Origin of the sequence: Microcystis aeruginosa FD4 (assembly GCF_009792235.1) — a bacterium.
Classification (GTDB): domain Bacteria; phylum Cyanobacteriota; class Cyanobacteriia; order Cyanobacteriales; family Microcystaceae; genus Microcystis; species Microcystis viridis.
The window spans coordinates 3,220,866-3,278,536 of the sequence record NZ_CP046973.1; the positions used below are offsets into that span (position 1 = coordinate 3,220,866).

Consider the following 57,671-nt stretch of genomic DNA (forward strand, 5'->3'; position numbering starts at 1 on the left):
GAAATCTTGGAATGGACGGCTAATATGACCTTTGAAGATTTTAGCTCAAATCGAGTGACTCTTAAAGCAGTTCTTTATAATTTAGGAATTATTGGTGAGGCATCTAGAAATATTCCTAGTGAGATACAATTGCGTTATTCTCAAATTCCTTGGCGTTTAATGGGAGATATGCGAAATGTCATTTTTCATGAATATTTTCGGGTAGAATTGGCAATTGCTTGGCGGACGATTGAAAATAATCTAACTCCATTGTTTTCACAATTACAGGAAATTTTAGAAAATGAAGCCGAAAATCTATAAAAATCCCCCCTAACTTATTCAATTAAGGGGGAATGAGTTATATAAAAAGGCAATTTAACCGAGGTTAGTGGGTTCTTTTTCGATGGAATGAGTGCGTTTTACTTTCCGTTTTATGGTTGCACCTGCACCAAGTATTCCCAGGGAAAGGAGACTTAGGGTTGAGGTGGGTTCGGGGACAACACACAGTTCTGCTTCCCATGTTGCTTGAAACACACCCGTATTTAAGTCATAACTTGCTACAGGAAAAAAACGACCAACTTGGGAGTTGAGTAGCGGTGTTGATAATCCACTATAAATAGTATTTATTTTGAGAGGCAAAATATTACCATTACTTGTTTCCATAATTGCTGAACCTTCTTCAATAACTTGATTACCAAAAGGTGTCCACTTAACCTGATAATCGACAACCCGACTGATATCTAAGGGACCATTATATGTTCCTGTAAAGTTAGCAGAATATTGCAAAAGTTGATTATTTATATTAGAAACTTGTCCAGTTACACTGATTGTACTATTTGGAATGGAAGTCCAATTAAAAGTACGTTCCAAACTGTAGTTTCCTCCACTTAAATCAAATAGATTTTGTCCATTATCAGGTGAACAATTACTTGTACGTGCCGAACTCCAGCAAACAACTGTGACTACAGAACTGCCAAATGCTAGTGGAGTAAAAGTTGAAGGAATCTGAGTAAAAGTTGCAGTTAGATTTCCGCCAGGACCATCGGTATTAATTTCACCTGATGCAGTAGCATTGATTGATGACCCATTAACTGTTCCTGTATATGTACCATTTAATGCCAATTGCAAGGCTTCTGCCTGACCTGCATTCAATCCTATTAAGCTAGTAGCTATTATCAATCCAAAAATACTGTTATCAAAAATATTTTTGCTGATTTTAACTTTTTGTAAATTCTGAATATTCGTAAACATAATAGTTAGCCTCTGAATTTGATATCTTTTTCCTTCGGAAATTGTATGCTCGCAAAAATTAACTTTCAAGGCTTTTAAAGTCATATAAAGTTATATAAAGCAGTATTAAGAAAAATAACTTAAATCTAAAAATAATATTAAATTGACCGTACACCTTATAATGTCATATAATGTCAGGTAAAAGCTTATTAATCTTGATTCTGTGTTTAAAAATGAACAATTTTGATATTCACTCTTTAATTACAACTGTTGATAATCTCATCTTTTCCTATACAGGAGAGAATTTAGATGATGTTCAGTCTGAAATCTTAGAAGGGGTGATTAATCACCAAAAATACACAGAAATCGCTAAAAGTCATCATCGTTCCGAGAAATATGTCAAGGATGTAGCCGGTAAGCTATGGAAAACCTTATCGGAAATTTTAGGAGAAGAAGTTAATAAAGCTAATCTCAAGTCTAGTCTGCGAAGGTATTATTATAATGTCTCTCATAACTTTAATGTAATAAATCCCGTACAAATTAATAAAGGTCATATCTGTAATCAACTACCAGAAAATCAATTACAAAAATCTGATATTAATGAAGAATATAAACTCGAAATCGCCACAGAATTGATAAAAGAAGGCTTAACCGTGGAACAAATTGCTAGAGTATTAAAACTTCCCTTAGAATTAGTTAAAGAGCAACTCGAAAAACCTAAGCAATCTAATTAAGGTTGGTAGATGTGGCACTGGCAGAGCATTTCTAAGTTCAATAATAATTTCTATTATAATAAACTTCATCATGAGAGCCAATATCAAGGTTACAATTTTCAGGAAATAACCATGAAACGAGATGAGGTACTAAACAATTCTCGCAAAACACCGAGAACAATTAGAAAAACTAGGGGTAAAATCTCTGTCTCTGCTTAGGTAGTCAATTTTGCCAATACCAGTCCACTTGTTTTTCTAAAGATTCTTTTTTCAACATTCTAATAGTTTTTTTAAGCTAAGTAGGGAGGCACAATTATTGGTAGGATGGGTTAGCGCACTTCGTAACCCATGCGGGGGTTGGGTTTCATACTTCAACCCAACCTACGTTCATCTTATATTTAATTCCACCCACCTACTTATGATCTATCTAGAAATGTCATTCCTTTAGCTGCCCCCCACTCCCCAACACCCAACCCCCAACACCCAAACCCTCACGGATTAATGAAAAAGCCTAGCTCAATCTGGAAATTTTGATTATGATCATTAGTAATTAACTTGTATTGTGATATAGATTCAAAGGAGAGACACGGTGTCCACAGAAGTCATCGAAAAGCGTTCCACAGCGACAATCCGTAAACCAGCACCGCGTTATCGCGTTTTACTCCACAATGACGACTTTAACTCGATGGAGTATGTGGTTCAGAGTTTAATGCAAACGATTCGCCGGTATGACGCAACCCCAAGCAGTCGATATCATGATGGAAGCGCACACTAATGGTACGGCCTTGGTGATTACCTGCATCCAAGAACACGCGGAATTTTACTGTGAAACCTTGAAAAATAAAGGTTTAACCAGCAGCATCGAACCCGATGAATAAAAGATTGCGGGTAATTGCCACTTACCCAGTCCCCCTGCGACTGGGAATTTTTATTTTGCTCCTACTTTTTCTCTGGTTGCCGATCGCACTTCCCCTCTATCACTTTTTTGCCACTAATGCTAATCTGGTCTCAATTTTGACCCTTTCTGTCCTCTATCTGGAATTTTTGGGATTATCCCATTGGTGGGGACGGATAATTTATGGCGATGAGGGATTAGCCGATTATGGGTTGATTTGGCGAAGAAAAACGCCGATCGAGTTAATTAACGGCTTGGCGATCGGTTTATTTTTCACTTTCTCGCTTTTTCTGTCCCAAGCGTTCCTAGGTTGGTTAAATTTCTTACCCGCAAATCCCCAGATCAGCAAAATCATCCTGGAGGGGTTTTTAGTTGCTTTAGCGGTGGGTTTTGCCGAAGAATTGCTATTTCGGGGCTGGTTACTGGGAGAATTAGAAAAGGATTATCGTCCCGCTATCGCTCTAGTGATTAGTGCCTTAATTTTCGCGCTTGCTCACTTTATTAAACCTTTAGCCGAAATTATCCGCACTTTTCCCCAATTTCCTGCCTTAGTCTTGCTAGGATTAATTCTCGGTTGGGCAAAACGCGCCTGTGGTGGTAATTTGGGTAAAAGTATCGGTCTGCACGCGGGTTTAATCTGGGCATACTATATATTAAATGTGGGTCAGTTAATTAAATACACGGGTACTGTTCCCGATTGGTTAACTGGAATCGATAAAAATCCTTTAGCGGGAGTGATGGGTTTACTTTTCCTGACAATTCTCGCTCTCTGGATCAGAAAAAAAGCAGTTTTGAGTGAACGATAAGCGATTAAATCAATTACTATAAAGGGGAAATTGCCCATGAGACTTATAGCCGATGAATCGATTATTATCTTTTCTAGAATATCGCCCGCGTTTGCGTAATATCCTATCTTTTTGTTTCTCTCTTATCGTCATGCTGTTGATCGGTGTAGGCAAAGTCACAGCACAAGATTCAAATAATTCTACTCTCGATTTAGTTGCTAATCTCTGGATGTTAATAGCTGGCTCCTTAGTATTCTTTATGAATGCGGGTTTTGCTATGCTGGAAACGGGTTTTTGTCGTACTAATAACGCCACTAATGTCTTAGCTAAAACCTAATTGTCTTCTGTGTTTCTGCCTTAGCTTATTGGACGGTTGGTTTCGGTTTAATGTTTGGCAATACATCTGAACTGGGAAATAGTTTCTCTGGTGGTACAGGATTTTTATTGGAAATTTTAACCCCCAATAATCAATACAGTCAATTCCAAGAACTGTGGCCAGGTCGTTCAATTGCCACTTTATTTTTCTTTCAATTAACTTTTGCGGGAACTGCGGCGACCATTGTATCGGGAGCAGTGGCAGAAAGGGTTAAATTTTGGGCATTTTTGCTATTTAGTTTCTTTTTAGTCGCTTTCTCTTATTCTATTACAGGACATTGGATTTGGTCATCACAAGGATGGTTATATAACTTATTTAAGTTTCGAGATTTTGCTGGTTCAACGGTGGTGCATTCGGTGGGAGGAATGGCCGGATTAGTGGGTGCTTGGTTACTAAAACCGAGGGATGGACGCTTTGGTTATAATCGCAAAACCGATAGTTATGAAGAAAAAGAAAGAGGAAATTTTGCTCCCCATCAGTTAGGGTTTGCAACTCTTGGTTGCTTAATTCTTTGGTTAGGATGGTTTGGTTTTAATGGTGGTTCGGCGGTAAATTTGAATGATGTCCCCATGGCAATTACCACCACGATGATTGCCGCTGCCACGGGAGTAGTTTTGGCATTAATTTTTAATCCTTTAATCGGTCGCAAAGCTAGTTTATCCACAATTATTAATGGCATTTTAGGGGCATTAGTGGGGATTACGGCATCCTCAGGTTATGTTAATATCAAATCAGCTATTATCATTGGTGGCATTAGTGGCATTATTGTCTTATTAGGAGAAGAATTTTTAATTAAAACTAAAGTGATTGATGATCCAGTGGGAGCAATTCCAGTACATCTTTTTTGTGGTTTTTGGGGAACAATGGCGGTGGGTTTCTTTAGTACCAAAGATGCGGGAGAATTCGCCAATGGATTAACACAGGATAATTGGCTATCTCAAGTTTTTTTTCAATTTTGTGGATGGATTATAGTTATGGCATTTACCTTTATTTTTAGTTTAATTCTCTGGCTAATGATTGGCAATCTCCTCTATTATATGCAAGTAATTGTTTTACGTCAAAAGAATCCACAGGTTAATTCCTCTCCTGTTATCAGGAGTCAATCCTTCAATTTTCCTGACCTATTCTCCCTATTTTGGTCACGGGGAAGGGAAGGAATCCGGGTATCATTATCCGATGAATTAAAAGGTGGTGATGGGGTATTTAGTGATTGAAAAATTAATGTTTATTCAATAAGTTTGTAGCACTTTGGATTATCTTGCAAAGCTTTATTGATATCCGATTTCCAAGCTTTGTCGTTATGCCAACGTTTTGCCCAAAATTGAGCGTCTTTAAAGTTGCTAGACGTTGTGGGGATTTTGCACAAAATTTCAAAAGCATCTTCTCTACCCGGTACATTAGCCACAAAATTATTGGTACCCAGTCCTATTGCTTGCTGAATTAACCTTAATTCATCTAATTGAGTCGCACACTTGTCAGGAAACTGATCACCTTGTTTCTTTTTCAATTCTTGCAGTTGTTGAATATTCTTTTCTAAGGGAATATTAAAATCTCGTTTAGTACAAATTTCTGGAATACTAGGTGAAGGTGTCACCACGACATTAGGAGTCTGTTCAGGAGTCTTGAATGACCAGAAAGTAAATCCAATAAAACCTAATAGTGCCAAGAAAGATAACACTTTAGTTAAATCAGCAGGAGAATTTTCCACCTCAACTAATTTTTCTAGTTCTTGTCTAACCCATTGAACATTAAAGACCCCTTTATAAATTCGATTGGTCACTTCTAGATACTCATCATTTTTAATCACTAATTCTGCTTTCTGAAGTGCCAATTTTTCCGGTTTATTATCAGCCAAGACTCTCCCCTGCAAAATATCTTGATATATTTCTAATGTTGACCTAACATTTTTATCAGGAGTTAAGAGACTGTTTTGTATTTTCTGGAGATGGGCTGCCGCTTTATTTTGTAACCAATTTTCTACAATATTTTTCTGAATCAATTGTTCAATTTTTGGTTTTTCTTGTCCTTCCTGCAACTCATTTTTATTGTCGATTAGCAAACGAATAACTATTTCTGTTAACTCCAAGTTACCACCCGTCCAAGCTAGAGTTTCCTCAATTAAAGTTGCTCGTTGCTTCTCCTCAAATTTGGGTGTTAATTTTTCTTCAGCAAGTTGATATGCTTCCCTTTGACGTGCTATCTGTGCTTTTCGTTTGGCGGCGATTTCACTTAACTCTAAAAAACGCTTTTCTGACTCATTAAGGTCTTGATTTTCACTCCATTTTAAAGCTTCTTCTAAATCTTGATCAGAAAGAAGTTCAGTGGCATCTTCTCCTGAATTTAACCAAACTTCGTACTTTTCAATGTATGGAGGTATTTTATTTAATTCCGTTGTCACCCAAGTTTCATTAAAAACATTTCTATAAATCTTATTATAAACTTTTAACTTTTGTTGGTCTTGAACTACCAATCCTGTTAAGCGTAATTCTATTTGATCGGGACTACCATCATCGGGAATTTCACCATTTCTTAAAATTTCTTGGTAAAGCTTCAGCATTCTTCTACCCGTGACACGGTTATTTAATAAACGATTCCGAATAGTTTTTAGGTGTTCTGGACTATCTTGAGATACCCAGTTACTAATTACTTGCGACTGGATAAAATCGCCGACATTAATCGGGTTTGCTGCCGATTCCCCGCCAAATCCAGTGCGAGATGTGGAGATTAAATGACAAATTTTTTGAGTTAAAAATGGTTGTCCACCTGTCCATTCTATAACCTCCTCTAAAACCCCTTGTGGATTGGGAACTTTGTCCTGCAATCCCTCGGCCAGTTTTCTGGCATCCCTTATAGTAAATCCAGATAATCGAATATCTTGACCAATATTAAAAGGACTACGATAATTATCTTGAATAAAGTTAGAAACTGCCGCTACCCCTAACATACAAAAGGTTAGACGTTGGTAATCCCTATTATGAGGACGTTTTTCATGACAGCTACGCAGCCAAGCAAAGAAAGCATCTGTGGAAAAATTTAAACTCAGAACGCTATCAATTTCATCGAAACAGATAACAATAGGTCGGGATACTTCCTTTAAGAGAATTTCCTCAACAAATTGATCAAGACGATTAATAGGTGATTTATACTCTCGTTCATTCCACCAAGCTTGCTGTTTGTCCCGAATAGAAAGATCAAATCGTTTAACCAGTTGCTCAAATAATACTCGATACCAAATATCTTCGGATATGTTTTTTCCTGAACTACTCAAATCAATGGTAGCACAATCAATATTATCCTCTTGCAGTCGTTTTTGTGTCTGTGCCCACAAACTTGATTTTCCCATCTGACGGGAATTTAACACATAGCAATACTGTCCATTTTTTAGATAGTTATAAACTATATCATCTGCTTCCCGCTTGATATAACTAGGTGACTCTAGGGGGACGCTGCCTCCAATATGATAAAAATTGGTCGCCATAGGATTAAAATTAGCAATTTGTCTGATTGGTTAAGTTCGATGAATAATTTAATCAAAGGTTATCTGTCCCTAAGCTAGTCCGCATTTAAAGTTCTGGGTTCGATGGGGGAACGGGGAACAGGTGAAAACGAATATTAGATTTAGATGTACAACAGTTTAACTCAATATATCGGATTTTAGGCGGATAAGCGATACCTAAAATAGTCGCTGTATAGTGGATAACGGGGTTGAACAGCATTCTGCACAAAGGTTACTAACCCTAAACTATGAAGTTGCCAATTAATTGTTGCACCTAAATCAACGGGAGAAGACGACTCTACAACCTTTTTCATTCCTGCTGCTAGGTTTGGATGTTCTTGTAAGTTTAGCAAATGTCCTCGTAAATGATCCCCATAAATTCCCGCTTCCGTGGCTGCTGTCTGTTCAAAATCTGCTAAAGACAGTTGTTTTTGGGTAATTGCATAAATCGCTTTTTGGATTAAATAGGGATGTCCCCCGACAAGATTAATTATTCTTTGCAGTTCATCTTTTCCCAAGTTAGCCTGATATTTATTAGCTAAAGTCAAGACCTGTTCTAGAGTAAAATCAGGTAACAGGATTTCTGTTCCTACATTCAAAGGAGATTTATTTAGGTCAGCAGGAACATAATTTTCTGTGGAATAGGTGATAATTAAGTGTAACTTTTGCCAAGTATTATTATTTTTTGCCTCCTCGTGCCAAAGACGAAATAAACTAAGGAAATCGTCGGCAACGCTTGCATAGGCAAAGAGACTATCTATCGCCTCTAAAACTAAAATTAGGGGTTTATCCAGCTTTCTGAGCAAATGGTCTTCAAAATAGGCAGTACAGCTATAAATTCCTAATCCTTCTTGCCATTTTTCCTGAAAGAGAGCTGCTAACCCTAATTTCTTGGAAATAATCAAAGCAAACCAAGAGAGCAATCGATCTAAATCGCCGAGAATTCCTTTACTTGCTTGTAAAAAACTCAAACTGACGGTTTTATACTGTCTTTTGTCAACTTGACTCAAAATTCTATCGACTAATAGGGTTTTACCCATCCCCTTGGCCGATTTAATCCGCAACAATGAACCTGCTTGAAGCACCGTCTCCAGACAAAGCTGTTCCACTGGAGGACGTTCAACATACTTGGAAAAATCCGCAGCCCGGTTTTCTCCCTCATCCTCAGACATGGCAGCCGGTGTTTCCTCCAACTCATCCCAGTCAGCGATTTCTCGATAATCAAGGGCTAATTTTTGACAAATTTCATAAAAATTGAGATTGCTAATCGATTTACCGTTAAGAAAAAGGTTAAGAGTCGATCTTGCGAATCCTAACTCCTCAGCAAGCAGCTGTTGACTTGCGTAACCATTGCGTCTAACTGCTTGTTTGACTCTAGGGATATATTCTGATTTTACTTTAAGCGATCGCCCCATAAACTTCAAACTTGTCCAATCGACGTGATTTCTATTTTATCGCAAAAAACTCAGACATATCTCAGTCATCTCATTCATGATCTCATGCTTTGATGGAGTTAAATCATAGTGTGGGTCGAAGTGTAGTATCTATACTACACAAAACATAATGCTTGACATATTTCCTCCTAAGCCCAAAGACAAAGACGGTTACGACTATCGGAAACCTTCAGCTGGGCCTGACAATTATTTAACCTCCGCGGAGAAGTCTCTTTTATCTGATTTACTCAAAGTTAGGGCTGCCACTGCCTTAAGCTTTGAAATTGAAACAGATAGAATTGGAGAAGCTGACTTACAAGATAAATTAGAAAAACTAGCGGAAAAAGGCTATATCTCAGTTAGTGAACAAGAAAACTACAAAATCTTTACTCCCACTTGGAAAACTCGTTGGCTGAGGGTAAATGGTATTTTGTAGTCAGGTTCTAACGGAATTAGATAAGTTTCCTTTTTTCAGTTCATTCACCCATTACCTATTTTTGGTAGATTCTCAGACAACTGCTGCCACCGACCTTTCTAGTGAAATAAAGAAATTTGTGGAAGGACATCGGTGGTCTTTTGTGTTTGCTTCGATAATTATTGGAGTAGCAGTTGAAACTAGAATTAGCTATTTCTCAGCTTTTAGGATTCGTCATTTATTTCCCGATTTAAAAAAGGATTTTTTAAAGACTTTTTTTCATTTATTAATTGTCAAAATTGTTACATCAATACTCTTATACTATCTGATTCAATTTATATTTTCTCTATTAAGCTCGATCGAGGATAATGTATATGTTGGTTTAATCATTGCTCTGGTCTTTGGTTTTATTATTAGTTCCTTAAACCCTAATTTAGAACAAATCGACCAAGTAATGGGTGGATTTAGCCTATCGACAATTAATCCTGTCTCCAGTCTGATCAAAAAGCTATTAGAGTTGTACAAAGAATTTCAAATATCTATTATTAAGCCTTTAGACAAGAAACTGCTAAAGAAGAGAACCAGCCTATATAATTCTATCAAGCTTATATTTGATGATTTTGAAATAGTTACTATTCAGGAATACATCCAAGAATTAATCGGTAGATTTACACTGAAAGAAACGCAAGAGAAATATCAAGGAAGATTAAACGCTATCATCGGGGGAAATTTTAGTGACGAGGATAAGAGAGAAAGATTAATATGGTTATTATTTGATATTATGGGCTTTACCTATAAAGATATCAATGAAATTAGAAATAACCCAACACAATCAGAAATTTTAGAAAGACTGCGAGAAATAGAACAGGGGAATAGTACCAGTTAATTAAATACACTGGTACTGTTCACGATCGATTAACTGGAATTGATAAAAATCCTGACAGGGGGAGTGATGGGTTGACTTTTCCTGACAATTCTCGCCCTCTGGATCAGAAAAAAAGCAGTTTTGAGTGAACGATAAGCGATTAGGTAATAATTCGGTAGTAGTGCCGTAACCCTCTTGCTTACCTGGTCAACTCTTGCTCGAACGAATTTACTTGCGAGAAATTGCGAGAGTAACAGGGGTAAGTTGGTCATGGTTACAAAATTATGTCAACAATAAACTGGCGGCTGTTTCCCGTCAAGTAAAGGTTTCGGACAAACCAAAAGGTAAATTGGTTAGAGAATGTGATGAGATGTGGTCTTTGGCTTTTTCTAAGACGATAAAGGTGTATATTTGCCTGGTAATTGATAGAAAGACAAGGAAAATTATTGGTTGCTATCTAATGATAGTAGGATCGACTTTGCCCTTGGCTAAACTGGTTTTGAGTAGATTAACCGCTAGATTAATCAACCATTTACCGATAAACCAGAGTAGGATCACCGCGATTAATTTCGCCCCGAAACTAATCGCGGCGATCCCTAATAAAATACACTTGATTGCTAACCTGAGCCGGATCCATAGTTATTATCCTCGCCAACAGATAAAGCTAATTTACATAGAGAATTATAGGGGCGAGAGGAAAAACCGAGAACGATCTCAAGGAAAAAACAGATTTGGTGATGGGGGGATTTTTCAGTGATCAGTCAACAGTGAACAGTGAACTGAAAACTCACATCTCATAACTGATAACTGATTACTGATTCGACATTTGGGCGGTGATTACGGTGAGATCGATCGCCCTTTCACCCCTTCTGATTCTTAGGGGTAAAGATTGACCAATCCCAGTTTTTTCGACCATTTCCTGTAACTCACCGCCATCGCTAACCAGTTGATTATTAGCTTTAACAATCACATCCCCGCGACGGATACCGGCTTTTTCGGCGGGGGTATTGGGTAGGACTTTCACCACCAAAATTCCCGACACTTCCGGCACGATCATCGAAGAATTGGGGTTTTGATTATTAGCCCGGGCTAAATCGGGAGTTAGATTAACCATCTGTACACCGATATAGGGATGGGCCACCTTTTGACCTGCTTCTAGGGTCGCTTGTAACTGCTTGGCCCGATCGATGGGAATGGCAAAACCGATCCCCATGGCATCGGCACGAATCGCCGTATTGATGCCGATGACTTCCCCTTGGGCGTTGAGTAAAGGACCGCCGGAATTACCCGGGTTAATAGCGGCATCGGTTTGGATAAAATCAATGCGTTTATCGGGAATACCCACCTTAGCCGCCGAGCGCCCGATCGTGCTAATAATTCCTAAAGTTACCGTATTATCTAGACCGACGGGATTTCCTACTGCGATCGCCCAGTCCCCCACTTGTATGGATGCGGAATTGCCCAGGACGGCTATAGGTAATTTTTCCCCTTGGGGATTAATTTTCACCACGGCTAAATCAGTGATCTCATCAGTACCGCGTACTTCTCCTTTGAAGCTACGACCATCTTTTAATGTCACCGTTACCTTATCGGCATTATCGACCACATGGGCATTAGTTAAGATTAAGCCACTGCCATCGATAATAAAACCCGATCCCTGGCCAGCCACTCGCTGCTGGGTGGGAAGACGAAATTGTTCCCCAAAAAACTCCTGAAAAAAAGGATCATCAAAAAAGGGGCTATGGGGACGAGTAATGACCGCTTCGGTGTCAATTCGCACCACTGCCGCACCTGTGCGCGCCACTGCCTTAGCGACAAAACTTTCCGCCGTCATCTCTGGGGGAATTATGGCCAGATCAGCGGCAGCGCTGGGCAGATTTTGAGCATTTACCGCCGCTAAACTGCTAAAACCGAGCATAATTCCTAGAAAAGTTGCCAAAGCGTGGGTAATAGTTCGCCGTAACCCAGGAAGTTTCATAGTTTGATCTCTGATTCTGATGTTGTTAACTGTTTCTGTCCATCGGTTGACAGACTGGCTATTAAAAATCTAACAAATCGATCGCTCCGATTAATAACTCACCGTTGGCTTAAATTGAAGAGTTGACACTCCCTGCGCTAAAGCGACGGGGATTCTTGGTTCAAAGAGATTACTTGCTTAGACAGAATTACTTCTGAAAAAGTAGAGGTATTCTCTCCCCAAGCGTTTATCGGGTCGAGCCGTGAAAGTTCCCCTATGCCCTACGGTACTTAACCCTTTTTTAAGGATGTTGATAGCGGCGTTTTCATCTCGATCTAAAATACATCCACACTTGCATTTATGGGTTCTAGACGTTCGGCGAGCTCAGTCGAGCCGTCGATAAAGATTTTTTGACAGTTTTACCACAGTGTGAACAGTTTTGGCTTGTATAGTTCGGTGCGACAGCAATTGTTATCTTGCCGAATTTAACCCCAAAATACTCCAGCCATTCCCGAAACTGATACCATGCCGCATCATTTATCGATTTAGCTAAACAATGATTCTTGACTAAGTTCTTAATTCTTAAATCCTCGTAGGCTATCACATCTAAGAAGCGAACTACGCACCGTTCGGCTGATCTCACGGCCGAAGCCTTGCTAACTTCACAGCAAAGTCTTGACGGGTAATGATTCGGTAGTAGTGGCGTAGCTCTCTTGCTTACCTGGTATGAATTGTGTAAAATATTTATTAATAAAAATAATTGGAACCCGATCAGTCTTTAAACCTCTAGCTTGATCATGAATTTTCTGATAAATATCTTTTTCTGGCTCCTGTCTGGCTTACTCAAATATCAGTCTAGCACCGAACAAAGTACCCCCCCTAGTTCACCTCCGTTCCCCTGTCCTAATTGTGGTTCTCACCATAGGAGCAAGAATGGTTCTATTCATAAGGGAAAACCCAAACGTCAATGTAAAGAATGTGGTCGTCAGTTTGTGATCAATCCCACTAATAAAACCGTATCTGACGAAACCAAACAATTAATTGATAAACTCTTGCTCGAACGAATTTCTTTACGAGGAATTGCCAGAGTAACAGGGGTAAGTTGGTCATGGTTACAAAACTATGTCAACAATAAACTGGCGGCTGTCCCCCCTCAAATAAAGGTTTCGGACAAACCAAAAGGTAAATTGTTTAGAGAATGTGATGAGATGTGGTCTTTTGTTTTTTCTAAGACTATAAAGGTTTATATTTGGCGGTTAATTGATAGAAAGACAAGGGAAATTATTGGTTGCTATCTAATGATAGTAGGATCGACTTTGCCCTTGACAAGAGAAATTATTGGTTGCTATGCGCGGAGATAGGAGTCGTCAATCAGCCAAAAAACTTTGGGCTAGTTTACCAGGCGTTTACCGACAATGTGCGGTTGCTTACACAGACTTTTGGGAGTCATATAAGACAGTAATTCCCAGTAAACGTCATCGACCGGTCGGGAAAGAAACTGGTCAAACTAATCATATTGAAAGATTAAATAATACCTGTCGACAAAGGATTTCTCGGCTAGTGAGAGAGAGTCTATCTTTCTCTAAAAAAATGGAGAATCACGTTGGATCTGTTTGGTATTTTATCCATGACTACAATGCACAGCAAAGCAAAGGATTAAGCCGCTATCACTACTACCGAATCACCACCCACTTTTGCGCCTCCGGGTAAACTCAACCCTCCCCCGCTTCCCCCCTCACCACCCGCTACTGACAAAAACAAAGACAAAAAAGAGACACCAGACGACCGCAAGTTTCCCGGCCCGATATTTGGTGATTTTCCGAGTAAACCAGACAACGATCAAAACAGTGATGAGGACAAAGACACAGACAAGAATCCCGACAAAAACCCTAACCCAGATGGACTAAAACCCAATCCTGAACCGAAAGACAAACTCGATCCTAAAAGCAAACTGGGATTGAAGCCCGTACCTACAACTGAACCTAAGGAGCCAAAGACCACGCCTACCGGTCCGGATCCTTCCCCGCCCGACTCACCTTTCCCGCTTTTTCCCTCTTTTCCGATAATTAACCCTCAAAATCCGACCGTTCCCAAAAAAGAAGAACAAAAATCGCCCGTGTACCAAAACGCCTCCGGGAAACAGTTGCTGCGTGCCTAGTCCTGTCTCGCAGGGACTTGATAACATTAACCAAAAAAGTGACCTGCTATTGGAGAAATTAATTGATTTATCAATGTTAGAGGTTATTAACAATAAACTCGGTCCGCAAATTAACGGAGGTTTGTCGGGCTATCTTACAGATAGATTTGTGAAATTGTGGAAGTCGCGAGCAGTTGATCGCGCCCTTAATTTAATGGCTACCGCTGCCGCGATTCATAATGCGGTCATGCTGTCTCGAAATATTGGTTCGACTTTGATTCAGACTTTAGGGAATGCCTTAAATATTATCGGCATTAAGGATGGTGACGAGGTGTCCCAAAATTTTTCCACAGTTATCGGTGATGGAATTGAGAATATTATCAAAGGTTTAATAGGTGCGGAAAATTATACAACACTAAGCGAAACATGGTCTAAAGCAAATAGAATATATCAAAGTGCAATCAATATTTATCAATTAATGACTGATTCACTTTTTGGTATTACTGAGGGTTTAGAGCAAATTGGCAAATATACAGGTAAAATTGGCAATGCTCTCAAGAAATCGGGGACAGTCCTCGAAAATTCCTATAATTGGATGACAGAGACTTTTAATTTTTCTAGTGGCAAAAATAGAAAGATTGATGGAGTAATAGAAGGACTACGGCAAGCCAGCGAGGTCGCTTCTGATTTAGAAAGTATAACGTCTGAATTTAGATCAGTAACCGAAAACGTAGCGGAAATTCGCCCGCAAATAAACACAATTAAAACAGAAATAAATGGCAAGGAAACCGAAAAAGAAACGGAACAAAACGAAAGCAAAGAAGCCTCACAGTCTCCAGGAATAAATAAATCAGATTTAGTTAAACCCGATACCGAGTAATTTATGACTACCCCCAGCAATTTTAACGAATTTGAACACTGGCAAAGCACTATTTTAAGAGTGCATAACCGAATAGTGCGAGATGAATTTAGTGATATTACAGGCGATGATTTAGACTTAGCCGTTCCTCGATCTTCATTCCGCTGGGCTTGCTTGTTAAAAGATAATGACACGGCTGATCTGATGATTCAAAGAGTCTTACTTTTTTATTTTTCCCTAAGAAAAGCGCAAGACTTGCAACAACCTTTTTATGGGATTCCTTTAGACGATTTGCAAGCTTCTAGGAAATTTAAGCCACAAGTTACCTTGTATTTTAAGGAAGATGACGACGACGTAGAGGAAAATTTGCGCCCGATGTGGGGAGAAATTTCTTTTAGATTAATGAACGAATCTAGCACCACAATTACAAAAACAGAACTAAATACTTTAGCCAATAAAATTAAGACAGTATTTGGAGCTGCTAACGGATATATTTGGAAAAAAGGGCGAAAATTATTCTCTTATACCGAAAAAGAAAAAGGATATCAGTTGCAGCTTCTTTGCCGAGATGAAGCTACAGCTAAAGAGTTGATTAATAAGGTTTTAGACTTACAAAGTCATACTCCTGACTGGAAGTTTTTAAAGTCTAATATTGCCGATGATGAAAATGAATCTTTCCCCTATAACCCCGGTAATCACACAATTTTAGGGAAAAGCCGCAAAAAACCGCGCCAGCGTCCAATGGTTGATGTGCGCTTCCAGTACGCCACGGCTTTTATCTGGGGGGGTGAATAAGCCGATCGCTCTTTACGATCGCTCTTTTCGCTTAGTCGATACCTTGGTTAGTTAAGGCTAGAGTTTGGTTCCGAACGTCTATACCTCTCTGCACAGAGCAGGGCTGAAAATCTGTGTCACAATGGCGATTGTAATGATAAATGCAAGCAAATCATAAAAATATATGGCGAGACGACGCTTTGCCGATTTAGAGGCTCGATTATTAAGCTATTTACAGAGTCCTGGGGCCTCGGATATTAACAGCATTCAGGATGAGGCATTAAGAAAATATGCTCAATGGAAATTTAATACCGGCGGGGATAAACGCAAGCTTCCGGCAAGCAGCACGAGAAACCGACAAGGGTTTAAGTATGCCATTATTGAACCTTTTGGGATGGATCCTACTAAAAACGAACTTAGACTAGCCGGCGTCTCCGAGCGGGCCAGAACCTGGCTTGTAACTCAACCCAGTGCGCTAAAACTCGCCGTTGGATGGAAACCCATACCGTCCCCAAGCGCTGGAACCCAGCCTTCATTAGTGCGAGGCTTTGTAGCAGCCCGGGCAATTATCCGCCAAAAAGCGGCAAACTCATCGGAGGTGACGAGCCGCATCACAGGAAAAAAATACAATACAAAATCGGGAAGCAGCCAGCAAGGATACTCTATTCCCTTTGGCTCCGTTTCTAATAACGCAGAAATCATGCAAGCGCGGGAAATTCAGAACGCAGTCCCAAACGTTGGCTTTTCCGTCTCGTTTTTGCCTGAAAAATATGTAAACGCTCCTGAGTTGGCCACTTTGTCCTAACTTAATTTTTGATCATTAAATCGGGGGAATTATGGAAAATTTGATCGAAATTATCCCAAGTTTTGAGATTCAGTTGGGAAAAGAAATCAACCCCGATCTATTTGATCAAGTTCGACAACTTGAAAAGCAAAGAAATCTTTTTTTACAAAAGCAAATTTCTTTTGAGGATTACTGCGATGCTATTGCGATAGCTTGCAACATTGACGAATATCTAGACGAAATTGACAACCGGCTTGATCAATGGCGATAATTTACGACTTTTCAAATAGCCAGAACTGGGAATATGTCGGACAGCAAACCTTGACCGCAACCGTTGACAATGGCGGGGGGATAGAGAACTTTTCGCCTATTAGTGATGTTTCTTTTCCAATTGGATTAGAATCGCCGATTATCGGGATAATTGTGAATGCTGTTGGTGAAAAAGAAACATGGAATTATGCAGGGAAGGTTTTTCAGAAGATTTTTACAGGGATAACAGTTGGAGGAAATTTCGATAGTTATGTAGATAGTCAATCAGTGTTTTTCAAGAAAGTTAACGTGATTAGGTTTAATCGTTTAAATTCTACTTACGCGTTAACTTTTCGCCCTCCTCGTTGGGTGACTTCTATCACCTACACCGTTTATTCATACATTGGGTCTATTGTCGATACAACAGACGAAAAACTAGATTTAATCACAAGGCTAGTAGAAGTCATGCAGTAAGTTCGATTTCCTAAAATATTATCAGTGCCAGTCATGTTTATTTTGTTAGCTCTTGTTTTTCCTTTATTGATTTTAAAATGTCACAGAAAAATAAGATCGCGTTAAGCTTTGTCGGTATGGGATTATTATCTGGGATTATTTTGAGTTACCATCTTCCCCCAGAAAAATTATCGTTTGCGCTTGGTGGTCCTACTGCTGTAGTCGGCGCTGGATTAGCACAATGGAGTAGTAAAGAGGACAGAGATAATGACTAAAATTGAAATCAACGGGATAGAGTTGTCAGAAATTGCCGCATAGAATTGGGAGCAGACCCCAGTCAGCGTCAAAGACCTAGTATCGCAACTAAACTTAAAAATAAAGCACCTCCTCGAAGAATCACAAGGCTTAAGAAAGGAATTATCCGAATTAAACAGATACCGCTATGGCTCTTTGTATAGAGCAGATAGCTGACAATTTTTTAGGGGATCGCTATTGTAGCGATCGATTTTTTCTAGGGGTATCAACTGTGGTAAAATGCCCTATGGCTCAAAACATTAGAGATAGAAGCACTCCACCATGATTCGAGATATCTTCATGCCCGCGCTCAGTTCCACCATGACCGAAGGAAAAATAGTTTCTTGGGTGAAGTCCCCCGGGGAAAAAGTCAGCAAAGGGGAAACGGTGTTAGTGGTCGAATCCGACAAGGCCGACATGGACGTAGAATCGTTTTATGATGGCTATCTCGCTGTAATTTTAGTCGCAGCTGGCCAGGAAGCACCCGTGGGGGAAGCGATCGCCTATATCGCCGAAACTGAAGAGGAAATTGAACTAGCCAAAGCTCAGGGAAAAACCGCCGCTGCCGCCCCTAGCAAGCCCGTAGAGACCCCAGAAATCGCTCCGCCTCCCGTTTCGATCCCCGTCGCCACCGTTAAAGAGAATGGTCGTTTAGTCGCCTCTCCCAGGGCCAAAAAACTGGCTAAAGAATTAAAGGTGGATCTGAAAACCCTAGTGGGTAGCGGTCCCCACGGACGAATTACCGCCGAAGACGTAGAAAAAGCGACAGGAAAAGTCAGCACCGCCCCCGCTCCCGTCATTACTCCCCCGCAACCCGTCAGCGTGCCTGTAGCGGCTCCTAAAGCCCCGATTCCAGCCAGCGCCCCGGTCGGTCGCACTGTTCCCCTCACCACTCTGCAAAAAGCCGTCGCCCAGAATATGTCGGTTAGCTTACAAGTTCCCACCTTCCAAGTGGGCTACACTATCACCACCGACCCACTGGATCAACTCTATCAACAGCTAAAATCCAAGGGTGTCACCATGACGGCCCTGTTAGCAAAAGCAGTAGCCAACACCCTCGCTAAACATCCTATAGTTAATGCCAGCTATAGCGACGCGGGAATCCAATACCACGGGGCGATTAACGTGGCCGTAGCCGTAGCTATGCCCGATGGTGGCTTAATTACGCCGGTTTTGCGCTCTGCTAACCAGATGGATATCTATTCCCTCTCCCGCAGTTGGAAAGATTTAGTCGATCGCGCTCGCAGTAAACAACTGCAACCAGAAGAATACAATAGCGGTACTTTTACCATTTCTAATCTGGGAATGTTCGGAGTCGATCGCTTTACCGCTATCTTACCCCCCAACCAAGGTGCAATCCTGGCCGTGGGCGCTTCCCGTCCCCAAATCGTCGTCCACAATCATGGTTTATTCGGAGTGCAAAAACAGATGACGGTTAATCTCACCAGTGACCACCGAGTCATCTACGGGTCTGATGCAGCCTCCTTCCTGCAAGACTTAGCTAAACTGATCGAAACTGAGGTGCAGTCTTTAACTATGTAATCAGAATCTAGGCAGCAGGAGTCAAGGGAGTTTCTCTCTAGCTCCTGCTTTGTTGTTACTAAAAAAATGTAAAGAATTAGCTAAAATAGGTTTGACCTTATCTATCACCCAAAACTATCGCCCAAACAAGGCCAAAAAAAGTGTTAATCTCAGGGAACTTTAAGATCTAAGCTAATATCGGTAAATTAACCCTCAATCTCGCCCTATATATTAAGCCTACAATAATTCGTATTCCCACGCCCTAACGCCTACCCATAGGAAAAAATGATCACAGAGAATAGTCGCTTACGTTCAGAATTTTTAAATACACAGGTTATCACTCGCAATACAGGCAAAAAACTCGGCGTTGTTAAAGATATCCTAGTAGATATCGATCAACGAGAAGTAGTTGCCCTCGGACTCCGCGATAATATCCTCTCCCTGTCGGGAATGCCTCAATATATGTATTTATCCAGCATCAGTCAGACAGGAGACGTGATTCTGGTTGAAGATGATAACGTCTTGGAATCCGTCGATATCGATGCTTATACTCCCTTAATCGGTAGTGAAGTGATCACGGAAACCGGCGAACCTTTAGGCAAAGTCCGTGATTATCAATTCGATCCCCTTAGTGGTCAATTACATTCTATTATCATCGCTTCCCTGGGATTACCTCTTATCCCTGAACAATTGATCAGTACCTACGAAATTGCCATTGAAGAAGTGGTTAGCAGCGGTCCCAATCGCTTAATCGTCTTTGAAGGGGCCGAAGAACGTCTCACCCAAGTTAGTGTGGGAGTTTTGGAACGTTTGGGTATTGGTCGTCCCCCCTGGGAAAGGGAAGAAGAAGAAGCTTATTATACTCCCGCTGCTCGTCCGGAAAATCAGTTAGGTACGGGTATTCCCCTCCGCACTCCCGTTGAGGCCGCTAAACCCGTGGAAGAACGCTGGAGTGAGGACGAATGGGAAAAAGAACCCCTGCGCGCCACTCCCCCACCGCCAAAACGGGCCGAAGCTCGTTATTATGAGGAAGAATACGAGGAAGAAGAAGATAACTGGGGAGAAGCTCGCTCAGAACGCGCAGAAAGCTTTTCTCGTCCTCAGTACGACGATTACGAAGATAAGGCCGAGGATGATATGTGGGATGATGACGTGGAACCGGATTACAATCCCCCCCGCATCAATATTACCGAGAAGAAAAAAGAGAGAATCCCCGAATACGAAGACGGTTAATCTTTGACAGTCCCCCTATCCATTAGTTACATCTTTCTTAACATAAAATTTGACAAAAAGAGGAAAGTGTGCTAGGTGGCTCAAGGGGGTTCTCTGGGGGGACTAAATACTTTTGGTATTGTAAAGTTTCAATACAAATATGGTCAGATATAGTCAGGCATGGTAATATATAGATATGAAACTATCAGACTATGCAAAAAAAACAGGAATAAGTTATCGAACGGCTTGGAGGTGGTGGAAACAAGGGAATTTAACAGGCTATCAATTGCCTTCGGGTACAATTATCATAACGGATGACAACCATTCAAAACCCGACTTGATAGCTTGCATTTATGCAAGAGTTTCCAGCGCCGAAAATAAAGACAATCTAGATAGACAAGCTGACCGATTAAAAGATTATGCTGTTGCCAGAGGCTACAAAATCTACAAAGTTGTCAAAGAAGTAGGCAGTGGATTAGACGATAATCGCCAACAATTAGCCAAAATTCTAGTTGACCCCAATTATAATGTTTTAATTGTTGAACACAAAGACCGTCTAGCCAGATTTGGGACTAATTATCTAGAAATCTTGTTAAAAGAACTAGATAAAAAACTGGAAATTGTCAATCAAAGTGAGGATAAGCAAGATGAGTTGATGTCAGATTTAATAGCCATTATTACCTCTTTTTGTTCTCGAATTTACGGATTAAGAAGGTCGAAAAGAAAGACAGAAAAGATTATAGCTGAGTTAAAAGACAACGGATAACAATGTTAGGAGCAGAAAGAACAATGATATCAACAGATACCCGCAGAACCGAGGAAGAAATAAGTTGTAATGTTGATGATGAATGCGATAACTCCTTTTTGAGCAAAGCACTTTCAAATTCCGTTTTCTTCGCAAGTGCATTAAGTTCACTTTCTACTGCGATTACTCTCGGGAGCATCTCACCTTTGTAACCCCTAAATCAGGTTTTTATGTCAAGCTATTTTGAAAGCCTTGCTAAAAAGCAGTTTTAGGGATAAGTATAATTACTCACTTGCATAAATGAGATGCTCCCGTATCTTGTCGAAAAATGTAGCGGGGGCATTCATCCGACATTTTAGGTAAAATTTTTTGAGTAATTGCAGAGGAATTCAAAAAAATTTGTTCACTAAAATTAAGAGTTAAATTTGGAAGGTTTCTAGACCGCGTTTTTCCTCAAGTAGGGATGGAAAAAATCCCATCCCCATACTTTGTCAATTTATCGTTTTTGTTTGAATCGAGAACCGATGCCCAAAAGTCCTAGACTTAATAATCCTAAAATTGCTGAAGGTTCGGGAACCGGCGTGACATTGATGTTATCAAACTGATGAAACGGGGATGCCTGAATCCATTCAACAGATACTAAATTAGTGAAGCTAGAATTAAAGGTAAAAGTTTCTAGGGTACTGAGAATTGCATCGGTAGTAAAAGCTTGGGTAACGGTACTAGAATCGGCTTTTGTTCCTGTAAAATTGACAGTCACACTATCATCACCAAGGATGCTAGTTAGTTGAATAGAATTTAAGTCAAATAAGCCTCCGCCATTTTGGGTTAATCTGGTGATTCCATCAATCTCATTATTGAATAAGGCGGTGGAACCGGGGTAACGAGATTCCTGAGTGCCAAAAAATGCAAAGGGCTCAGAAGTAGACAGGTTATCTAGGGTAAAACCGTCTTCGGTATAGGTAAAACCGGCATAATTAACGTCTGAGTTATTTTGTTCTAAGCTTTGAAAATCGATAATTACAGCTTGGGCGGCTTGGAAAGGAGCTAGGATGGCTAGAGTTGCCCCTGCCACTAATAAGTAATGCTTACCCCCCCCCCGCATTTTTGATTATTTTTGCTAATGTTTGCGTCATGGAAAACTCTTCCTTGGTATGGTTTCCTCGATTATATAATTGTATTTTTCAAAAGACTGGTTGCCCCTGCTACCAATAAGTAATGCTTACCCCCCCCCGCATTTTTAATTATTTTTGCTAATGTTTGGCTCATGTAAACCTCTTCTTTGGTAGGGTTTCTTCGATTGTATGATTGTATTTGCCTCTCTTGGATATTGGCTGAAAAATGTTGACATCGTCACATTTTGGGCGCAAGCGTTGCGCTCCGACATTACACAATGACCTAAAATACTTTTTAAGCAAGCCTTTATGACCATAAACGATAAAAATTTTTCAATATTTGCGGCGGAATTTTAAAATAATAACCAATAATAACTAATTGATTAACTAAGGTAGTTTTCCAGACTCCTAATTTTTGCCAACGTCTTGCCGAGGTAATCACCGATGCAGAAACTATGGCTATTTTACCCCTTTTTTTCAATCTTTGTATTAATTCAAAATCTTCCATAATTGGCAACTCAGGAAAACCGCCCAAATCGGCAAAGATTGCGGCTTTTAAAAATATTCCTTGATCTCCGTAGGGAAGAGAAAACCAGCGAGAACGCCAATTAACTAATTTTTCCACTAAACGCAGGGTTTTTTCCTCTCCATCAATTTTTAATTCAAAGGCTGCCGCTACTATCCCAGATTGGGATAAAGTATTGATAATTTGTTTTTGAAATTCATGGGGTAGTAAAGTATCTCCATGCAGAAATAACAAAATATCTCCTTTCGCTATTTTTGCTCCTAAATTCATCTGAAATGCACGACCTTTTCTGGGTGAAATAATTACTTTAGCTCCCAATTGTTCGGCTATTTCTCTAGTTTTATCCGTACTTCCCCCATCGACAACAATAATTTCTACTCCTGCACCTATCTGTTTTAACGTTGCTGCAATTCTTAACTCCTCATTAAGAGTAGGAATGATAATACTAAGATAATTCATCAGGTTTTAAGGTAACTAAAGTCAGAGGATTTAGGGGCAACCATCGGGTAAATTTTCCTACAGATACCGAGGAATTGATTGGGATTGGTAATAACTGTTTTTCCGGTAGAAAAGTTAAACATTCCTGCCAGTTTTCTAGAGTGGCTAAAGCTGGAGTCAAAAGTCGATACCAAATTAGGTTACACTTCATCTTTATGAGAAACGAAACTATGTTCTAAGATAGGTGGGACAATGCCGAATATTAAAGGAGACGATGGTGCGCTCAAAACCATTTTCAGCAATAGTAAAATTATCGCAGTGGTCGGGCATTCCGAGAAATCGAGCCGCGCCAGTTATCAGGTGGCCAAATTCCTGCAAGCGGTGGGTTATCGAGTCTATCCTGTCAATCCTCTGGTCAAGCAAATTGACGGTCAAAGCTGCTATCCTTCTCTAGAGGCTATCCCTGAACCCGTGGATATTGTTAACGTTTTTCGTCATCCTGATTATCTACCCGAAATTGTCGAGTCAGCTATTGCTATTCAGGCTGCTACTCTTTGGACACAATTGAAAATTTATCACCCAGTTGCGGAAAAAAAAGCGATCGAGGCGGGTTTAAATGTGATTATGGACGCTTGTATCCAGATAGAATATCAGCGTTTATTTGCCTAAAACAAAACCCCACCAATGGGTGGGGTTTCGGGTTTAATTTAGGAAATCCTAGAAGGTAAAGGTTCCGCGGAGAGTGCCAATCCACTCGTTACCAGTGCCTTTGAACTGTTCAGGTGCAGAAATCCAGATGACACCGGGGGTGATAGAAATATTGTCGGTGACTTGGTACTTGTAGAACAATTCAACGTGGTAGGGAACGATGTTAGATACTTTTAGACCCATTTCTCGGAAGCTTAAGTGACCGATGTAGGGCTGCGCACCAGCAAACAGACCTAAGATATTTCCTTCTTTACCTAAGTCGGGGAAGGCAATACCAGCACCGTAGGTCCACACTTCCGCATCACCGAGACCGAGTAAGCGCACGGTGGAGTAGGAACCGAAGGCACTCAAGCTGGCGAAACCAAGATTGACTGCACCGGTTAAACCGTAGCTGTTGGATACTTTCGCGCCAAAGTTGAAGAAACCGACATCATCCTGTAGGGTGACGCTATTAGGATCGTTGCCGTTGACGTTGAGCAGGGTATTTAACTGAGTTTGGGAAAGGTTAGCGGCGGAAGTCCCCGTTACACCGAAAGAACCACCGTTACCGAAGATGGCGGTATCGGCGCCTTGGTAAGCGTTAACGTAGGTGAAGCCGACGTTGAGGAAGTTAAAGAGGTTAGCGTTAATCTGTGCTAAAGCGGCGTAATCTCCGTTAAAGAGACCATTACCCGGGTTAGGATTGGCCGCAGAACTAGAGCCACCACCACCGGCTAAGTAACCCAAGGATAGGGAGGTCGGACCGACAATGCTTTGGAGGAAGCCTAACTGTAGGCTAACACCCGCCCCAGAACCACCACCGATACGGTAGATGGGGTTTTCGGAAGCGAAGGTCGAAAGCGCACCATTACCACCGTCGAAGTCTTCAAAGAAGGGGTTAGTGGTGGGAACGAAGTCATTCCAAATACCACCCCAAGCGGCAACATAGGTATTGAAGCGACCAAAATAACCTAAGTCAATCGGGGTATAGTAGGCCAACCAGTCGAGAACCACATCGCTACCGTTACCGGCCGCAGTCCAGGTTTGGAATAGGGAGGGACTTTGCAGGTTATCGAATCTGACGGAAGCGGGATCACCATTTTGTAGTGTGGTGGTCGATTTGTAATCAAATCCGAAGGGAGTGGCACTACCCGCCGCTAAACGGGTTTTCAACACGTCCTGACCGGTGAAGCTCGTGTTTAACAGCAAACGAGCGCGGTATTGCATGGCAGCCTGGGAGGCGGGGCTACCAGCACCGACCGTATCGGTGACGGCAAATATAACTTCCCCAGCTAATTTGGTGGTGGTGGAGAATTGGTTATTTTCGAGGAAAGACACCCGGCTTTCTAAGTTATCAACTCTAGCTCCTAAAGCCGCTAATTCGGCTTGGAACTCATCCATCAAGCGCTTGAGGGCATCTAAGTCCTCCTTGAGGACGTTGACACCATCTTGAATTAAACGTTCCATCACGTTTAAGCAAGCGTTTAAACCAGCAGCAAACTCCCAACGGGTTAAAGCTCGGTCGCCGCGGAAGGTGCGATCGGGATAACCAACAATACAACCATAGCGCTCCACAAGGCTTCTTAAGGCCTCATAGGCCCAAGCGGTTGGGGAAACATCGCGCAGTTGGTTAACGCTGGTGACTTGATCGATGGTGTTGCCCTGTACGGGTGCAACTTGACCTTCGTTACCGTACTGTTCGATCTGATTGAGTAATTCGCCAGTTCCTGCAGCGTTGTCCTGAACTTGAGCGATTTCTAGATTGTTAAATTCGGTAGAAACACTGGTAGATTTTGCGGGATCGAAGCTACTAGCATTAGCGGAAGCTACTAGGGTAGCCCCTAAAATCGCCGGGCTAACCAGCAATGATTTCCAGAACATTTTTAACATGATGGTTTTTTCCTCACACCTTATAGGTTGACTACACAGTTTGATGACGCATATAGCCTTGCTATTCTTTTGGTATTATACACAATTTAATTGCTTAGGGAAAGATGCGACCTCATTTTTTTTCCCTTGACCAGTTGACAAAGTGGCCACCCTGTCGCTCAACAGGCTCGTCTAGACGAGTCGGGCCAGGTTCTGTGATTTTGATAACGGCCACTGAACTGGGTTGTTGTCAGATTAATTGATGATTTCTATGGTGGCACTCTTAATATGGAGTGATGTCTAATGGACAAAACTTAACGCCGATAAAAACAGAGACAAAACCATGAAAAAAAGAAAGATAGCCAATACACTGCGTAAAGCCTTGCTAGAAGATGGCAAGATGGAACGCGCTCTCTATGAATACGAATTAGAAGAACACATAGACTACTGGTACGAAGGTCTCAAGTCCGACCGTGATCAGTTTGTCTTTGCCGTCACGGAAAACTCCGGTGACGTGGCAATGGTATTGATTACGCCCGATAAAACTATCTACGTCAATGAGGAGGCGAGAGAGAAACTATCTAAATTCTGGATAAAAGCTTATAAGAATAATATAAATCGATTAATTCCCATGATGGCGGAGAATTTAGCCAATGATATTATCTCGGTGACAGGCGTTAAAATGGTGTCCCCAAACCAGAATCGGCGATGGGTTAGTTTGCGCCCGTTAGAGTTAAAGTGAAGAGATGACGGGAAACCCTCAAAAACTATCCGCCCTTACCAATTGCTCGGTAAGGGCGGTGTAGCGGGTCATCGGAATCGACACCAGACTGCCGGAAGGAACTCCAGCTAGTCTAAATCTTGTTTAGACGTGGGGGTCTAGAGAACAGCCCCGGCGCACAGCCGGCTATTGTCGATTAGGAGACCCATGCTTTTACTACTTTCTACCATCGACATCACCTCCTGTATCCCTTAACGGATTGATTATCAAATTTATCTGTAATTAGCTTAACGCAGCTGTGCGGAAAAAATCAAGGCCGGCAGCTAAAAATTTTTTCGGCAGGCTGAGATTGGCCCCAAAATGCAGGTGGAGATAGGAAGCGTGCAGATTCTTGCCTGGCCACCCTTCGGCATTGATAGCACCCTTGGGGAATGGTTGCAGTTGATAAATCGGTGCGTCGCTCACCCCGCTTAATTGGGAGCGATGGAATTCATGGCCGCGCACTGGTTGACCTGCTTTGAGCAGTATCGTCTCCTGTTGGGCGATGGCTTGCCGATAACCTAAGGTTAATTTCGGGGACATTATAGCAGATTGGGGGATTATTTGCAGCATGGAATGGTTTTTTTGCTCAAAATCAATTATTTTTTCACATAAATACATTAATCCCCCACATTCGGCGTAGGTGGGCATTCCAGAGGCGATCGCTTTTCTCACCTGAGTTAAGATAGGGGTGTTAGCGGCTAATTCCGGGGCAAAGATTTCTGGAAAACCGCCACCAAAGTACAATCCCTGGAGGTTTTCGGGCAAATTTGCCCCTTGCAAGGGACTCCAAAAGATTAATTCTGCGCCTAAATTGGCTAAAATATCGAGATTATCGGGATAATAAAAGTTAAAAGCCTTATCTCTGGCAATACCGATACGGATAGGGGGAAAAAGCTTATTTGCTCCTGTTTGATTGTTCAGGTTCTCTTGAGAAGAAATAGTGAGTAAAGGCAAGAGAATATCCCAATTAAAGCAGTTTTGGGCAATAGAAGCCAGTTGATCTTGCAGTTGCCTGATTTCTCCTAGTTCATCCCTGGGAACTAATCCTAGATGGCGATCGGGAATTGTCAGGGAATCTTGACGACGCAAAACCCCGACAATCGGCATATTGATTGATTCTAGGGCGGTTTGCAGTAATTGCCGATGGCGATCGCTACCAACCCGATTGAGAATAACTCCGGCTAGATGGAGATTTTTGTCTAAAGATTGATAACCGCGGACAATAGCGGCGACAGAGGTAGATAAGCGACTGCAATCGACAACTAACAGCAGAGGAAGCCCTAAAATACGGGCAATATGGGCGGTACTAGCATAATCGGGAAATTGAGTATCGCTTAATTGAATACCATCAAATAGCCCCATTACCCCTTCAATCAGAGCATAATCGACATTTTGACAATGTTGGGCAAAACAGGTTTTTACATAGTCTTCAGAAGTTAAAACCGGATCGAGATTGCGACAGGGGCGACCGGTAAAATGAGTATGGAACATGGGATCGATATAATCGGGCCCGACTTTAAAAGATTGCACTCGATCGCCACGACTGATTAAATAGGCCAAGATTGCCAGAGTAATCGTAGTTTTGCCGACTCCGCTTCTTTCTCCTGCGATGATCATTATTAGTTGTTTTTTTCGAGATCGAGCTAGACTGAATTAACCTGTTACACAATCAATTCTGGAGCTTGCCAACGGCTAATAGAGTCAATTTTGGCCGCTAACTGGTCCCTGTGTCAATCGACTTTTTTTATTAGCAGCGAAATCGATTTGATGAGGTTTATGATCGTAACAGAGAAGTTATTGGACTTGATATGTACCAATTATCCCTTCTGGCAAACTGGATACTTTTAGATAGGGTTTGCGGCAAAAAGTTTTTCGTGGGGGTAGGGTGTGGGGTGTGGGGTGTGGGGTGTGGGGTTTTACCCATTTTCAGGTGGTCAATTACCTAATTTTCAGGGAAAAAGTCCTGGAATTTTCCCCCCAATCACTCCAATGGTCGGCACTTTTTGAGAGAAAAAAAGTCTAAGAACCTTATCCAACAAGGTTGTTAGATTTATTCAGCAAGCCCTAGATATTGAGCGAGAATCGATAGAGTCTTCTCGGAAATGGAGAATCAGAGAAGTAGCTCTAATTGACAATCAAGGGAATCATCGCTACCAGAATCCAGATTCTTGGCAATTAAATCAAATTGGCTCTTCTAGAGTAGTTATGATATATTAGCAGAAAATAATCCACGCAAGTCTTGCTAAGTAAGGCTCACCAGAATTCAAAAAAGCAATTTTAGTAAAAAAAGCTTTTGGCTTTGTTGGATTCCAGGCTATTTAAGGGTTTAGGCTCATTTAAACTACTAATTTGCTAAGTAGTCGTGCCAAATTAATTTTCTAGTCGAGACTCCGAGACTCCGAGACTCACAAGACAGCTATTAGGGATCGGATTTGAGTTTTCAGTTCACTGTTTACTGATCACAGCAGCAGTCTGACGGAGTAGTGGCTTAGATGTGTAATTAATTGTGCTTAGATACTTATAACCAGTCTAGGAGAGCCATCAAATTTTACCAAGAGGTTAAACGGCAATGTCCAGAAGATTTAGTCCCGAAAATATACAATACATTTGAACTATCAAGTCTATTCTTTCTGGGTAAAACTACCCATAGTCTCAACACACTTGATCGAGAAGAATTAGGACTTAGTGATCCCGTGGAGGATACTGGGGAGAGTTGCGAAGTTTATCAACGCTGTCAAACAGAGAATAAAGGGAAGTTATCGTTTTTCTAAGATAACTCGACCGACTTCTTTGCAACAATCATGCGTTAGATTTATTGGGAGTTTCCTTAATTTGTACCCAGTAACGGGGCATCAGAAATTCTCTTAATCCCTCCTACAGCATAGGTTATGGCTTTTTGTCAACGGGGAAGTCCAGTTATAATTTTCGTCGGATAGGTTTGCAATCCATCCTACCTAATGATAGCTTCCAGATTACGGATAATAGGTGCATCCGGAGGTACAGGTTTCGCAGATTTCGACGGCATGAAGACTGGGTAAACCAGCTTTTGCCAATTTTTCATAGAGCCAGCGCGACAATTCTTCACTGGTGGGATTTTCTAAACCAGTGGTTTCATTGAGATAATGATGGTCGAGAAAATTATCGAGTAATGGCTGTAAATATTGTCTAATTTCGCCAAAATCTATCACCATTCCCTGTTGTGAGCCTTGGGACTGTAAATGATGACTTTTCACATAGACGCGCCCCAGCCAACTATGACCATGAAGACGACGACATTTACCTTCGTAGTGGGGTAAACGATGGGCTGCTTCAAAGCGAAATTCTTTGTAAATAATCCATTCTGCCATGGTTAATTGGTTGATAGTATAGATTACATCTGGTTTATTTATTTCGCCACCGATAGTCATCAATTCTAGTCAAAAGCTTAGTATTCTTAGTCCATAGTAACACAGATTAAAAATTCTCGGTGAGTCAATTGGCTTTGGGCTAAATCTGCTTGTAGGGGCAGCAATAACCAATTATATAGCTGTTGGGCTAAGGATCGGGTTTCTTGACTATTAGCTTGGTTGAGGGATTGGGGCAGTCTTTCTAATATTCTTGCTACTAATTTTTTATCTTCAATGGTGGTAGTATAATGGCGGAGGGGTTGCTGGGTAAATTTGACAATAATTTCCCAGCGATTATCTAAAAAAATCCGATAAATTACCGTGGCACTGTGGTCATTTTGTTCGGTTAATTGTTCAATAATAACTGGGTTGGCATCTAGACAGACTAAACGAAAGAAGTTTTCTAATTCTGCTAATTGTAAAGAGTCAATGGTTTCTCTAGCTAACTGAAGATTTTCTGGGGTGACTGATGCGGTTGTTTGGGGTTGCCATAATAAATCGACATATCGACATACTGACGATAAATCGGTTCAATACTTTAACATTGGGGTATTGAAAATCAGGTTCATTGGATTTTAGATGTTACTTTTAAAGAAGATCACTGTCGGATTTGCGCAGCGCCACAGCCCTCGTAATTTTGCCTTCTTGATACGCGTCGCACTTAACGCTCTTAACCAAGAATCAACTTACCGACGTAGTATCGCACAAAAAAGTAAACGGGCGGCCATGGATAATAACTATATGATTGCTGTGCTGAGAGCCTTTTGTCAAGCCTAATTGAGATGCTCTTACCCTGTTTACTGTGCTTGACAATAGGTATTAAAAGCTTCGCCAGTTTCTTTTTCTAATTGGCCGGCTTTTCTTACCTTTTCCTGTGCTAATTTTGCCCCGTTTTTATTGCGAGTTTCGATAACTTGAATTATTTCACGAGTGGCAGTGGCATAATCTTCGTAAACTTGAGCGAAAGCGGTCTTATATTTCTCTAGTTCAGGATCCTTCACTGCTAATTTTTTCATATTTTCCGAGGCCTGTTCGATTTTATCTGCGGCTAATAGCCAACTTTTTTGGTCAATTTCTGTCCCTTGACCGTTGGTTAGGGATTTGGTTTCTTGGGCCACTTCGTTGGCAATCCGATAGATTTTTTGACATTGAAACTGTTTACTATCCGCACAACTTGCTAAAAAAGTCAAGCCTATAAATATTAAGATTATTTGGTTATTCATAGCATTGTATTCGAGAGGATTATAGGGAAGCTTATAGCGGTAAACTATCAGCCTCTAGCAGTTTTTTACTGTTATCGACTGATAGAATTGTTCAATCTGATAATACTAAAGTTTAGCACTTGATCGCTGTTAAGCGTGTCTTTTTTGATGCCAATTCCAGGCGTGTTCAACTATTAACTTGAGATCGGCATATTGGGGATGCCAACCGAGAACCTGTTTAGCTTTATCACTACTGCCGATTAAAATGGGAGCATCACCTGCCCTTCTGGGACTTTCGATGACGGGAATATCTAAACCAGTTACCGCTTGCGCTGTTTCAATCACTTCACGCACGGAAAAACCGTTACCATTGCCCAAATTAAACACATTGCTTTCGCCACCATTTAAGAGATATTCTAAGCCTAAAACGTGAGCCTGTGCTAAATCATTAACATGGATATAATCGCGAACAGCAGTACCATCGGGAGTATCATAATCCGTGCCGAAAATTGACAGGGAATCCCGTTTTTTCAGGGCAGTTAATAAAGCCAGGGGAATTAAATGGGTTTCCGGTTGGTGATCTTCCCCTAATAAACCACTGGGATCGGCTCCTGAAGCATTAAAATAACGGAAAGCAACCGATTTAAAACCATATGCTGGATCAAAATCCCTAAGAATTTGTTCCACCATTTCCTTACTGGCAGCGTAGGGACTGAGGGGATGATGGGGATGACTTTCCGTCATCGGAATTTCTTTCGGCATTCCATAAATGGCACAGGTGGAAGAAAAAACAAATTTCTTCACATCGGCGGCGATCATCGCTTGCAAAAGAGTCAGACTGCCACTAACATTATTTTGATAGTAAATAGCTGGTTCTTGGACCGATTCCCCCACGGCAATAAAAGCGGCAAAGTGCATGACGGCGGCAAGATCACGACTGGCAAATAAATTATCCAGCAGTGATCGATCCCTGGTATCACCGACAATTAACTCAACTTTTAATATATCCTTAATGATTTCGGCGTGACCGTAGGATAAATTATCGAGTACGATGACGGAATAACCAGCATTTTTGAGTGCTAGAACTGCATGGGAACCAATATAACCCGCACCGCCAGTAACGAGAATGGTAGGTTTAACTTGAGACACGCGATCATACCTATTTGAAATTGACTTGTCTATAACTTTATACCCTAATTTTGCTTTGAGTTGACCATCATGTTAAGTCCCCTCGATCTATCTCTTTCCCTTGACAAAGAAACTTATCAATCACAAATTAAAGATTTAATGGAACAACTGCGATCGCTACAGAAGTCCTGTTGGGAATGTAAATTACCCGTGGTGGTGGTTTTGGAAGGTTGGGCGGCGGCAGGGAAGGGAACTTTAGTCAAAAAAATGGTTAACTATATGGATCCTCGCGGTTTTACCGTCCATCCCATTTTAACCCCTTCCCCCCAAGAGGAAAGTTACCCGTTTTTGTGGCGATTTTGGCAAAAACTGCCAGCAAAAGGCAGTATCGGCATTTTTTATCACAGTTGGTACACTCATCTACTAGAGGATAGACTCTTAAACAAATTGCCCTCCTCCCAGATTCCGCTAGTCATGCGCGATATCAACACCTTTGAGCGACAATTATTTGATGATCGGGTTGCGATCGCTAAGTTCTGGATTCACCTCAGTCAAAAGGAATTAAAGACACGCATCAAAGAATACGCCGAAAATGAACTAGAATCTTGGCGCGTGCGTCCAGAAGATTGGCAACAGGCCAAACGTTATGATGAGTATGCCAGTTTAGCCGAGGAAATGATTACCTACACTAGCACGGGGGCCGCCCCTTGGACATTGGTGGAGGGCAACTGTCAACGTTGGGCCCGGGTAAAAGTTCTCTCCCAATTAGTTGGTACGATCGCTCAAGCTTTGGATCAGCGCCAATTACCGATCGAACCTCCTGTCAATCTACCACCCCAAGCCCAATTACTGCCCACAGAACCCGATTATCTAGCAAGAGTAGATTTAAGTGCCAAATTGGAAAAAGAAGACTATAAAATCCGTTTGCGTCAGGCACAGGTAGAATTAAGAAAACTGCAATTAAAGATTTTTCAGGCAAATATCCCCGTTTTAGTCCTTTTTGAAGGGTGGGATGCCGCCGGCAAGGGAGGGGCGATCAAACGCTTAACCGATACCCTCGATCCTCGCAGTTATCAGGTGATTGCCTTTGCTGCCCCGACGGAGGAAGAACACCGCTATCATTACCTCTGGCGCTTCTGGCGCAAATTACCCGCAGCCAAAACTATCGGTATATTCGATCGCAGTTGGTATGGACGGATTTTAGTGGAGAGAGTGGAAGGATTCGCTAAAGATATGGAGTGGCGACGGGCATATCAAGAAATTAACGAATTTGAAGCACAATTAACCCATTCAGGCTGTGTTTTAGTCAAATTCTGGTTACATATCAGCCCCGAAGAACAGTTAAATCGCTTCAACGAGCGCCAAACTAACCCCTATCGTCAGCATAAACTCACCGATGAAGATTGGCGCAATCGAGAAAAACAGCCCCTCTATCATGTGGCAGTTAATCACATGGTAGCCCGCACTAGCACCCCCGTCGCCCCTTGGACGATCGTGGCGGCAAATGATAAGTATTTCGCTCGCGTTAAAGTCATAGAAACAGTAATTGCCGCTATTGAAACCGGTTTGAAACAACGCGATTAAACGAGGTTATGCTCATGAAAATGCGACATCTGATGTTGATTCCTTCTCTTCTTCTTTTCAGTCAACTAAGTACCTCCTCGTTAGCTCAGGCCAAAACAATTTATCGGTGTGAACAGTACACGAATCTTAACGGAAAAACTGCTTATCGTGTTACTCCTTCAATATCTGGAAGTTTTGGATTTTTTAACCCCTCGAATCCATTTCGTGAATGTTTTGTTCCAGTTACGTCCAAACAATGTAGATATAAAAGCAACTCGGGCAGTCAATGGTCTAGGTGCGGTGTTCCCGAAAAAGGACAAGTTTTTGCTCTCGGTGTCGGTGAAATAGTAGAAGATAACGGCAAAAAATATCACGCCTTTCAGAATGGCGTACAATTTACTTTTGAGTAGGCGTTAAACCAAACTCGTAACTTGAGGCAGATAATCACGGCAAAAAAATGCGTGCAAACGTTGACGCTCAGAAGTTAGAACGCCTAATGCAAATCTTAGGTAAAGAAGCTCAGGGTTCAGGCACTATCTACTTTACAGGTGGAGCGAGTGCCTTACTGGTGGGATGGCGCAATTCCACAGTCGATGTGGATATCCGTCTAGATCCAGAACCACTGGGCATTTTTCAAGCGATCGCCAAGCTGAAAAAAGAATTGAACATCAACATTGAACTGGCATCTCCGCAGGATTTTCTGCCCCCTATTCCGGGATGGCGCGATCGAAGCGTATTCATTGGCAAACGAGGTCAAATCTCTTTCTATCACTATGATTTTACAGCCCAAGCTCTTTCTAAACTATCGAGAGGCTTTGACCGTGACTTGAAAGATATTGAAGCTATGTACGAACACAAATTATTCTCTTTGAATGAGCTAGGGGAATGCTTTGAAGCGATTGCACCGGAACTAATCCGATTCCCCTCCCTTAACCCAGATGTGCACCAGAAGCAGAGTCGAGAACTTGATTGAACGTTTTCAATATCCACCAGAGGAGAAACAATCATGAATCTCAATGAGTTGCCAGGGGCCGAGATCATCTTACCCGGACTGAGAGATCTTCACAATGGTGAGTCCAATACCATTGGGGCGCTGCTAGTTGCGATCGCTGCGACGCGCCTAACGGAAGTCGGTTTCGATATCCCTAAAAATCACCTAGCTTCAGAGCCAGAGCTAACCTTGTATGCCTATCTCCAAGAGGAACGGGATGATGCTTATTCTTACTATAATGCTTTGCTGAATCGCCTCAATAGCTTTTGTAATGCACTCGAACTCGCTTATAAAATATGATGACAATTTCCCCAAGTTTAATTTCTCCCGATCTCAGTTTGGCCGATATTCCCCTAGAGGAAACCCTCTCTTTAGGAGTGATGGCTTCTGGTAGTGGTTCCAATTTTGCTGTTTTGGCAGCAGCGATCGCCAAAAAACAACTCAATGCCCGGATTCCTGTCCTCATCTACAATAATCCCGATGCCAAGGTAAAAGAAAGAGCCGATGACTACAATATCCCCGCGGTTTTCCTCGATCATCGTCAATTTAAACCCAGAGAAGAACTCGATCGGGCTATAGTCAAAACTTTCCAAGAATACGGCGTAAAATGGGTAATTATGGCGGGCTGGATGCGAATTGTCACCCCGGTGTTACTGGATGCTTTTCCCGATCGCGTGATCAATATCCATCCTAGTTTACTACCCAGTTTTAAAGGTGTGCGTGCCGTGGAACAAGCTTTAGCGGCAGGGGTAAAAGTGACCGGATGTACTGTGCATATCGCTCGCGCAGAGGTAGATAGTGGCCCAATTTTAATGCAAGCAGTGGTTCCCATTCTCCCCGATGATACTGCCGAAAGTCTCCACGAACGCATTCAAGTGCAAGAACATCGCATTTTCCCAGTAGCGATCGCTTTAGCGGCGAAATTAGGCCTATAGAGATCGATTTCTGGACTTTCTTGGCGAGAATACTGGCAAAAAAACGAAAATTCAAGGCAAATCGTTAAATATCACTCCTTCGTAAATTTCCTGAAAACTGAGAGCGAAATTGACAGAAGTTAAAGATAAACTGGCATTTTCTCCCTCGTATTCCGTTAATAACCATTTATTTTCTTCAGTTTTGTTATACTGCATGATATAGGGACGACTTTGACTAATCAGAATATATTCTTGCAATTCCGGCAGCGAACGATAATAAAGAAATTTATCACCCTGGTAATAATTTTGAGTTGATTTTGAGAGGACTTCTACTATTAATCTGGGATTGGTAACAGTTGTCTTACCAGTTTCATAATAAATCGGTTCTCCCTCAATTAGCATCACATCGGGATAGGTTGCCTGACGATATTGCGCTATCCATAATTTCACATCACCGATAAATATTTTATAGTTAGACTGGGGTAACTTTAGGCGTAAATAAAAGTAAAAATTACCTGCAATTTTATTATGATCGGTAGTGCCTCCTGTCATCGGTACGATTTCCCCATCTTGATACTCATTTTTATAGGCTGCCGTTTCCTCTAATTCTAAATATTCGGCAAAGCTATAGGTAATTTTATTTGTTGCTATGGTCATAATTGATTGATTTTTTGGTTAACTTAAGCTTGTTGAAACAACTGGTTTAATCATTGATTATATTAAAAGTAACTCCTTCATAAATTTCCTGAAAACTGAGAGCAAAATTGACAGAAGTTAAAGATAAACTAGCATTTTCGCCCTCGTATTCCGTTAATAACCATTTATTTTCTTCAGTTTTGTTATACTGCATGATATAGGGACTACTTTGACTAATCAGAATATATTCTTGCAATTCCGGCAGCGAACGATAATAGAGAAATTTATCGCCCTGGTCATAATTTTGAGTTGATTTTGAGAGGACTTCTACTATCAATCTGGGATTGGTGACAGTTGTCTTGCCGGTTTCATAATAAATCGGTTCACCCTCAATTAGCATCACATCGGGATAGGTTGCCTGACGATATTGCGCTATCCATAATTTCACATCACCGATAAAAATATTATATTTCTGTCCTTTGAGGGCAAATTTTAAATAAGCGGCAAAATTGAGAGCAATTTTATTATGCTCGGTAGTGCCTCCTGTCATCGGTACGATTTCTCCATCTTGATACTCATTTTTATAGGCTGCCGTTTCCTCTAGTTGTAAATATTCGGCAAAGCTATAGGTAATTTTATCTGTGGCTATAGTCATAATTTATTGATTCGCTCTCTCAATTGATTATAGCAATTATTATACTGGTGAGAGACATTAGCCATATTTACCCCAGCAAAAGATAACAGCTATCTTAATAGGACTATTGAAAATTTTTTAGCCAGCAACTAAATAGGAATTTGATCTCTCCCAAATGTGGGACAATTGACAAAGAACTAAGAATTGTAGAATCCCCCCATCATGACCTCGGAACTATCGAAGCAATACGATCCCAAGATCACAGAAACGAAATGGCAGCAATATTGGGAAAATCAAGAAATATTTACAGCAAACCCCGAAAAAGGCGGCGAAACCTACTGTATAGTCATCCCCCCTCCCAATGTTACCGGTAGTCTCCACATGGGTCACGCTTTCGAGAGTGCTTTGATTGATACACTTGTTCGCTACAAGCGCATGACCGGCAAAAATACCCTCTGGCTGCCCGGTACGGATCACGCGAGTATTGCAGTACAAGCAATACTCGATCGCCAATTAAAAGCCGAAAAAACCGACCGTTACCAACTAGGAAGGGAAAAATTCCTCGAACGCGCTTGGCAATGGAAAGAGGAGTCTGGTAGTACCATTGTTAATCAACTGCGACGCTTGGGGGTATCCGTCGATTGGACGCGGGAACGTTTCACCATGGATGAGGGACTTTCCCATGCTGTCCGTACTGCTTTTATTAAACTTTATGAGGACGGATTAATCTATCGCGGTCAATACTTAGTTAACTGGTGTCCCGAATCCCGGTCGGCCGTTTCCGATTTAGAGGTAGAAAACAAGGATATTGAGGGAAATCTCTGGTATTTTCGCTATCCTCTTAGCGATGGTAGCGGTTATCTTCAAGTAGCCACCACAAGACCCGAAACCATGCTCGGTGATACTGGTGTCGCTGTCAACCCGCAAGACCCCCGTTATCGCCATTTAATCGGCAAAACCGTCACTTTACCGATAATGGGACGAGAAATTCCCATTATTGCCGATGAATTAGTCGATCCCGAATTCGGTACCGGTTGCGTTAAAGTTACGCCAGCCCACGATCCCAAGGATTTTGAGATGGGTAAACGCCATAATTTACCCTTTATTAATATCATGAATTTAGACGGCAGTTTAAACGAAAATGCCGGAATATTCGCGGGTCAAGATCGTTTTGTTGCCCGCAAAAATGTCGTTAAAAAACTCGATGAAGACGGCTTTTTAGTTAAGATTGAAGCCTATCGCCATAGTGTTCCCTATAGCGATCGAGGTAAAGTTCCAGTGGAACCCCTTTTATCTACCCAATGGTTCGTTAAAATTGAACCTTTAGCCACAAAAGCTTTAGCCTATTTAGATCAGGAAAACTCACCCCGTTTTGTGCCAGAAAGATGGACAAAAGTTTATCGCGATTGGTTAGTTAAGCTAAAAGATTGGTGTATTTCTCGACAACTGTGGTGGGGTCATCAAATTCCCGCTTGGTATATTATCAGTGAAACTAATAACGAAATTACTAACCATACTCCCTTCGTCGTTGCTCAGGATGAAACCTCCGCTTTAGCCATGGCTAAACAAGAGTATGGAGAGGATATAATTATTCAACAAGACCCCGATGTTTTAGATACTTGGTTTTCCTCGGGATTGTGGCCATTTTCGACCATGGGTTGGCCAGAAAAAACCCTTGATCTAGACACCTATTATCCCACCACAACCCTCGTCACCGGTTTTGATATTATCTTTTTCTGGGTGGCAAGAATGACGATGATGGCGGGCTATTTTACGGGACAAATGCCCTTTAAAGATGTCTATATTCACGGTTTAGTTAGGGATGAAAACGGCAAAAAGATGTCTAAATCTGCCAATAACGGCATCGATCCCCTAATTTTAATTGATAAATATGGAACCGATGCTTTACGATATACCTTAATTCGAGAAGTGGCAGGAGCAGGACAGGATATCAGTCTGCAATACAACCGCAAAACCGATGAATCGGAATCCGTAGAAGCTGCCCGAAATTTTGCCAATAAAATTTGGAATGCTTCCCGTTTTGTGATGATGAATCTGGAGGGAAAAACCCCAGAAGAATTGGGAGAACCAGCTTTAGAAAATTTAGAATTATCTGATCGCTGGATTTTATCTCGTTATCATCAAACAGTGCAAAAAACTAGAGATTATCTAGAAAATTATGGCATGGGGGAAGCGGCAAAAGGTCTATACGAATTTATCTGGCGCGATTTCTGTGATTGGTATATCGAGTTAGTAAAAACTCGTTTATGGAAGGATAAAGAATCGGTTTCTTGTGCCACGGCCCGCCAAACTTTGGCTTTTATCTTGGCAGGAACATTAAAATTATTACATCCCTTTATGCCCCATATTACCGAAGAAATTTGGCATCATTTAACCCAAGAAAATCAGCAGGTTTTGGCTTTAGAAACCTATCCCATAGCTGATAGTTCTCTGATCGATCTAGATTTAGAAAATACTTTTGAGTTATTAATTGAAAGTATTCGGGTGTTGCGTAATTTGCGGGCCGAAGCGGGGATTAAACCGGGGGCAACGATCACAGCAATTTTACAGACAGAAAACAGTCAAGAATTAGCTATTCTGCAACGCGGACAAGTGTACTTAAAAGACTTGGCTAAGATCGAAAACTTAATTTTGACGGCCAAATTAACCGAGGAAGTCAATCAAGCGATCGCCAGTGTTGTCGCTACGGTAGAAATCCTCATCCCCCTGTCCGGATTGGTTGATATATCGGTATTGGCTGGGAAATTAGCGAAAAATTTAGCTAAAGTGGAAGGGGAAATCAAGAGTTTGAGCGATCGCTTGAATAAACCTAGCTTTGTCGAAAAAGCTCCAGAAGCTTTAATCCAAAAAACGAAGCAAGCTTTAGCAGAGGCCGAAAAACAAGCCCAAATTCTCCAAGAACGCTTAAAACGTCTGCAATAGTGCATTTGTACTAAATAATTCCAGTGGGCTAGAGCAAAGCTACTGCGATCGAGATTATCCCTTAATCCATTGATTGACCTGGTTGCTCAAGCAATTGCCTAAGCATAAACCTCCTTAAATTCATTTTTGAGAACCCCAGAAATTAGGAGCAAAAAATGATTACTACCTCCCGCCAAATTCCACTAGCGCTGGTTTTTAACTATCTTTTTCAATTTTCTAATGCTGCCAATTTTGAGGAGGTTTTCTCGACAGTCTTTGGCGAGAATTACGATGTAGCTAAGTCCACCACCCTACGGAATCAGTGGCGAGAGGGAGATTTCGGCAATTTTCCCAGTATTGAGGTAGTGGGTAGCGAGGTTTTGGGGGCGGCTAATGGTGCTTATGCAGCCAGCAATAATAAGATTTACCTATCTGAAGGCTTTTTGGCGACTGCGAGTGAAGCGGCGCTGGTATGGGTGTTGTTGGAGGAATATGGACATTTTATTGATGCTCAGATTAATTCGACAGATGCGGCGGGAGATGAGGGAAGGATTTTTGCAGCGTTGGTGATGGGAGAGAGTTTGTCTGATGAGGCGTTGGCGCAGTTGAAAGCGGAATATGATCACGGATTTATTAGGATTAATGGAGTGAATATTGAGATAGAGATGGCTAATTTTACAGGAACGAATGGGAATGATACGATTATCGGGACAAACGATAATGATTCAATTGATGGTTTAGGCGGCAATGATAGCCTAAGCGGATTGGGAGGAGATGATATTTTAAATGGTGGGGATGGTAATGATACTTTGAATGGTGGGGATGGTAATGATACTCTAAATCCTGGGTTGGGAATTGATACGGTTAACGGTAATGGAGGAACCGATACTTTAATTGTTGATTATACTAACGCAACTAATTTAACTTCAGGGATTGAAAATACTGCTTTTACTACTTATATTCGTAATCGCAACAATGGAGTCTATCTTCTTTATTATCCCAATATCGAACTGGTAAATATTACCGGTACTTCCTCTAATGATGATTTGAGAGGATTTAGTGGCAATGATACCCTGATTGGCGGTGCGGGAAATGATACTCTCACTGGGAATGAGGGGAACGATCAACTGATTGGCGGTGCGGGAGATGACATTATTAATGACATCATTACTAGCGGAAGTGGAGATAGTTTAGATGGAGGAGAAGGTACTGATACTCTCAATCTTAATTTAGGTAGTGTGACGGCTAATTTAAACTTTAGTTTGAATGTTTCTAGCACCTCTCAATTACAGGGAATTAGTAGCGTTGAAATTAAGAATTTTGAAAGAGTTAATGCTATTACTACTGGCGGTGGAAATGATGTCATCAATCTCAATAATAGTGTTTCTTTCACTACTAATACTAGAGTAGATGTTAACGGTAATGGAGGAACCGATACTTTAATTGTTGATTATACTAACGCAACTAATTTAACTTCAGGGATTGAAAATACTGCTTCTACTACTTATATTCGTAATCGCAACAATGGAGTCGATCTTCTTTATTATCCCAATATCGAACTGGTAAATATTACCGGTACTTCCTCTAATGATAATTTAAGAGGATTTAGTGGCAATGATACCCTGATTGGCGGTGCGGGAAATGATACTCTCACTGGGAATGAGGGCAATGATCAACTGATTGGCGGTGCGGGAGATGACATTATTAATGACACCATTACTAGCGGAAGTGGAGATAGTTTAGATGGAGGAGAAGGTACTGATACTCTCAATCTTAATTTAGGTAGTGTGACGGCTAATTTAAACTTTAGTTTGAATGTTTCTAGCACCTCTCAATTACAGGGAATTAGTAGCGTTGAAATTAAGAATTTTGAAAGAGTTAATGCTATTACTACTGGCGGTGGAAATGATGTCATCAATCTCAATAATAGTGTTTCTTTCACTACTAATACTAGAGTAGATGTTAACGGTAATGGAGGAACCGATACTTTAATTGTTGATTATACTAACGCAACTAATTTAACTTCAGGGATTGAAAATACTGCTTTTACTACTTATATTCGTAATCGCAACAATGGAGTCGATCTTCTTTATTATCCCAATATCGAACTGGTAAATATTACCGGTACTTCCTATAGTGATAATTTAAGAGGATTTAGTGGCAATGATACCCTGATTGGCGGTGCGGGAAATGATACTCTCACTGGGAATGAGGGGAACGATCAACTGATTGGCGGTGCGGGAGATGACATTATTAATGACATCATTACTAGCGGAAGTGGAGATAGTTTAGATGGAGGAGAAGGTACTGATACTCTCAATCTTAATTTAGGTAGTGTGACGGCTAATTTAAACTTTAGTTTGAATGTTTCTAGCACCTCTCAATTACAGGGACTTGGTGACGTTGAAATTAAGAATTTTGAAAAAGTTAATACCTTGACGACGGGGAGTGGTAATGATGTAATCAATCTCAATAATAGTATTGCTTTAACTACTAATACTAGAGTAGATGTTAACGGTAATGGAGGAACCGATACTTTAATTGTTGATTATACTAACGCAACTAATTTAACTTCAGGGATTGAAAATACTGCTTTTACTACTTATATTCGTAATCGCAACAATGGAGGCGATCTTCTTTATTATCCCAATATCGAACTGGTAAATATTACCGGTACTTCCTATAGTGATAATTTAAGAGGATTTAGTGGCAATGATACCCTGATTGGCGGTGCGGGAAATGATACTCTCACTGGGAATGAGGGGAACGATCAACTGATTGGCGGTGCGGGAGATGACATTATTAATGACATCATTACTAGCGGAAGTGGAGATAGTTTAGATGGAGGCGAAGGCACGGATACTCTCACTCTTAACTTAAGTAGTGTGACGGCTAATTTAAACTTTAGTTTGAATGTTTCTAGCACCTCTCAATTACAGGGACTTGGTGACGTTGAAATTAAGAATTTTGAAAAAGTTAATACCTTGACGACGGGGAGTGGTAATGATGTAATCAATCTCAATAATAGTATTGCTTTAACTACTAATACTAGAGTAGATGTTAACGGTAATGGAGGAACCGATACTTTAATTGTTGATTATACTAACGCAACTAATTTAACTTCAGGGATTGAAAATACTGCTTTTACTACTTATATTCGTAATCGCAACAATGGAGGCGATCTTCTTTATTATCCCAATATCGAACTGGTAAATATTACCGGTACTTCCTATAGTGATAATTTAAGAGGATTTAGTGGCAATGATACCCTGATTGGCGGTGCGGGAAATGATACTCTCACTGGGAATGAGGGGAACGATCAACTGATTGGCGGTGCGGGAGATGACATTATTAATGACATCATTACTAGCGGAAGTGGAGATAGTTTAGATGGAGGCGAAGGCACGGATACTCTCACTCTTAACTTAAGTAGTGTGACGGCTAATTTAAACTTTAGTTTGAATGTTTCTAGCACCTCTCAATTACAGGGACTTGGTGACGTTGAAATTAAGAATTTTGAAAAAGTTAATACCTTGACGACGGGGAGTGGTAATGATGTAATCAATCTCAATAATAGTATTGCTTTAACTACTAATACTAGAGTAGATGTTAACGGTAATGGAGGAACCGATACTTTAATTGTTGATTATACTAACGCAACTAATTTAACTTCAGGGATTGAAAATACTGCTTTTACTACTTATATTCGTAATCGCAACACTGGAGGCGATCTTCTTTATTATCCCAATATCGAACTGGTAAATATTACCGGCACTTCCTCTAATGATGATTTGAGAGGATTTAGTGGCAATGATACCCTGATTGGCGGTGCGGGAAATGATACTCTCACTGGGAATGATAGCAATGATATCCTCTCAGGAGTAAACGCTAAAAACCTAAACCCCGGACTCAATGAAATAGATATACTTGCAGGAGGCAATGGGACGGATACATTTATTTTAGGAGATGCTGCCAATATTTACTACGATGACCGCAACACTACCATTGCTGGAACTTCTGACTACGCACGCATCACTGACTTTAACCCCACTCAAGACATTATTCAACTCAACGGAGCAAAAAGCAATTATCGACTGACCACTGCTACTATCAATAACATCTCAGGAACTGCCATTTATGTCGATAAACCCAACAGCGAACCTGATGAACTTATTGCTCTTATCCAAGGAGTCACAGGATTAGACATCAACTCCAGTGCATTTGTCACCGCCAAAGACGAAATCGCCTTTAGTAACCCACAATTCCCCATCATAGAAGATGGTACACTCGTTGTTGCCGTTACTGTGGTTCGTAATGGTGCAGTACAAACTGAAGTTAGTGCTACTATCATCCTTAATGATGGCACAGCAACAGCAGGAAGTGACTACAATAATACTCCCATTACTGTCACTTTTGCACCAGGAGAAACCAGCAAAACTATTACTATTCCTATTATTGATGATAGTATTTATGAACCCACAGAAACGGTTAACTTAACCCTATCTAATGCCACAGGTGGCGCAACATTAGGAACACAAACAACAGCAGTATTAAACATCATTGATAATGATGTAGTGCCTGGTATTTTAGCCTTCTCTCAAGCTAATTATAGTATTAATGAAAATGGAACACCTATCATTGCTGTCACCGTTAACCGGACTGGGGGAAGTGATGGTGCTGTCAGTGCTACCATTAGCTTAAGCGATGGTACAGCAACCCGTCCCGATGACTATACCAATACCTCAGTTACCGTTAATTTTGCCAATGGTGAAACCTCAAAAGTTGTTACTATTCCCATTGTTAACGATAGCCAATTTGAAGCAGACGAAACCGTTAACTTAACTCTCTCTAATCCCCAGGGTGGCGCAACCTTAGGAACCCAAACCACAGCAGTTTTAACCATTCTTAACGATGACTTACCCCAACCGGGAAGGATTAGCCTCAATAACATTAACTACACCGTCAACGAAAATAATGGGACAGCGAATATCACCTTAACTCGCACGAATGGAAGTGACGGGGAAGTTAGCGTTATCCTAACCCCTAGTAATGGCAGTGCAATTGCAGGAGACGATTACACTAATACACCCATAACTGTCACCTTTGCTAATGGACAAACCAGTAAAACTGTCACCATTCCTATCAATAATGACACCATTTATGAACCAACAGAAACCGTCAACTTAACTATCTCTAATCCCACAGGTGGCGCAACATTAGGAACCCAGCAAACCGCCACCCTCAGTATCATTGATAATGACGCAGTACCAGGGGTTATTCAATTTAGTAATGCTACTTACTCAGTTAATGAGAATGGAACTCCGGTTACTGCTGTAACTTTGACCCGTACCAATGGAAGTGATGGCGCAGTTAGTGTCACAGTTAACCTCACAAATGGAACAGCCACAGCAGGAAGTGACTACAATAACACACCAATTACAGTTAACTTCGCCAATGGGGAAACAGCGAAAACCGTTACCATCCCCATCATTGATGACAGTATCTTTGAAGCAACAGAAACCATCAATCTGAGTCTATCTAATCCCAGCAACGGCGTAACAATCGGATCACAAAACAGCGCAATTGTCAGTATTATCGACAACGATTTCAAACCGACCTTAACCGTTAACATTACTGGGGAACAAGTCACCGAAGGTAACACCATTCAGGGAACAGTCACTCGAAATACCGACACCAACGAACCCCTAACTGTCACCTTAGTTAATAGTGAAAATAGTCAAATTACTGTACCTAATACTGTGACTATTCCAGCAGGTGCAAATTCAGTTAACTTTAACCTGAACGCAGTTGATGATACCTTAATTGAACTACCGAAAAACTATACAATTATTGCTACATCCCAAGGATTTGTCAGTGGTTCAGATACCTTAGCAGTAATCGACAATGATGCAGTTAGCCTCAGCCTAACTCTCGACTCTAATAATATTAACGAAAATGGCGGAAAAGCGATCGCGACTGTCACCCGCAATGTCATCACTTCAACCCCCTTAGTTGTCCAACTCAGCAGCAGTGACACCACTGAAGCAACTGTACCCACAAGCGTTACCATCGCAGCAGGACAAGCTTCTGCTACCTTTGAAATATCAGCAATTGACGATACTGCTTTAGACGGAAATCAAACAGTTACCATCACCGCCAAACCTACCTATACGGGGACAAACTTAGCAACTGATACAGGAAACGCAACCACTAATATTAATATCGTTGATAACGAAAGTCCCAGTTTAAAAGTCGTTATTGACAAAGATGTTATCTCAGAAACGGGAACAGCAACAGCAACCATTACCCGCAATACTAATACCAGCAGTGACTTAACCGTTACTCTCAATTCCAGCGATACCACTGAAGCAACTGTTCCCAATACAGTGACAATTGCTGCGGGACAAACTTCTGCAAGTTTTACCATTACGGGAGTCAGTGACGGAATCAATGATGGAAGCCAAACCGTTACCATTACTGCTTCAGCAACAGGGTTAAATAGTGGGAGTGACAGCTTAGAAATCACTGATATTAATGTTCCCGATTTAGTCGTCACTCAATTACAAGGAATCTCCCCAACTTATACAACTAAACAATCCCAATTTACCTACACAGTCGCTAACAACGGGATTATCGCTGCGACGGGAAGTTGGAAAGACCGAATTTATTTATCAACTGACAATAAGCTAGATGCAAATGACACCTTATTAGGGGAATTTGGCTTAGGAAGTACAGAAAATCCAGCCAATCTATTACCCGGAACATCATACAATCGCACAGTCACCTATTTTGCTCCCCGTAATCCCGGACAATATTACCTAATTGGGGTGACAGATAACGGAAATACCGTTAATGAAGGAGTAGCAATTGGGGAAAGCAATAATACAACGATTACCCCAGTGACAGTAACACCGGCTTATCGTGGTACGGTTTATACTGATACAGAAACTGCGATTGCGGGTAATCCTGTTACTTTACGGGGACAAGCATTAAGTAATAGTAATAATTCTCCTGTAGCTTATGAATTTGTCAAAGTTCGGGTAGAAAACAAAGGAAATATCCGAGAGTTTGATGCGTTTACTGACGGAAATGGTAATTTTGTCCGTCAATTTACTCCCTTAACAGGAGAAGCAGGAACTTATAATATCAACGCTTATTTCCCTGGATTTGCAGCAGAAGATAGCAACCCAGAAGATAGTTTTACTCTCTTGGGAATGCGGTTTGAACAAAATGACCAATTCTTAACCCAGGTTTCCCAACGCATCACCGAAGGAACTACCTTTAATGGGTCAGTTAAATTACAAAACCTGAGTAATATAGGATTATCAGGATTAACTGCTACTGTCAATGGTGCACCGAGTGATTGGACAGTTAATGTCACCCCAGAGAAAACAAGCTTAGGTGGTAATGAAGAAATCACGGTCAATTACAGTATTAATGTCCCTGATGATAAATGGAGTTATTACAATTTTGGTCTTGGATTAAGTACCACTGAAGGAGTTACCGCAACTTTACCAGTAAGGGTAGATGTGGCGCGACTGTTACCCCGTTTAGTTGCGGATACCAGCAGCTTACAAGCTTCGATGTTGCGGGGAGGTCAAACGATAGTCGAGTTTACGGTTAGTAATCAAGGTGAGGTTGCGTCAGGACAATTAAATATTCTGCTTCCTGAAGCGTCTTGGTTAAAGTCTGCTTCTGCGGTTACTTTACCGTCTTTAAATCCTGGTCAATCAACGAAAGTATCCTTACTATTACAACCGTCAACAACGCAAGAGTTAACGGTTTATAACGGAAATGTCGTTATTTCTGGGGATGAAGCATCCTTAAGTTTACCGTTTAATTTCCGAGCGATTTCGGAAGCGAAAGGTAATCTTAATATTAATGTTGTCGATGAATTATTCTTCTTTGCAGAAGGTTCACCTCGTTTAGAAAATGCGACAATTACCCTATTAGATCCCTTTACAGGAACCGTTATTTCCTCAGAAAAAGATGCCGATGGTATATTGTCTAAAACTGATTTAGCAGAAGGGTATTATAAACTGCGGATTACTGCTGACAACCATGATACTTATGAGCAGAATATTTATGTCAGCGCAGGAGAAACAGAGGATATTCAGGCATTTTTGTCAAGACAAACAGTTAAATATACCTGGACAGTAACACCGACAGAAATTGAAGATCGATATATTATTACGGTTCAATCGACGTTTGAAACTGATGTTCCAATTCCTGTAGTAACGATTGACCCGCCTTTAATCGATTTAAAAGATTTACAAGTGGTTGGTCAAGTCACACAAATTAACATGACTGTGACTAATCATGGGTTAATTGCAGCCAATGATATTAAGTTAAATTTTGGTGAACATCCTTTTTATAAAATTGAGCCGTTAATTAATGATTTTGATGGGTTAGCCGCAAAAAGTTCTCTAACTATTCCTGTCAGAATTACCCGTATTGCTGATTTTGATACTTTAGCAAGTAGTGCTGGAGAACTTTCAACTCTGGCGACACCATCAGTTCCTTGTTCAATTTCTGGTTCTCTTGGTTCTCTTGGTTGGTCTTATCCTTGTGGGGGAAATGATGTCCAAAAATCGACAACCATCGCCTTTAATAATGTAGAAGGAAATTGTGCTGGTGGTGGTATTGGCGGCGGTGGTATTGGCGGCGGTGGTATTGGCGGCGGTGGTATTGGCGGCGGTGGTATTGGCGGCGGTGGTATTTATTCCTCTACTCCAATCATTTATGCGAAGAATCCTTGTAACATCGATCCAGATAATCCCAATCCTAATCCCAATCCTAATCCTAATCCCAATCCTAATCCCAATCCTAATCCTAATCCCAATCCTAATCCTAATCCCGATCCCGATTGTAAGGTTCCAGATTTAGGATTTACCATTGATGCTTCTGAGTATTTAGAACCTTGGATCGAAACAGGTGAACAAGTTTTTAATACTTTAATGAAAAAAAGGATAGAAGTTGACTTAAGTGTAGAAGCAGAAGCAGGAGGAAAACTTTGTTGTGATAAAAACAAAAAAATAGGAGTGGAGTTTTTTGCTACAGCAGGAGTCACAGCAGAAGCAAAATTTGGTCCAGATTTTGAAATCAATTTTGACGATAAGATCGATCTTGAATTTGACTTAGAAGGACTAGGGGGATTAATCAAAGAAATTGAACTGGATGGGGAAACTTTTCTAGCAATTACCACTAAACCTTCTGTTAATGTCAATGCTTCATATAATTCAGGCTGTAACTTTGAAGATAATGAGATTAGTGTAGATGGTACAATCGGCATAGACTTAAATGTAGGACTAGACTTAGAAGTTGAAGTTCGTGCGGTTGTATTTGAAACTCAAAGTGAGATTGAAACAGTTGTTGATACAACAGCACAAGCGCAGGGCGGGATTTTTGGGAATGCGTCTGTAAATTTTGGGTATTCCAAGCAAAAGGGCTGGTTTTTAAATACCAATGCCGATCTTAATCTGACTGCATTTGTCGATTTATTTGGTTATGTATATAGTCCCTTTGATGATGCTAGTACCACTGTCGTAGAGATTGGCTATGATCTGTTAACAGGAGAGAAAATTACTCCAGATGACTTAAAAGAGAATCAAATTCAAACGAATAGCATTATACCTTTTAGTGATTTAGGATTAGAAATATCAGAAACAGCAACACCTGAAGATGTGATTCAAAGTTTAAGCAAACTGGATAATATCCTTTATCAAAAAGCTTTAAATTTAGTAAATGAATACAATAAGCAACAATCAGGAGTTTGCGCCAAAGTCAAAATCCAAATCGACCAAGAAGCAGTAATGACCCGCGCTGCCTTCCTTGGTAATTTAGAAATAGAAAACGGCAACCCCACCAACCTAACCAACCTCTCCGTTATCCTCCAAATCAAAGACCAAAACGGCAATATTGTCAACGACTTATTTGGCATTACTGACCCCATTCTTAGCAATATTACCGCCGTTGACGGAACAGGAATCTTAACCGGAAACGACCCCAACACACCCCAAAATGAAGGAATAGGTAGCGCCAAATGGACTTTTATTCCCACCAATTTAGCCGCGCCAGAAATTCCAACCCAATACAGTATTGGTGGAACCCTTTCCTACCTCGAAAACGGCAAAACTATCACCGTCCCCCTACTATCCAGTCCTGTAACCGTCTATCCCCAAGCCGAACTTTACCTCGACTATTTCCATCAACGAGATGTATTCGCCGATGACCCCTTCACCGACGACATTGTTGAAACATCCGTCCCCTACTCCCTCGCTGTATTAGTCAGAAATGAAGGAAAGGGAGACGCGAAAAACCTCAAAATCACCTCCGGTCAACCCAAAATCGTCGAAAACGAAAAAGGCTTACTAATAGACTTTCAAATCATCGGTTCCGAAGTCAACGGACAAGGCGTAACCCCCTCCCTAACCGTCAACTTTGGCGACATCAAAGCCGGAAAAACCGCCGTCGCTGACTGGTTACTAAAATCCAGCCTACAAGGAAAATTCATCGACTACAAAGCCACCTTTGAGCATATTAACAGCCTTGGTAAAGCCGAACTCTCCCTCATCAAAGAAGTCAAAATCCACGAATTAATTCACACAGTCCAAGTCAATCATTCTAACCCCGACAACCTACCCGACTTCCTCGTTAACGAAACCTTTGACGCACAATTTACCCCCGATATAATCTACTTCAGCAGTGGGGGAACAGCACCCGTCAAAGCCGTCAAAAACGCCACCCTTGACGCACCCCCAACCCTCAATGATTTAACCGTTCAAATTAGCGCCACCGTCGAAAATGGCTGGACTTACTTCCGCTTAGATGAACCCAGTGACAGTCAATACGATATCGTTAAAATCTTGCGGTCTGATGGTACAGAAATTGGGTTAGATAATATTTGGACAACTGACCGAACTTTCCCTGCGACAGGTCGTCCAATTTATGAAAATATCTTACATTTTCTTGACAATAACGCCACAGGAGGAACGAAAACCTACACGGTTGTTTATACCCCTGGCGGACCCACTATCACCGATATTATTGATGTTAGTCCCGACCCTATCTCTACGGCTGTTAACGCCATTACCGTTGACTTTTCTGAAGCCATTAAAGCCAGCAGTTTCGATTACAACGACTTAAGCTTAACTCTCAACAATGGCACAAACTTAATCAACTCCACCGTCACCATTGTTTCCCTCTCTCCCACCCGTTATCAAATCAGCGGATTAAACACCCTAACCAACAACGACGGAGACTATATCCTCACCGTCAACGCCACAGGAATCCAAGACACCATCGGTAAATTCGGTAGCGGTTCACTAACAGAAACCTGGGAGAAAACGGCTGGCGGTAATGCAGACACCACCCCACCAGTAGTAACAGATATTGTCAATCTATTAATCAACCCGCGCAATCAACCAGTTCCCTCTTTAACCGTCACTTTCTCCGAAAAAATTGACCTCAGTACCTTCACTTGGCAAGATATTAGTCTCACCCGCAATAGTGGAACTAATTTAATTAACAATACTGTCACCATCACCGCCATCAATGACACCACCTATCGTATCAATGGATTAAGTGGATTAACCGCCACCGATGGAACTTACAACCTGACAGTTAACGGTAGTGGAATCCAAGACTTATCTGGTAATTCAGGAAATGGAACCCAGTCCGAAACCTGGATAATGGATACCATCGCACCCACAATTCCTACTAACATTACAGTCACAAATCCCCTCACCCCTTCAGGGATAAATATTGAGAGTGCAAACATTGCTGAGGGCGCAAGCATTGCGCCCCTACAGCCTTTAACTGTATCAGGACAACAGCGCATTAATACAACCAATCCCACCATTAGCGGTGACTTAGGAGAAACCGGATTAAAAGTCTTCTTCTACGACAAAACTACTAATACTCTCTTACAACAAGCAACCGTAACAGGAAGCGAATTTAGTGGTAGTTTACCACTTCCCTCACCTGGTGCTAGAGATATAGAAATCCGCCTACAAGATACCGCAGGAAACATCAGTAGTACAACCCTCAGTCTCTTCGCAGATATCAGCCAACCAGTCCTTACCCAATTCCTCAACGTCCCCACCTCAAGCGCCAACGCAATTAACAGTATTGACCTTGAATTCTCCGAACAAATAAACATCAACACCTTCGATAAAAGTGATATTACCCTCACCCGTGATGGTGTCACCCTCACCCTACCCAATACCGTAACCGTTGAATATCTCTCAGGTACAACCTATCGGATTAATGGCTTAGGAGACTTAACCAATACCCCAGGAATCTACAACCTAAAAGTTGACGCAACCACCATACAAGACAACGCCGGAAACAGCGGAGACGCAGCCAAAAACACCAACTTTATCATTACTTCCCCTCCCACACCTGGAATTACCTTAACCCAAACCGGAGGAAACACAACCGTCACCGAAGGTGGTAACACTGACACCTATTCCCTCGTCTTAAAAACCCAACCCACCAACGACGTTACCATCACCCTAACTGGTAACAATCAAATTACCCTCAATTCAACTACCCTTACCTTCACTACAACCAACTGGAATACTCCCCAAAACATCACCATTACCGCAGTAGATGACACCCTAACAGAAGGGAATCATACTGCTACCATTACCCACAATATCAGCAGTACAGACACCAATTACAACGGGTTAACCCTTCCTAATGTTATTGTCAATATTCAAGACAACGATGCTGAAATAAAAGGCAATATTTGGAACGATATTGATGGCAATGCCGTTAATAACAACGAACCCAATCTATCAGGATGGACAGTTTACTTAGACAGCAACAACAACAACCAACTAGATACCGGAGAAACCACAACTCAAACTAACGCCAACGGTGACTATACCTTCAATAACCTGCGTCCAGGTAATTATAACGTCGCACAAGTCGTTCAAAACGGATGGAAACAAACCTATCCCATCCTCAATATCACCACCACCGCTGCGAATATTCCCCTGACAATTCCCACCCTAGACCTCATTCCCACCTCGACAAACACTGAAACCCAACTCAACTTCAACACCGCCAACTACATAGTCAAAGAAGATGGAACCGCCATTACCGAAATTATCATCAACCGCAGCGGAAATCTCGCAGAAACAGTCACAGCAACCCTCACCTTTACCGATGGAACCGCCAAAGGATGCGGTTGCGCCGCTAGTTCGATAAATAACGACTTTAACTATAGTCCCATTACCATTACTTTCACAGAAAACGAAATCAGTAAAGTCATTCCCGTCCAAAATGCCATCTTAAATAATCCCAACGCCATCCGCATTCGCAACGACAATAAAGTTGAGGGAGACGAATACTTTACAATTCATCTAACCAACCCGACAAACGGCGCAATCATTGGTAATCAAAGTCAAGCAACCGTCACTATTCTCGATGATGAATCTCCCAATAATAATCCAATCACACCGCCTATCTCAAATCCCAGTAACACCCTTTCCACTTCTCAAAATAGTAACGCCACCAATCTAATTAACCTTGATGATTTTTGGTCAGATTCCCGCTTTACTAACATCAAAGGACAAGGAGAAAGCATCGTTATTATTGATACAGGTGCAGACTTAAATCATCCGCTCTTTGGTGTCGATGCTAATAATAATGGTATTGCTGACAAGATTATCTATCAATACGACTTTGCTGATAATGATGCTGATGCTAGTGATAAAAACAATCACGGTTCCCACATCGCCAGCATCGCCTCGCAAATTGCTCCCGACGCTAACTTAATTATACTCAAAGTCTTTAAAGATAACGGTTCTGGGTACTTTGCTGACTTAGAAGAAGCATTACAGTGGGTTAATACAAATGCCAACACATATAATGTCACCTCTGTCAACCTTTCTTTAGGAGATAATCAAAACTGGACAACCGCCACCGGACGCTATGGAATTGGCGATGAATTAGCCGCCATTGCCGGACAAAATATTCTCATAGCAGCAGCAGCGGGTAACAGTTTCTACACCTTTAATAGCAGTCCTGGATTAGCCTATCCAGCAGCAGACCCTAATGTTATCTCAGTCGGTGCAGTTTGGGCCGATGATTTCGGTTCTGGCAGCTTTAGTAATGGTGCTAAAGATTATACAACTGCGGCAGACCGAATTGCCAGTTTCTCCCAACGCCATCCAATTTTAGATGTATTTGCTCCAGGAATTTTAATCAGTGGCGCGAATGCAACTGGCGGGACAATTACCATGGGTGGCACATCTCAAGCCGTGCCTTACATTAGCGCAATTGCTACCCTTTCCCAACAGATTGCTAAAACTTATTTAGGACGGGAATTAACCTTAACTGAATTCCGTACCTTATTAGACACAACTAGCAATTTAATTATTGATGGGGATGACGAAAACGATAACGTTACCAATACAGGAATCAGTTATCCTCGAATCAATGCACTTGCTTTAGCAGAAAACATACTCAACCTCAATGACAGTAATTCTAATCCAGATTTAGTTAACCCAGGAAATAACAATAATAATGGTTCCAACACGGTCACTAATACCGTCAGTTTAGTTCATAATGTCACCCTGACTGCGGGACAGATACTAACGGGAATTAACTTCGGTAATCAGCAACTTCCCAGCAATCAACCGCCAACTCTGAATAACATTAATAAGAGTGGGGATGAAGATAACCCCATCAACTTTAGCCAAAGTGATTTTACTTCAGCTTTCAATGATGCTGATGGTAATACTCTCGTTAAAATCCAGATTACTGCTTTACCTAATAACGGTGTTCTCCAACTGAATAATACAGCAATTGCACTCAGTCAAGAAATTGCTGTCAGCGACTTAAATAATCTCACTTTTAGTCCCAATACTAACTTTAACGGGAATATCAGTTTTAGTTGGAACGGGTTTGATGGGAGTGTTTATAGTATCAATTCTGCTCAAGTTAACTTAACAGTTAACCCAGTAGATGACGCACCAACTGTCCTCAATCCGATTACAGATGTCAATGTTGACGAAGATGCAGCTAATACCGTCATTGATATAACCAACGTCTTCACTGATATTGATAATGACCCGACTTTAATTGTTAAATCAGTATTGACCAACGATAATACAGGATTAGTCACTGCTACCATCGTTGACAATCAATTAACCCTTGACTACCAAGACAATCAATCTGGGACAGCTAATCTGACAATTCGTGGGACATCCAACGGTAAAACTGTTGATGATACTTTCGTCATTACAGTTAACCCAGTAGATGACGCACCAACTGTCCTTAATCCGATTACAGATGTCAATGTTGACGAGGATGCAGCCAATACCGTCATTGATTTAACCAACGTCTTCACTGATATTGATAATGACATCGCTTTAATTGTCAAATCAGTATTCGTCAATGACAATCCTGGATTAGTCACCGCTACCATCGTTGACAATCAGTTAACCCTTGACTACCAAGACAATCAATCTGGGGAACAGCTCAAATCTGACAATTCGGGGAACATCCAACGGTAAAACTGTTGACGATACTTTCGTCATTACAGTTAACCCAGTAGATGACGCACCAACTGTCCTTAATCCGATTACAGATGTCAATGTTGACGAAGATGCAGCCAATACCGTCATTGATTTAACCAACGTCTTCACTGATATTGATAATGACCCGACTTTAATTGTCAAATCAGTATTCGTCAATGACAATCCTGGATTAGTCACCGCTACCATCGTTGACAATCAATTAACCCTTGACTACCAAGACAATCAATCTGGGACAGCTAATCTGACAATTCGGGGAACATCCAACGGTAAAACTGTTGACGATACTTTCGTTGTCATGTCGGTATAGTCGATAATCCACCAACCGTCCTCAATCCGATTACAGATGTTAATGTTGACGAAGATGCAGCTAATACGGTTATTGATTTAACCACCGTCTTTAGTGACCCCGATGGAGATGCAATTACCAAGAGTGTGTTATCCAACACAAATACTAGCTTGGTGACAGCAACTATCGTTAATAACCAATTAATCCTAGATTATCTCCAAAATCAGTTTGGAACGGCTCAAATTACCATCAGAGGAACATCGAAAGGTTTATTTATTGAGGATACCTTTACCATTACCGTCAACCAAGTGACGGAAGGGATACTCATTACAGGCACATCTGGCAATGACAATCTTGTCGGTGGAGACGGAAACGACACCCTACAAGGATTAGCCGGAAACGACACCCTAAATGGAGGACTGGGTTCGGATTCTCTCGAAGGAGGCAATGGCAATGATGTCTATTATGTGGATAATAGTGGAGATCTTGTCCTAGAAACCGTTACAGGTAGTACAGGCGGAACGGACTTAGTTTATGCGAGTGTCTCTTATACTTTACCTAACCTAGTGGAAAATCTGACCCTAACAGGTAATTCAGCCATTAACGGCACAGGAAACAGCCTTAATAACACAATTATCGGCAATAACGGCAATAACTACCTCCTAGGCGATGCAGGGAACGATACATTAGACGGCAAAGCAGGGGTAGATACCCTAGACGGAGGAGCAGGTAATGACACTTATACTATTGATAATATCAACGATGTGATTATTGATAGTGCAGGAACAGATACGGTTTCCGCTTCCATTACTTATACCCTAGCAGCGGGATTAGAAAATCTAACCTTAACTGGGAATGGTAACTTAAATGGCACAGGAAACAGCCTTAATAACACAATTATCGGCAATAACGGCAATAACTACCTCCTAGGCGATGCAGGGAACGATAAACTAGACGGCAAAGCAGGGGTAGATACCCTAGACGGAGGAGCAGGTAATGACACTTATACTATTGATAATATCAACGATGTGATTATTGATAGTGCAGGAACAGATACGGTTTCCGCTTCCATTACTTATACCCTAGCAGCGGGATTAGAAAATCTAACCTTAACTGGGAATGGTAACTTAAATGGCACAGGAAACAGCCTTAATAACACAATTATCGGCAATAACGGCAATAACTACCTCCTAGGCGATGCAGGGAACGATACATTAGACGGCAAAGCAGGGGTAGATACCCTAGACGGAGGAGCAGGTAATGACACTTATACTATTGATAATATCAACGATGTGATTATTGATAGTGCAGGAACAGATACGGTTTCCGCTTCCATTACTTATACCTTGGCCAATAATCTTGAAAACCTGACCTTAACAGGTAGTACAGCGATTAATGGCACGGGGAACAATGGCAATAATGTGATAACCGGAAATTCAGGTGCCAATCTTCTCTCTGGGTTGGATGGTAATGATAGCCTTAATGGGGGCAATGGAAATGATACCCTACTCGGCGGAAATAGCGATGATACTCTTATAGGAGGGACAGGAAATGACAGCTTGACGGGAGGAAGTGGCCGTGATTTCTTCCGCTATAACTCACGCACGGAAGGCATTGACACGATTGCCGACTTTAATGTGCTAGATGACACGATTTTGGTATCTCGGAGTGGATTTAGTGGCGGTTTAACGGTTGGTACTTTACTAAACACCCAGTTTACTACCGGAACATCAGCGACGACTTCTGCTCATCGTTTTATTTATAATGCCAGTAATGGTCAATTATGGTACGACATTGACGGTACAGGAACAACAGCAGCCAGCCAAATTGCGACACTTTCTCCAAATTTAGCTTTAACTGCCAGCAATTTCCTGGTTTTCTAAGCATC

Annotated in this window: 39 protein-coding genes and 6 pseudogenes (1 of these 45 only partly in view); 30 read left to right on the forward strand and 15 right to left on the reverse strand. The window is 41.3% G+C overall.

Annotated features, from left to right (window positions below; all coding sequences use genetic code 11):
• Positions 1-300: the 3' portion of a HepT-like ribonuclease domain-containing protein gene (locus GQR42_RS16265; protein ID WP_158200744.1), read on the forward strand. It extends 54 nt beyond the left edge of the window; the window shows 300 of its 354 coding nt (coding positions 55-354); its start codon lies off the left edge, out of view; its stop codon occupies positions 298-300.
• Positions 301-354: 54 nt separating this feature from the next.
• On the opposite strand, the gene GQR42_RS28885 is transcribed toward GQR42_RS16265, so the two are convergent.
• On the reverse strand, positions 355-1,314 hold the full coding sequence (locus tag GQR42_RS28885; RefSeq protein ID WP_233271039.1) for a PEP-CTERM sorting domain-containing protein: 960 nt from the start codon (positions 1,312-1,314) through the stop codon (positions 355-357).
• A 128-nt stretch (positions 1,315-1,442) separates the two neighbouring features.
• Between GQR42_RS28885 and GQR42_RS16275 the strand changes: the two genes are divergently transcribed.
• From GQR42_RS16275 to GQR42_RS16290, 4 genes and pseudogenes are all read left to right on the forward strand, one after another.
• Entirely contained in the window at positions 1,443-1,943 is a 501-nt protein-coding gene (locus GQR42_RS16275; RefSeq protein WP_158200745.1) for an ATPase, read from the forward strand.
• Between the two features lie 568 nt (positions 1,944-2,511).
• Positions 2,512-2,800, forward strand: a pseudogene (gene clpS, locus GQR42_RS16280) (ATP-dependent Clp protease adapter ClpS).
• Positions 2,793-3,623 carry a CPBP family intramembrane glutamic endopeptidase gene (locus GQR42_RS16285; RefSeq protein ID WP_158200746.1) on the forward strand — a complete coding sequence of 277 codons (831 nt, stop codon included), beginning with the start codon at positions 2,793-2,795 and terminating at the stop codon, positions 3,621-3,623. Before clpS ends, GQR42_RS16285 begins: the two are co-directional and overlap by 8 nt.
• A gap of 256 nt (positions 3,624-3,879) precedes the next feature.
• Positions 3,880-5,192: pseudogene (locus tag GQR42_RS16290) on the forward strand (ammonium transporter).
• 11 nt (positions 5,193-5,203) lie between these two features.
• Here the strand turns inward: GQR42_RS16290 and GQR42_RS16295 are convergent.
• Positions 5,204-7,456 (reverse strand): AAA-like domain-containing protein, encoded by a 2,253-nt coding sequence (locus tag GQR42_RS16295; RefSeq protein WP_158200747.1) that lies wholly within the window; start codon positions 7,454-7,456, stop codon positions 5,204-5,206.
• A 176-nt stretch (positions 7,457-7,632) separates the two neighbouring features.
• The gene (locus tag GQR42_RS16300) at positions 7,633-8,889 is read right to left on the reverse strand and encodes an AAA-like domain-containing protein (protein WP_158200748.1); all 1,257 of its coding nucleotides are present in this window, start codon (positions 8,887-8,889) and stop codon (positions 7,633-7,635) included.
• Between the two features lie 148 nt (positions 8,890-9,037).
• On the opposite strand from GQR42_RS16300, the gene GQR42_RS16305 reads away from it, so the two are divergent.
• From GQR42_RS16305 to GQR42_RS16315, 4 genes and pseudogenes are all read left to right on the forward strand, one after another.
• A complete protein-coding gene (locus GQR42_RS16305; RefSeq protein ID WP_158200749.1) occupies positions 9,038-9,343 on the forward strand; it encodes a hypothetical protein in 306 nt (101 codons plus the stop codon).
• Positions 9,330-10,208, forward strand: a complete 879-nt coding sequence (locus GQR42_RS16310) for a hypothetical protein (RefSeq protein ID WP_158200750.1) — start codon at positions 9,330-9,332, stop codon at positions 10,206-10,208. Before GQR42_RS16305 ends, GQR42_RS16310 begins: the two co-directional genes overlap by 14 nt.
• A pseudogene (locus tag GQR42_RS30065) lies at positions 10,202-10,343 on the forward strand (CPBP family intramembrane glutamate endopeptidase); the annotation flags it as partial. The gene GQR42_RS16310 and the pseudogene GQR42_RS30065, both read left to right, overlap by 7 nt.
• A gap of 33 nt (positions 10,344-10,376) precedes the next feature.
• Positions 10,377-10,647: pseudogene (locus GQR42_RS16315) on the forward strand (ISNCY family transposase); the annotation flags it as partial.
• Positions 10,648-10,998: 351 nt separating this feature from the next.
• Here the strand turns inward: GQR42_RS16315 and GQR42_RS16320 are convergent.
• Positions 10,999-12,165 (reverse strand): HhoA/HhoB/HtrA family serine endopeptidase, encoded by a 1,167-nt coding sequence (locus tag GQR42_RS16320; protein WP_158200751.1) that lies wholly within the window; start codon positions 12,163-12,165, stop codon positions 10,999-11,001.
• Between the two features lie 137 nt (positions 12,166-12,302).
• Positions 12,303-12,799 (reverse strand): annotated as a pseudogene (locus tag GQR42_RS16325) (RNA-guided endonuclease InsQ/TnpB family protein); the annotation flags it as partial.
• Between the two features lie 286 nt (positions 12,800-13,085).
• On the opposite strand from GQR42_RS16325, the pseudogene GQR42_RS16330 reads away from it, so the two are divergent.
• The 10 genes and pseudogenes from GQR42_RS16330 (at position 13,086) to GQR42_RS16370 (ending at position 21,193) form a co-directional block, all read left to right on the forward strand.
• Positions 13,086-13,854: pseudogene (locus GQR42_RS16330) on the forward strand (IS1 family transposase).
• Positions 13,855-14,375: 521 nt separating this feature from the next.
• Positions 14,376-15,161 carry a hypothetical protein gene (locus GQR42_RS16335; RefSeq protein WP_158200752.1) on the forward strand — a complete coding sequence of 262 codons (786 nt, stop codon included), beginning with the start codon at positions 14,376-14,378 and terminating at the stop codon, positions 15,159-15,161.
• A gap of 3 nt (positions 15,162-15,164) precedes the next feature.
• Positions 15,165-15,935 carry a hypothetical protein gene (locus GQR42_RS16340; RefSeq protein ID WP_233271040.1) on the forward strand — a complete coding sequence of 257 codons (771 nt, stop codon included), beginning with the start codon at positions 15,165-15,167 and terminating at the stop codon, positions 15,933-15,935.
• A 163-nt stretch (positions 15,936-16,098) separates the two neighbouring features.
• Complete coding sequence (locus tag GQR42_RS16345) at positions 16,099-16,719, forward strand: hypothetical protein (RefSeq protein ID WP_158200753.1); 621 nt, start codon at positions 16,099-16,101, stop codon at positions 16,717-16,719.
• 31 nt (positions 16,720-16,750) lie between these two features.
• Complete coding sequence (locus tag GQR42_RS16350) at positions 16,751-16,969, forward strand: hypothetical protein (protein WP_158200754.1); 219 nt, start codon at positions 16,751-16,753, stop codon at positions 16,967-16,969.
• The gene (locus tag GQR42_RS16355; RefSeq protein ID WP_158200755.1) at positions 16,960-17,421 is read left to right on the forward strand and encodes a hypothetical protein; all 462 of its coding nucleotides are present in this window, start codon (positions 16,960-16,962) and stop codon (positions 17,419-17,421) included. The genes GQR42_RS16350 and GQR42_RS16355 overlap by 10 nt, the downstream gene beginning before the upstream one ends.
• Before the next feature lie 77 nt (positions 17,422-17,498).
• The gene (locus GQR42_RS27840; RefSeq protein WP_199273197.1) at positions 17,499-17,675 is read left to right on the forward strand and encodes a hypothetical protein; all 177 of its coding nucleotides are present in this window, start codon (positions 17,499-17,501) and stop codon (positions 17,673-17,675) included.
• Positions 17,676-17,976: 301 nt separating this feature from the next.
• A complete protein-coding gene (locus GQR42_RS16360) occupies positions 17,977-19,236 on the forward strand; it encodes a dihydrolipoamide acetyltransferase family protein (protein ID WP_158200756.1) in 1,260 nt (419 codons plus the stop codon).
• 264 nt (positions 19,237-19,500) lie between these two features.
• Positions 19,501-20,448, forward strand: coding sequence for a PRC-barrel domain-containing protein (locus GQR42_RS16365; protein WP_158200757.1), 948 nt, complete (start codon positions 19,501-19,503; stop codon positions 20,446-20,448).
• A gap of 175 nt (positions 20,449-20,623) precedes the next feature.
• Entirely contained in the window at positions 20,624-21,193 is a 570-nt protein-coding gene (locus GQR42_RS16370) for an IS607 family transposase (protein WP_158200758.1), read from the forward strand.
• Between the two features lie 475 nt (positions 21,194-21,668).
• On the opposite strand, the gene GQR42_RS16375 is transcribed toward GQR42_RS16370, so the two are convergent.
• From GQR42_RS16375 to GQR42_RS16385, 3 genes are all read right to left on the reverse strand, one after another.
• On the reverse strand, positions 21,669-22,277 hold the full coding sequence (locus tag GQR42_RS16375; protein WP_158200759.1) for a PEP-CTERM sorting domain-containing protein: 609 nt from the start codon (positions 22,275-22,277) through the stop codon (positions 21,669-21,671).
• 317 nt (positions 22,278-22,594) lie between these two features.
• A complete protein-coding gene (locus tag GQR42_RS16380) occupies positions 22,595-23,272 on the reverse strand; it encodes a TIGR04283 family arsenosugar biosynthesis glycosyltransferase (RefSeq protein WP_158200760.1) in 678 nt (225 codons plus the stop codon).
• Positions 23,259-23,432 (reverse strand): hypothetical protein, encoded by a 174-nt coding sequence (locus GQR42_RS16385; RefSeq protein WP_233271041.1) that lies wholly within the window; start codon positions 23,430-23,432, stop codon positions 23,259-23,261. Before GQR42_RS16385 ends, GQR42_RS16380 begins: the two co-directional genes overlap by 14 nt.
• A gap of 71 nt (positions 23,433-23,503) precedes the next feature.
• On the opposite strand from GQR42_RS16385, the gene GQR42_RS16390 reads away from it, so the two are divergent.
• Positions 23,504-23,920: a CoA-binding protein gene (locus GQR42_RS16390; protein ID WP_158200762.1), complete on the forward strand. Its 417-nt coding sequence runs from the start codon at positions 23,504-23,506 to the stop codon at positions 23,918-23,920.
• Between the two features lie 48 nt (positions 23,921-23,968).
• Here GQR42_RS16390 and GQR42_RS16395 read toward each other — a convergent pair whose 3' ends face one another.
• Positions 23,969-25,828, reverse strand: a complete 1,860-nt coding sequence (locus tag GQR42_RS16395) for an iron uptake porin (RefSeq protein WP_158200763.1) — start codon at positions 25,826-25,828, stop codon at positions 23,969-23,971.
• A 322-nt stretch (positions 25,829-26,150) separates the two neighbouring features.
• On the opposite strand from GQR42_RS16395, the gene GQR42_RS16400 reads away from it, so the two are divergent.
• Positions 26,151-26,549, forward strand: a complete 399-nt coding sequence (locus tag GQR42_RS16400) for a hypothetical protein (RefSeq protein WP_158200764.1) — start codon at positions 26,151-26,153, stop codon at positions 26,547-26,549.
• A gap of 261 nt (positions 26,550-26,810) precedes the next feature.
• Here the strand turns inward: GQR42_RS16400 and GQR42_RS16405 are convergent, their stop codons facing one another.
• The 4 genes from GQR42_RS16405 to galE form a co-directional block, all read right to left on the reverse strand.
• Positions 26,811-28,187 (reverse strand): cobyrinate a,c-diamide synthase, encoded by a 1,377-nt coding sequence (locus GQR42_RS16405; protein ID WP_158200765.1) that lies wholly within the window; start codon positions 28,185-28,187, stop codon positions 26,811-26,813.
• Between the two features lie 1,355 nt (positions 28,188-29,542).
• Positions 29,543-29,917: a 6-carboxytetrahydropterin synthase QueD gene (gene queD, locus GQR42_RS16415; RefSeq protein ID WP_158202497.1), complete on the reverse strand. Its 375-nt coding sequence runs from the start codon at positions 29,915-29,917 to the stop codon at positions 29,543-29,545.
• Between the two features lie 836 nt (positions 29,918-30,753).
• Positions 30,754-31,179 carry a hypothetical protein gene (locus GQR42_RS16420; RefSeq protein WP_158200767.1) on the reverse strand — a complete coding sequence of 142 codons (426 nt, stop codon included), beginning with the start codon at positions 31,177-31,179 and terminating at the stop codon, positions 30,754-30,756.
• Between the two features lie 129 nt (positions 31,180-31,308).
• Complete coding sequence (gene galE / locus GQR42_RS16425; RefSeq protein ID WP_158200768.1) at positions 31,309-32,307, reverse strand: UDP-glucose 4-epimerase GalE; 999 nt, start codon at positions 32,305-32,307, stop codon at positions 31,309-31,311.
• Positions 32,308-32,376: 69 nt separating this feature from the next.
• On the opposite strand from galE, the gene pap reads away from it, so the two are divergent.
• Genes pap through purN form a run of 5 tightly spaced genes read left to right on the forward strand, consistent with a single transcriptional unit; the run spans position 32,377 to position 35,775 of the window.
• A complete protein-coding gene (pap, locus tag GQR42_RS16430; RefSeq protein WP_158200769.1) occupies positions 32,377-33,870 on the forward strand; it encodes a polyphosphate:AMP phosphotransferase in 1,494 nt (497 codons plus the stop codon).
• A gap of 14 nt (positions 33,871-33,884) precedes the next feature.
• The gene (locus GQR42_RS16435) at positions 33,885-34,259 is read left to right on the forward strand and encodes a hypothetical protein (RefSeq protein WP_158200770.1); all 375 of its coding nucleotides are present in this window, start codon (positions 33,885-33,887) and stop codon (positions 34,257-34,259) included.
• 47 nt (positions 34,260-34,306) lie between these two features.
• Entirely contained in the window at positions 34,307-34,822 is a 516-nt protein-coding gene (locus GQR42_RS16440; RefSeq protein ID WP_233271042.1) for a DUF6036 family nucleotidyltransferase, read from the forward strand.
• Positions 34,823-34,855: 33 nt separating this feature from the next.
• Positions 34,856-35,140: a hypothetical protein gene (locus GQR42_RS16445; protein ID WP_158200771.1), complete on the forward strand. Its 285-nt coding sequence runs from the start codon at positions 34,856-34,858 to the stop codon at positions 35,138-35,140.
• The gene (purN, locus tag GQR42_RS16450; RefSeq protein WP_158200772.1) at positions 35,137-35,775 is read left to right on the forward strand and encodes a phosphoribosylglycinamide formyltransferase; all 639 of its coding nucleotides are present in this window, start codon (positions 35,137-35,139) and stop codon (positions 35,773-35,775) included. The genes GQR42_RS16445 and purN overlap by 4 nt, the downstream gene beginning before the upstream one ends.
• A gap of 51 nt (positions 35,776-35,826) precedes the next feature.
• On the opposite strand, the gene GQR42_RS16455 is transcribed toward purN, so the two are convergent.
• Both GQR42_RS16455 and GQR42_RS16460 read right to left on the reverse strand, forming a co-directional pair.
• The gene (locus GQR42_RS16455; protein WP_158200773.1) at positions 35,827-36,411 is read right to left on the reverse strand and encodes a Uma2 family endonuclease; all 585 of its coding nucleotides are present in this window, start codon (positions 36,409-36,411) and stop codon (positions 35,827-35,829) included.
• Between the two features lie 46 nt (positions 36,412-36,457).
• Positions 36,458-37,045: a Uma2 family endonuclease gene (locus GQR42_RS16460; protein WP_158200774.1), complete on the reverse strand. Its 588-nt coding sequence runs from the start codon at positions 37,043-37,045 to the stop codon at positions 36,458-36,460.
• A 201-nt stretch (positions 37,046-37,246) separates the two neighbouring features.
• On the opposite strand from GQR42_RS16460, the gene GQR42_RS16465 reads away from it, so the two are divergent.
• From GQR42_RS16465 to GQR42_RS16515, 4 genes are all read left to right on the forward strand, one after another.
• On the forward strand, positions 37,247-39,967 hold the full coding sequence (locus tag GQR42_RS16465; protein ID WP_158200775.1) for a valine--tRNA ligase: 2,721 nt from the start codon (positions 37,247-37,249) through the stop codon (positions 39,965-39,967).
• 155 nt (positions 39,968-40,122) lie between these two features.
• Complete coding sequence (locus tag GQR42_RS27845; protein WP_199273198.1) at positions 40,123-55,473, forward strand: Calx-beta domain-containing protein; 15,351 nt, start codon at positions 40,123-40,125, stop codon at positions 55,471-55,473.
• Complete coding sequence (locus GQR42_RS16510) at positions 55,406-55,804, forward strand: Ig-like domain-containing protein (protein WP_158200776.1); 399 nt, start codon at positions 55,406-55,408, stop codon at positions 55,802-55,804. The genes GQR42_RS27845 and GQR42_RS16510 overlap by 68 nt, the downstream gene beginning before the upstream one ends.
• Before the next feature lie 125 nt (positions 55,805-55,929).
• Positions 55,930-57,666 (forward strand): calcium-binding protein, encoded by a 1,737-nt coding sequence (locus tag GQR42_RS16515; protein WP_199273199.1) that lies wholly within the window; start codon positions 55,930-55,932, stop codon positions 57,664-57,666.
• Positions 57,667-57,671 lie beyond the last annotated feature (5 nt).

Coding starts and splice junctions, on each gene's coding strand:
- GQR42_RS16405 (WP_158200765.1), bottom strand. CDS start 28,187: ATGATCATCGCAGGAGAAAGAAGCGGAGTCGGCAAAACTACGATTACT.
- GQR42_RS16375 (WP_158200759.1), bottom strand. CDS start 22,277: ATGCGGGGGGGGGGTAAGCATTACTTATTAGTGGCAGGGGCAACTCTA.
- GQR42_RS16345 (WP_158200753.1), top strand. CDS start 16,099: ATGGCGAGACGACGCTTTGCCGATTTAGAGGCTCGATTATTAAGCTAT.
- GQR42_RS16335 (WP_158200752.1), top strand. CDS start 14,376: ATGTTAGAGGTTATTAACAATAAACTCGGTCCGCAAATTAACGGAGGT.
- GQR42_RS16435 (WP_158200770.1), top strand. CDS start 33,885: ATGAAAATGCGACATCTGATGTTGATTCCTTCTCTTCTTCTTTTCAGT.
- GQR42_RS27840 (WP_199273197.1), top strand. CDS start 17,499: ATGTCACAGAAAAATAAGATCGCGTTAAGCTTTGTCGGTATGGGATTA.
- GQR42_RS16355 (WP_158200755.1), top strand. CDS start 16,960: ATGGCGATAATTTACGACTTTTCAAATAGCCAGAACTGGGAATATGTC.
- GQR42_RS16420 (WP_158200767.1), bottom strand. CDS start 31,179: ATGAATAACCAAATAATCTTAATATTTATAGGCTTGACTTTTTTAGCA.
- GQR42_RS16440 (WP_233271042.1), top strand. CDS start 34,307: ATGCGTGCAAACGTTGACGCTCAGAAGTTAGAACGCCTAATGCAAATC.
- GQR42_RS16455 (WP_158200773.1), bottom strand. CDS start 36,411: ATGACCATAGCAACAAATAAAATTACCTATAGCTTTGCCGAATATTTA.
- purN (WP_158200772.1), top strand. CDS start 35,137: ATGATGACAATTTCCCCAAGTTTAATTTCTCCCGATCTCAGTTTGGCC.
- GQR42_RS16460 (WP_158200774.1), bottom strand. CDS start 37,045: ATGACTATAGCCACAGATAAAATTACCTATAGCTTTGCCGAATATTTA.
- GQR42_RS16390 (WP_158200762.1), top strand. CDS start 23,504: ATGCCGAATATTAAAGGAGACGATGGTGCGCTCAAAACCATTTTCAGC.
- GQR42_RS16380 (WP_158200760.1), bottom strand. CDS start 23,272: ATGAATTATCTTAGTATTATCATTCCTACTCTTAATGAGGAGTTAAGA.
- GQR42_RS16300 (WP_158200748.1), bottom strand. CDS start 8,889: ATGGGGCGATCGCTTAAAGTAAAATCAGAATATATCCCTAGAGTCAAA.
- GQR42_RS16370 (WP_158200758.1), top strand. CDS start 20,624: ATGAAACTATCAGACTATGCAAAAAAAACAGGAATAAGTTATCGAACG.
- GQR42_RS16320 (WP_158200751.1), bottom strand. CDS start 12,165: ATGAAACTTCCTGGGTTACGGCGAACTATTACCCACGCTTTGGCAACT.
- GQR42_RS16340 (WP_233271040.1), top strand. CDS start 15,165: ATGACTACCCCCAGCAATTTTAACGAATTTGAACACTGGCAAAGCACT.
- GQR42_RS16350 (WP_158200754.1), top strand. CDS start 16,751: ATGGAAAATTTGATCGAAATTATCCCAAGTTTTGAGATTCAGTTGGGA.
- GQR42_RS16465 (WP_158200775.1), top strand. CDS start 37,247: ATGACCTCGGAACTATCGAAGCAATACGATCCCAAGATCACAGAAACG.
- GQR42_RS16275 (WP_158200745.1), top strand. CDS start 1,443: ATGAACAATTTTGATATTCACTCTTTAATTACAACTGTTGATAATCTC.
- GQR42_RS16305 (WP_158200749.1), top strand. CDS start 9,038: ATGCTTGACATATTTCCTCCTAAGCCCAAAGACAAAGACGGTTACGAC.
- GQR42_RS16295 (WP_158200747.1), bottom strand. CDS start 7,456: ATGGCGACCAATTTTTATCATATTGGAGGCAGCGTCCCCCTAGAGTCA.
- GQR42_RS16360 (WP_158200756.1), top strand. CDS start 17,977: ATGATTCGAGATATCTTCATGCCCGCGCTCAGTTCCACCATGACCGAA.
- GQR42_RS16285 (WP_158200746.1), top strand. CDS start 2,793: ATGAATAAAAGATTGCGGGTAATTGCCACTTACCCAGTCCCCCTGCGA.
- pap (WP_158200769.1), top strand. CDS start 32,377: ATGTTAAGTCCCCTCGATCTATCTCTTTCCCTTGACAAAGAAACTTAT.
- GQR42_RS16400 (WP_158200764.1), top strand. CDS start 26,151: ATGAAAAAAAGAAAGATAGCCAATACACTGCGTAAAGCCTTGCTAGAA.
- queD (WP_158202497.1), bottom strand. CDS start 29,917: ATGGCAGAATGGATTATTTACAAAGAATTTCGCTTTGAAGCAGCCCAT.
- GQR42_RS16445 (WP_158200771.1), top strand. CDS start 34,856: ATGAATCTCAATGAGTTGCCAGGGGCCGAGATCATCTTACCCGGACTG.
- GQR42_RS16365 (WP_158200757.1), top strand. CDS start 19,501: ATGATCACAGAGAATAGTCGCTTACGTTCAGAATTTTTAAATACACAG.
- GQR42_RS16395 (WP_158200763.1), bottom strand. CDS start 25,828: ATGTTAAAAATGTTCTGGAAATCATTGCTGGTTAGCCCGGCGATTTTA.
- GQR42_RS27845 (WP_199273198.1), top strand. CDS start 40,123: ATGATTACTACCTCCCGCCAAATTCCACTAGCGCTGGTTTTTAACTAT.
- GQR42_RS16310 (WP_158200750.1), top strand. CDS start 9,330: ATGGTATTTTGTAGTCAGGTTCTAACGGAATTAGATAAGTTTCCTTTT.
- GQR42_RS28885 (WP_233271039.1), bottom strand. CDS start 1,314: ATGACTTTAAAAGCCTTGAAAGTTAATTTTTGCGAGCATACAATTTCC.